The 57671-nt window shown below is 56.5% G+C and carries 56 protein-coding genes and 1 tRNA gene (2 of these 57 only partly in view); 30 read left to right on the top strand and 27 right to left on the bottom strand.

Annotated features, from left to right (window positions below; all coding sequences use genetic code 11):
• The 4 genes in view from V6942_RS02640 to V6942_RS02655 are tightly spaced (at most 2 nt apart) and all read left to right on the top strand, a layout consistent with a single transcriptional unit that may run on beyond the window.
• Positions 1–11: the final stretch of a PTS transporter subunit EIIC gene (locus tag V6942_RS02640; RefSeq protein ID WP_333500787.1), read on the top strand. Its footprint begins 1627 nt before the window's first position; only the last 11 of its 1638 coding nucleotides appear in the window; the start codon falls outside the window, past its left edge; the stop codon is at positions 9–11.
• A complete protein-coding gene (locus V6942_RS02645; protein ID WP_333500788.1) occupies positions 11–1225 on the top strand; it encodes a CehA/McbA family metallohydrolase in 1215 nt (404 codons plus the stop codon). Before V6942_RS02640 ends, V6942_RS02645 begins: the two co-directional genes overlap by 1 nt.
• 2 nt (positions 1226–1227) lie before the next feature.
• Positions 1228–3219 carry a DUF5054 domain-containing protein gene (locus tag V6942_RS02650; RefSeq protein ID WP_333500789.1) on the top strand — a complete coding sequence of 664 codons (1992 nt, stop codon included), beginning with the start codon at positions 1228–1230 and terminating at the stop codon, positions 3217–3219.
• Positions 3216–5813, top strand: a complete 2598-nt coding sequence (locus V6942_RS02655) for a hypothetical protein (RefSeq protein WP_333500790.1) — start codon at positions 3216–3218, stop codon at positions 5811–5813. Before V6942_RS02650 ends, V6942_RS02655 begins: the two co-directional genes overlap by 4 nt.
• Positions 5814–5871: 58 nt before the next feature.
• On the opposite strand, the gene tkt is transcribed toward V6942_RS02655, so the two are convergent.
• Complete coding sequence (tkt, locus tag V6942_RS02660) at positions 5872–7863, bottom strand: transketolase (protein ID WP_106925725.1); 1992 nt, start codon at positions 7861–7863, stop codon at positions 5872–5874.
• Positions 7864–8131: 268 nt separating this feature from the next.
• Here tkt and V6942_RS02665 point away from each other — a divergent pair, with 268 nt between their 5' ends.
• Together V6942_RS02665 and V6942_RS02670 are read left to right on the top strand one after the other, a co-directional pair.
• Positions 8132–8890: a M48 family metallopeptidase gene (locus tag V6942_RS02665; protein ID WP_182967051.1), complete on the top strand. Its 759-nt coding sequence runs from the start codon at positions 8132–8134 to the stop codon at positions 8888–8890.
• Positions 8891–9277: 387 nt separating this feature from the next.
• Positions 9278–10546 (top strand): OprD family porin, encoded by a 1269-nt coding sequence (locus V6942_RS02670; RefSeq protein ID WP_106925721.1) that lies wholly within the window; start codon positions 9278–9280, stop codon positions 10544–10546.
• A gap of 104 nt (positions 10547–10650) precedes the next feature.
• Here V6942_RS02670 and speB read toward each other — a convergent pair whose 3' ends face one another.
• From speB to V6942_RS23395, 4 genes are all read right to left on the bottom strand, one after another.
• Positions 10651–11571, bottom strand: coding sequence for an agmatinase (speB, locus tag V6942_RS02675; RefSeq protein ID WP_062772945.1), 921 nt, complete (start codon positions 11569–11571; stop codon positions 10651–10653).
• A 215-nt stretch (positions 11572–11786) separates the two neighbouring features.
• The gene (gene speA / locus V6942_RS02680) at positions 11787–13763 is read right to left on the bottom strand and encodes a biosynthetic arginine decarboxylase (protein ID WP_106925719.1); all 1977 of its coding nucleotides are present in this window, start codon (positions 13761–13763) and stop codon (positions 11787–11789) included.
• Between the two features lie 8 nt (positions 13764–13771).
• Entirely contained in the window at positions 13772–13903 is a 132-nt protein-coding gene (gene yqgB, locus V6942_RS02685) for an acid stress response protein YqgB (protein WP_146145709.1), read from the bottom strand.
• Between the two features lie 96 nt (positions 13904–13999).
• A complete protein-coding gene (locus V6942_RS23395) occupies positions 14000–14137 on the bottom strand; it encodes a hypothetical protein (RefSeq protein ID WP_420107829.1) in 138 nt (45 codons plus the stop codon).
• A gap of 416 nt (positions 14138–14553) precedes the next feature.
• Here V6942_RS23395 and metK point away from each other — a divergent pair, with 416 nt between their 5' ends.
• The 8 genes from metK (at position 14554) to ruvX (ending at position 21761) form a co-directional block, all read left to right on the top strand.
• On the top strand, positions 14554–15708 hold the full coding sequence (gene metK, locus V6942_RS02695) for a methionine adenosyltransferase (protein WP_106925716.1): 1155 nt from the start codon (positions 14554–14556) through the stop codon (positions 15706–15708).
• 379 nt (positions 15709–16087) lie between these two features.
• Positions 16088–17482 carry a sugar porter family MFS transporter gene (locus V6942_RS02700; protein WP_106925714.1) on the top strand — a complete coding sequence of 465 codons (1395 nt, stop codon included), beginning with the start codon at positions 16088–16090 and terminating at the stop codon, positions 17480–17482.
• 77 nt (positions 17483–17559) lie between these two features.
• Positions 17560–18060: a SprT family zinc-dependent metalloprotease gene (locus V6942_RS02705; protein ID WP_333500791.1), complete on the top strand. Its 501-nt coding sequence runs from the start codon at positions 17560–17562 to the stop codon at positions 18058–18060.
• Positions 18061–18154: 94 nt separating this feature from the next.
• Complete coding sequence (endA, locus tag V6942_RS02710) at positions 18155–18862, top strand: deoxyribonuclease I (RefSeq protein ID WP_182930044.1); 708 nt, start codon at positions 18155–18157, stop codon at positions 18860–18862.
• Between the two features lie 81 nt (positions 18863–18943).
• Positions 18944–19675, top strand: a complete 732-nt coding sequence (rsmE, locus tag V6942_RS02715; protein ID WP_106925708.1) for a 16S rRNA (uracil(1498)-N(3))-methyltransferase — start codon at positions 18944–18946, stop codon at positions 19673–19675.
• 12 nt (positions 19676–19687) lie between these two features.
• The gene (gene gshB, locus V6942_RS02720) at positions 19688–20635 is read left to right on the top strand and encodes a glutathione synthase (protein WP_106925706.1); all 948 of its coding nucleotides are present in this window, start codon (positions 19688–19690) and stop codon (positions 20633–20635) included.
• Between the two features lie 146 nt (positions 20636–20781).
• Entirely contained in the window at positions 20782–21345 is a 564-nt protein-coding gene (locus V6942_RS02725; protein WP_106925704.1) for a YqgE/AlgH family protein, read from the top strand.
• Positions 21345–21761 (top strand): Holliday junction resolvase RuvX, encoded by a 417-nt coding sequence (ruvX, locus tag V6942_RS02730; protein ID WP_064542651.1) that lies wholly within the window; start codon positions 21345–21347, stop codon positions 21759–21761. Before V6942_RS02725 ends, ruvX begins: the two co-directional genes overlap by 1 nt.
• Before the next feature lie 58 nt (positions 21762–21819).
• Here ruvX and V6942_RS02735 read toward each other — a convergent pair whose 3' ends face one another.
• Positions 21820–22473, bottom strand: a complete 654-nt coding sequence (locus V6942_RS02735; RefSeq protein WP_106925702.1) for a LuxR C-terminal-related transcriptional regulator — start codon at positions 22471–22473, stop codon at positions 21820–21822.
• Between the two features lie 530 nt (positions 22474–23003).
• Complete coding sequence (locus V6942_RS02740) at positions 23004–23987, bottom strand: type IV pilus twitching motility protein PilT (RefSeq protein WP_106925700.1); 984 nt, start codon at positions 23985–23987, stop codon at positions 23004–23006.
• 16 nt (positions 23988–24003) lie between these two features.
• Here V6942_RS02740 and V6942_RS02745 point away from each other — a divergent pair, with 16 nt between their 5' ends.
• The 8 genes from V6942_RS02745 (at position 24004) to V6942_RS02780 (ending at position 30455) form a co-directional block, all read left to right on the top strand.
• On the top strand, positions 24004–24708 hold the full coding sequence (locus tag V6942_RS02745) for a YggS family pyridoxal phosphate-dependent enzyme (protein WP_106925698.1): 705 nt from the start codon (positions 24004–24006) through the stop codon (positions 24706–24708).
• Between the two features lie 18 nt (positions 24709–24726).
• A complete protein-coding gene (locus V6942_RS02750; protein WP_106925696.1) occupies positions 24727–25293 on the top strand; it encodes a YggT family protein in 567 nt (188 codons plus the stop codon).
• Entirely contained in the window at positions 25290–25580 is a 291-nt protein-coding gene (gene yggU, locus V6942_RS02755) for a DUF167 family protein YggU (protein ID WP_106925694.1), read from the top strand. Before V6942_RS02750 ends, yggU begins: the two co-directional genes overlap by 4 nt.
• An 8-nt stretch (positions 25581–25588) precedes the next feature.
• Positions 25589–26182: an XTP/dITP diphosphatase gene (locus V6942_RS02760; RefSeq protein WP_333500792.1), complete on the top strand. Its 594-nt coding sequence runs from the start codon at positions 25589–25591 to the stop codon at positions 26180–26182.
• Positions 26175–27311: a radical SAM family heme chaperone HemW gene (gene hemW / locus V6942_RS02765; protein WP_106925690.1), complete on the top strand. Its 1137-nt coding sequence runs from the start codon at positions 26175–26177 to the stop codon at positions 27309–27311. The genes V6942_RS02760 and hemW overlap by 8 nt, the downstream gene beginning before the upstream one ends.
• Positions 27312–27615: 304 nt before the next feature.
• Positions 27616–28602 (top strand): TRAP transporter substrate-binding protein, encoded by a 987-nt coding sequence (locus tag V6942_RS02770; RefSeq protein WP_106925688.1) that lies wholly within the window; start codon positions 27616–27618, stop codon positions 28600–28602.
• A 48-nt stretch (positions 28603–28650) separates the two neighbouring features.
• Positions 28651–29154 carry a TRAP transporter small permease gene (locus tag V6942_RS02775; RefSeq protein ID WP_106925686.1) on the top strand — a complete coding sequence of 168 codons (504 nt, stop codon included), beginning with the start codon at positions 28651–28653 and terminating at the stop codon, positions 29152–29154.
• The gene (locus V6942_RS02780; protein WP_106925684.1) at positions 29154–30455 is read left to right on the top strand and encodes a TRAP transporter large permease; all 1302 of its coding nucleotides are present in this window, start codon (positions 29154–29156) and stop codon (positions 30453–30455) included. Before V6942_RS02775 ends, V6942_RS02780 begins: the two co-directional genes overlap by 1 nt.
• Positions 30456–30517: 62 nt before the next feature.
• Here the strand turns inward: V6942_RS02780 and V6942_RS02785 are convergent, their stop codons facing one another.
• The 4 genes from V6942_RS02785 to trmB all read right to left on the bottom strand — a co-directional run bounded on the left by V6942_RS02785 (position 30518) and on the right by trmB (position 33511).
• The gene (locus V6942_RS02785; RefSeq protein ID WP_333500793.1) at positions 30518–31522 is read right to left on the bottom strand and encodes a DUF1202 family protein; all 1005 of its coding nucleotides are present in this window, start codon (positions 31520–31522) and stop codon (positions 30518–30520) included.
• A gap of 112 nt (positions 31523–31634) precedes the next feature.
• Complete coding sequence (locus V6942_RS02790) at positions 31635–32354, bottom strand: DUF2884 domain-containing protein (protein ID WP_106925680.1); 720 nt, start codon at positions 32352–32354, stop codon at positions 31635–31637.
• 110 nt (positions 32355–32464) lie between these two features.
• Positions 32465–32791, bottom strand: a complete 327-nt coding sequence (locus V6942_RS02795) for a YggL family protein (protein ID WP_065356020.1) — start codon at positions 32789–32791, stop codon at positions 32465–32467.
• Positions 32792–33511, bottom strand: coding sequence for a tRNA (guanosine(46)-N7)-methyltransferase TrmB (trmB, locus tag V6942_RS02800; RefSeq protein ID WP_106925678.1), 720 nt, complete (start codon positions 33509–33511; stop codon positions 32792–32794).
• A gap of 155 nt (positions 33512–33666) precedes the next feature.
• Between trmB and mutY the strand changes: the two genes are divergently transcribed.
• The 4 genes from mutY to V6942_RS02820 all read left to right on the top strand — a co-directional run bounded on the left by mutY (position 33667) and on the right by V6942_RS02820 (position 37650).
• Entirely contained in the window at positions 33667–34719 is a 1053-nt protein-coding gene (mutY, locus tag V6942_RS02805) for an A/G-specific adenine glycosylase (protein WP_182930039.1), read from the top strand.
• 26 nt (positions 34720–34745) lie between these two features.
• Positions 34746–35021, top strand: coding sequence for an oxidative damage protection protein (locus V6942_RS02810; protein WP_106925674.1), 276 nt, complete (start codon positions 34746–34748; stop codon positions 35019–35021).
• A gap of 47 nt (positions 35022–35068) precedes the next feature.
• Positions 35069–36151, top strand: coding sequence for a membrane-bound lytic murein transglycosylase MltC (gene mltC / locus V6942_RS02815; protein ID WP_106925672.1), 1083 nt, complete (start codon positions 35069–35071; stop codon positions 36149–36151).
• A 242-nt stretch (positions 36152–36393) separates the two neighbouring features.
• Positions 36394–37650, top strand: a complete 1257-nt coding sequence (locus V6942_RS02820) for a nucleoside permease (protein WP_333500794.1) — start codon at positions 36394–36396, stop codon at positions 37648–37650.
• Between the two features lie 118 nt (positions 37651–37768).
• Here V6942_RS02820 and citG read toward each other — a convergent pair whose 3' ends face one another.
• The 8 genes from citG to V6942_RS02860 are packed head-to-tail and all read right to left on the bottom strand — an operon-like array spanning position 37769 to position 45081.
• On the bottom strand, positions 37769–38575 hold the full coding sequence (gene citG / locus V6942_RS02825) for a triphosphoribosyl-dephospho-CoA synthase CitG (RefSeq protein ID WP_106925668.1): 807 nt from the start codon (positions 38573–38575) through the stop codon (positions 37769–37771).
• Positions 38553–39092, bottom strand: coding sequence for a citrate lyase holo-[acyl-carrier protein] synthase (gene citX, locus V6942_RS02830; protein ID WP_333500811.1), 540 nt, complete (start codon positions 39090–39092; stop codon positions 38553–38555). The genes citG and citX overlap by 23 nt, the downstream gene beginning before the upstream one ends.
• Before the next feature lie 4 nt (positions 39093–39096).
• A complete protein-coding gene (gene citF, locus V6942_RS02835; protein WP_182967037.1) occupies positions 39097–40614 on the bottom strand; it encodes a citrate lyase subunit alpha in 1518 nt (505 codons plus the stop codon).
• 10 nt (positions 40615–40624) lie between these two features.
• Positions 40625–41500 carry a citrate (pro-3S)-lyase subunit beta gene (gene citE / locus V6942_RS02840; protein ID WP_106925664.1) on the bottom strand — a complete coding sequence of 292 codons (876 nt, stop codon included), beginning with the start codon at positions 41498–41500 and terminating at the stop codon, positions 40625–40627.
• Complete coding sequence (citD, locus tag V6942_RS02845) at positions 41497–41790, bottom strand: citrate lyase acyl carrier protein (RefSeq protein ID WP_106925662.1); 294 nt, start codon at positions 41788–41790, stop codon at positions 41497–41499. The genes citE and citD overlap by 4 nt, the downstream gene beginning before the upstream one ends.
• A 16-nt stretch (positions 41791–41806) precedes the next feature.
• Complete coding sequence (citC, locus tag V6942_RS02850) at positions 41807–42826, bottom strand: [citrate (pro-3S)-lyase] ligase (RefSeq protein WP_106925660.1); 1020 nt, start codon at positions 42824–42826, stop codon at positions 41807–41809.
• A 17-nt stretch (positions 42827–42843) separates the two neighbouring features.
• Positions 42844–43707, bottom strand: a complete 864-nt coding sequence (locus V6942_RS02855; protein ID WP_106925658.1) for a fumarylacetoacetate hydrolase family protein — start codon at positions 43705–43707, stop codon at positions 42844–42846.
• A gap of 12 nt (positions 43708–43719) precedes the next feature.
• Positions 43720–45081, bottom strand: a complete 1362-nt coding sequence (locus V6942_RS02860) for a 2-hydroxycarboxylate transporter family protein (protein WP_106925656.1) — start codon at positions 45079–45081, stop codon at positions 43720–43722.
• 348 nt (positions 45082–45429) lie between these two features.
• Here V6942_RS02860 and V6942_RS02865 point away from each other — a divergent pair, with 348 nt between their 5' ends.
• On the top strand, positions 45430–47067 hold the full coding sequence (locus tag V6942_RS02865) for an ATP-binding protein (RefSeq protein ID WP_106925654.1): 1638 nt from the start codon (positions 45430–45432) through the stop codon (positions 47065–47067).
• On the top strand, positions 47057–47749 hold the full coding sequence (locus V6942_RS02870; protein WP_106925652.1) for a response regulator: 693 nt from the start codon (positions 47057–47059) through the stop codon (positions 47747–47749). The genes V6942_RS02865 and V6942_RS02870 overlap by 11 nt, the downstream gene beginning before the upstream one ends.
• A 32-nt stretch (positions 47750–47781) precedes the next feature.
• On the opposite strand, the gene V6942_RS02875 is transcribed toward V6942_RS02870, so the two are convergent.
• Positions 47782–49917: an ornithine decarboxylase gene (locus V6942_RS02875; RefSeq protein ID WP_106925650.1), complete on the bottom strand. Its 2136-nt coding sequence runs from the start codon at positions 49915–49917 to the stop codon at positions 47782–47784.
• 418 nt (positions 49918–50335) lie between these two features.
• Here V6942_RS02875 and V6942_RS02880 point away from each other — a divergent pair, with 418 nt between their 5' ends.
• Together V6942_RS02880 and V6942_RS02885 are read left to right on the top strand one after the other, a co-directional pair.
• Positions 50336–51043 carry a DUF554 domain-containing protein gene (locus tag V6942_RS02880; protein ID WP_106925648.1) on the top strand — a complete coding sequence of 236 codons (708 nt, stop codon included), beginning with the start codon at positions 50336–50338 and terminating at the stop codon, positions 51041–51043.
• Positions 51044–51148: 105 nt separating this feature from the next.
• Positions 51149–51224 (top strand) — tRNA-Phe (locus V6942_RS02885).
• Positions 51225–51500: 276 nt separating this feature from the next.
• Here the strand turns inward: V6942_RS02885 and V6942_RS02890 are convergent.
• The 7 genes from V6942_RS02890 to fimA all read right to left on the bottom strand — a co-directional run.
• Positions 51501–52406, bottom strand: a complete 906-nt coding sequence (locus V6942_RS02890) for a fimbrial protein (protein ID WP_106929751.1) — start codon at positions 52404–52406, stop codon at positions 51501–51503.
• A 16-nt stretch (positions 52407–52422) separates the two neighbouring features.
• On the bottom strand, positions 52423–52926 hold the full coding sequence (locus V6942_RS02895; protein WP_106929749.1) for a fimbrial protein: 504 nt from the start codon (positions 52924–52926) through the stop codon (positions 52423–52425).
• Positions 52927–52938: 12 nt separating this feature from the next.
• On the bottom strand, positions 52939–53466 hold the full coding sequence (locus tag V6942_RS02900) for a fimbrial protein (protein ID WP_106929747.1): 528 nt from the start codon (positions 53464–53466) through the stop codon (positions 52939–52941).
• A 10-nt stretch (positions 53467–53476) separates the two neighbouring features.
• On the bottom strand, positions 53477–56113 hold the full coding sequence (locus tag V6942_RS02905) for a fimbrial biogenesis usher protein (RefSeq protein ID WP_182930027.1): 2637 nt from the start codon (positions 56111–56113) through the stop codon (positions 53477–53479).
• Between the two features lie 73 nt (positions 56114–56186).
• Positions 56187–56873, bottom strand: coding sequence for a fimbria/pilus periplasmic chaperone (locus V6942_RS02910; protein ID WP_181358036.1), 687 nt, complete (start codon positions 56871–56873; stop codon positions 56187–56189).
• Positions 56874–56932: 59 nt separating this feature from the next.
• Positions 56933–57472 carry a fimbrial protein gene (locus tag V6942_RS02915; RefSeq protein WP_106929743.1) on the bottom strand — a complete coding sequence of 180 codons (540 nt, stop codon included), beginning with the start codon at positions 57470–57472 and terminating at the stop codon, positions 56933–56935.
• A 68-nt stretch (positions 57473–57540) separates the two neighbouring features.
• A protein-coding gene (gene fimA, locus V6942_RS02920; protein WP_106929741.1) for a type 1 fimbrial major subunit FimA crosses the window boundary here: on the bottom strand, positions 57541–57671 show its 3' portion. It continues 421 nt past the right edge of the window; only the last 131 of its 552 coding nucleotides appear in the window; its start codon lies off the right edge, out of view; its stop codon occupies positions 57541–57543.

Here is a 57671-nt window from a genome sequence, read left to right on the forward strand (position 1 = left end):
AGGAGGACTAATGGATAACCTCTCAACGGAGCATATTGAGTACGTCGCACATCCCTACGAACAAAAACGGCTTATCGCGCTGCCGTTCGATCCCGGGCCCGACGTTGAACGGCTGGAAATCAGCTACCGCGTCAACGACGGTAACGTGGTCGATTTAGGACTAAAAATCGGTGAAGAAACCCTCGGCTGGAGTGGCGGAGCGCGGCAACACATTGCGGTCAGCGAAAACTTCGCCACGCCCGGCTACCGGCGAGGCGCGTTGCCCCGAGGTAAAGGATACGTGCTGCTGGGGCTGCATAAAATCACGACCGTGTGCCGCATTCAGGTCGAGATCGTGCGCTACCACAAGGCGCTACGCTGGCTGCGCGGGGATACACATATGCACTCCGAGCACAGCGACGGCAAGCTAAGCATAGCAGCGCTGATCGCCAGAGCTCGCTCACTTAATCACGATTTTCTCTGCTTTACCGACCATAACACCATGACGCAAAACCGGGAGATCGACGGCATCAACGTACCACAATGCCTGATTCCCGGTATGGAGCTCACCACCCCGCTCGGGCACGTCAACTTTCTCGGCGTTGCTCAGCCTGTGCACAGTTTTCTGCCCAGCTTCAGCGCAGCGGAGATCGCACAGAAGATGGCCGAAGCTCGCAGCAACGGCGCCTGGATTGGCATTAATCATCCGTTCTGCCAGCACTGCCCATGGCTGCTGCCCTTTATCAATTTCGACTGGCTTGAATTGTGGAACGGCCCCTGGGAGGCAACGACCCATAACGAAGCCACGTTTCAGTACTGGCTACAGCAGCTGCGCCTGGGGCAGAACATTGCCGTTACCGCCGGCAGCGATTTCCACAAAGAAAAATCGCTGACGCTGCCTACTCTTGCCGTGCACAGCCGCAGCGCTGAACGCCGCGACATTCTGCATGCCATCGCCAGCGGTCGCAGCTATATGCAGAGCCACGATGATATTCGGCTGCGGCGTTTTGCCGCCGGAGACGCCGGGGCCGGGGACACGACCGTAAGCCCGGCACTGCATGTCGATCTCAACGTGCCAGCCCACCACCAGGTGCTGCTCTATACCGAGAAGCAGGTGATTGAATTGCCGCACCGCAGCGGCGTAGTACAACGGGACATTCACTGGGCCAACAGCCGCTTTGCCTTTTTACGGGTGAACGATGGCTCCCGCGCCCAACTGATTAGCAACCCCATTTTCAGGGAGTGAACATGCAGCGCGTGCATATTATTTATAAAACGCATCTCGATATCGGCTTCACCGATTATGCCCAGACAATTGAAGATAAATACCTGACGGAGTTTATTCCGGCAGTGATAGCGCTTGCCCGCGAGGTGAACGCCGGAGCAGAGAAAAATTTTATCTGGACCTGCGGTTCCTGGCTTATCCACCGCTACCTGCAGCGCGCGGCTCCCGAGGATCAGGCCAGGCTTTGCGAGGCCATAGCGGCTGGCAACATCGTCTGGCACGGTCTGCCGTTTACCACCCACAGCGAGCTGTTTACGCCCACGCTGATGCGCCACGCGCTCTCCTATAGCCAGGCGCTGGACGCGCGTTTCCAGCGCCGGACGATTGCCGCGAAAATGACCGACGTCCCGGGTCACCCGCAGGCTATCGTGCCATGGCTAGCCGACGCCGGGCTGCGCTACCTGCATATTGGCGTGAATGCGGCCTCCTGCCCACCGGATGTCCCGTCGCTGTTTATCTGGAAATACGGCCAGCGCGACATCGTCGTCAACTACTCTTTCGGCGGCTACGGCAACGAAACCTGGTGTGAAGCGCTGGACGAGCTGCTGGTCTTTTGTCACGCCGAAGATAACTGTTCACCGCCGACGGCAGCCGACGTCATGCAGCTCATTGAACGCTACCGCCAGCGTTATCCCGAAACACAGGTCAGTGCTTCAACGCTGGACGCGTTCGCCGCCCGCGTGGAAACCCTCCGCCCGACTCTGTCGATCATCGATGCTGAAATCGGCGATACCTGGAACCACGGGCTGGCCAGCGACCCGGGGAAAGTCAGCCGCTATCGCCGTTTAAGCCGCCGTCTGCAGCAGGAAATTGTCTGCCCGCCTGAGGCCCTTGATGCCCTTCTGATGGTGCCGGAGCATACCTGGGGAATGGATCTCAAACTGCATCTTCCCGATTACTGTCATTACCTGCCAGAAGCGTTCAGCGCCGCGCGCGCCGCGGACAGCATTCACGCCCCGGTGCCGGAAAAATATGCATCGCTGAGTCAGTTTATTGCGCAGTCTCCCCACCAGGCCACCCGCAGCTATGGTCACTTTGCACGGTCGTGGGAAGAACAGCGACGCTATCTCGATAGCGCCTGCGCACATCTCCCCGCGCCGCTGTGTGACATCGCCGGAGCAGGCCCTATCGTCGCCAAAGGGATGGCAACCGAACTGCGTCAGTTCACCTTCGGTGACTACGACTTTGCCCTGGCGAATGACGGCAGCCTGTCGTCGCTCAACGTTGACGGCAAGCCGGTGCTCGACGCCCCGTTTGCCCGCCTGATCTATCGGCAGGTCGGGCCGCAGGAGTATGACCATTTTCGCGACCGCTACCTGCAAAATCTCGATGCCACCGCCCCATGGGCGCTCTCTGACTTCACCCGACCCGGTCTGGAGCTCACCCCACGTCCGGTCACCACTCAACAGGTCAACTTTGCACTTAAGCAGGTGCGCTTTCGCGGCGAGCTGAATGCCTGGTACGTGCAGGCCACCGTCCGGCCCGACGCCGCGCCCGGCATTGAATTACGGCTGCCTGAAGGGATCGTTCTGGAATACGGCTTTAGCAAGGTCCGCCGCGCACTGTCGCTGCGGGTCAGCATCCGCGGGAAACAGGCCAACCGCCTGGCGGAGGAAATCTGGCTACAGCTGGGGCTGGCCAACGTGGGCCAGAGCATGTGCCAGAAACTGGGCTACCCCACCGACTGGTTTAACGTGGTCAGAAACGGCAACGCCAACCTGCACGCGGTGGAGTTTGCGCGCACCGAACAGTGGACGCTGGAGCCTCTCGACGCGCCGCTGCTGGCGCTATACCAGCCGAAGATCCTTTGCTTTGGCGAGCCGACCGCTTCACGCGTCAGCCTCTACGGGCAGCTCTATAACAACATCTGGGGCACCAACTTCCCGATGTGGTACGACGACGATATTCACGCGGAGTACCGCGTCTATTTTAAAGACAAAGGGGAGGCGCAATGAACGACGTCCGCACCATCCACGCCGTCTCGCATACCCATTGGGATCGCGAATGGTATTTCTCCACGCTCGACACCCAGCTTTTCGCGCTCAAAGCCTTCAGCGAGCTCATTGAAGCGCTGGAAAACAACCCCCGCTTCGTTTTCCATCTTGATGGCCAGAGCTCAATCTTTGATGATTTTATTCGCCTTAAACCCAAAATGGCCGAGCGGGCGCGCAGGCTCGTTCAGCAAAAACGGCTGCTGATCGGCCCGTGGTACACCCAGCCGGATCTGTTTAACATCGCCACGGAATCGATGTTTCGTAACCTGCGCATCGGCATCCACCACGCGCGTGAAGCAGGCTACTGCATGTCGGTGCTGTACCTGCCGGACACCTTTGGCAGCCACGCCCAGTTGCCGCAGATTGCCCGCGCGTTCGGGCTGCGGCATATCCTGCTGCGCCGCGGTTACGATCCGCAACTGATGGGGCCAACGGAGCTGTGCTGGGAGGCGCTGAACGGCGATTGCGCCACCACCGTGATAACGCCCTTTGGCTACTCGCTTGCCCACCCCGAACGCGGTGGCCGCTGGCGCAACTTCCGCCCCGCGCATTTCGACGAAGAAACGTTCCCACTCATTACCCGCATGAAGGCGCTGTCGGCGTCGCCGGATCTCCTCTGCCCGATCGGCGGCGATCAGGTCAGCTGCGATGCTGACTTCGACCGGCTTATCGCCGCCGTTAACGCGCTTAGCGAAGACCGCTGGGAGGTCAGCAGCTATGAACGTTACTTCGCCACGCTGGCCAGTCAGACGCTGCCACGCTGGCGCGGTGAGTTTCGTACGCCGCGCCTTTCCCGGGTACACAAAAGCATTGGTTCTTCGCGCTACGACATTAAAAAAGCCAATGCTGATGCGGAAAGGTGCCTCACCCGGCTGGCAGAGCCCATGCTGGCGCTGGCACGGCGTAACGGCTTTAGCGAAGGTGAAGAGATGCTGGAGCAGGCGTGGCGCTGGCTACTCGAGTCGCACGCCCACGACAGCATGGGCGGCTGCAACAGCGATGAAACCAACCGCGACGTGCTGCACCGTTGCCGTCAGGCGCAGCAAATCGGCGAGGCAATATTCAGCCTCCACGCTCGTCAGCTTCTGGCGAATCTTGAGATCCAAACGCCCTATCGCTTTCTGGTACTCAACGGGACCAGCAGCCCCGCCATCGACGTCCGCCAACAGACGCTTATTACCCCCACGGCCCAATTTGCGCTCATCGGTGAGAATGGCGAACCGATACGCGTCGTGGTTCATCGACAGCGCCAGGTTCAACTACCGCGCCATGTTCTGCTGACGCCGGATGGCGAGGTCGAGACAGAACAACAGTGCTGGTACTACGAAAACATCGTCGACCTGCTCAACGTACCGGTGCCACCGCTGGGCTTCGCGCTCTTTTACGTCGCCCCCAGCCAGCGGCCGATGCTCTTTCCCCTCTCCTGCCCTGAAGCGCTGGCGATCGAAAATGCGCACTATCACCTGAGCCTGCGGGACAACCAGCTACAGCTGTTGGAGAAAAACACCGGCCGCAGGCTAACGCCGCTGCTGCAACTGCGCGATATCAGCGACGATGGCGATCTCTACGACTTTTCGCCCCTGCCCGGCGATAGCGGGCTGCTCTTCTCGCACTTCACCCTCAGCGAGGTTCAGCAGCATCCGTGGCAACAGTCTCTGCGCCTGCACGCCGCGCTGCGGCTGCCGGAAGGGATTAATGACGACCGACGGGCGCGTAGCGATCGCCTGCGCGTCGTTAACGTCACACTGACGCTGACCCTTGAAGACGATATGCTGCACGGCGAGCTGACTATCGAAAATACGGTACGCGAGCACCGTATGCAGCTGCTGTTCAATACCGGGCAAACCATCGCCGCGGTGTGCGCCGACGTGCCGTTTGGCACGCTCATGCGCACCAATCAGCAGATTGCCGATAGCACAGGCTATGCGGAGCGCCCGGTTGATAGCGAACCCTTTATGCACCGGCTGAGCCCACACGCCGATTTTCACGTTTTCGCCCGCGGCCTGAAAGAGTACGCCTATCAGGGGCAACAGCTTCGCCTGACGCTGTTTCGCGGCGTCGGCCAGCTTGGTAAAGACGATCTGCTGTATCGCCCTGGGCGCGCCTCCGGGCAGCGCCAGGCCACGCCGGAAGGTCATCTCCCCGGCGAGCTGAGCTTTCACTTTGCGCTGTGTCTCGGCACGCATTCCCCGGCGCAGCTGGCGGTACGCGAACAGCGCTTCAGCGCGCCGGGGCGACTGTGGCAATGGCAGCACGATCGAACGGGTCTTCAGCGCTTAGATAATTTTGATGTATTTATTCCCGAACGGGACATTGCCCACCGCCAGCTGCTGAGCCATTTGCCCCAGGGCTGGGTAATCAGCGGCGTTGACGTGCTGTACGGCAAAACGTTGGTGCGGCTGTATAACCCATCGTCAGAAGCCCTGACCATACCGGAAGACTGGCGCGGTTATGTCTGTAACGCGCTGGGAGAAAAAATAGAGAAAGCGGTTTTACGGGGCAACGATCATCTGACGCTTGACCTCAGCCAGCTGGCTCACGATAGGCCGGTCTGATATCCCCACGCCATAAAAAAAGGCCGCTTTCGCGGCCTTTTTACTCAGGAGCAACGGATTACAGCAGGCCTTTCGCCTTCGCAACCACGTTATCCACGGTGAAGCCAAACTCTTCGAACAGCTGCTCTGCTGGCGCAGACTCACCGAAGGTGGTCATGCCCACGATAGCGCCGTTCAGGCCCACGTATTTAAACCAGTAGTCGGCGATGCCCGCTTCGATAGCGACGCGTGCACTCACGGCTTTCGGCAGCACGGATTCACGGTAAGCCGCATCCTGCTTGTCGAACGCGTCGGTAGACGGCATGGAAACCACGCGCGCCTTCACGCCTTCAGCGGTCAGTTTTTCATACGCCGCAACCGCCAGCTCAACTTCAGAACCGGTCGCGATGAAGATCAGTTCAGGCTGACCGTCACAATCTTTCAGCACGTAGCCGCCGCGCGCCACGTTAGCCAGCTGCGCTTCAGTACGTTCCTGCTGCGCCAGGTTCTGACGGGAGAGGATCAGCGCGGTCGGGCCGTCATGACGCTCAACGCCGTATTTCCACGCAATCGCGGACTCAACCTGGTCACACGGACGCCATGTGCTCATGTTCGGCGTCACGCGCAGGGAAGCAATCTGCTCTACCGGCTGGTGCGTCGGGCCGTCTTCGCCCAGACCGATAGAGTCGTGGGTGTAGACCATAACCTGACGCTGTTTCATCAGCGCTGCCATACGCACGGCGTTACGCGCGTACTCAACGAACATCAGGAAGGTAGAGGTGTACGGCAGGAAACCACCGTGCAGCGCGATACCGTTCGCGATTGCGGTCATACCAAACTCACGCACGCCGTAGTGAATGTAGTTGCCTGCGGTATCTTCGTTGATCGCTTTTGAACCAGACCAGATGGTCAGGTTAGACGGTGCCAGGTCAGCAGAGCCGCCGAGGAATTCAGGCAGCAGATGGCCAAAGGCTTCGATTGCGTTCTGAGAAGCTTTACGGCTGGCGATTTTCGCCGGGTTAGCCTGCAGCTTAGCGATGAACTCATTCGCTTTCGCATCGAAATCAGACGGCATATCGCCTTTCATACGACGGGTGAACTCAGCCGCTTCCTGAGGGAATGCTTTCGCATAGGCAGCAAACTTGTCGTTCCAGGCGGCTTCTTTCGCTTTGCCTGCTTCTTTGGCATCCCACTGCGCGTAGATGTCAGCCGGGATTTCAAACGGCGCGTATTTCCAACCCAGCGCTTCACGGGTCAGCGCCACTTCGGCTTCGCCCAGCGGGGCACCGTGAGAGTCGTGCGTACCTGCTTTGTTCGGTGAACCGAAGCCGATAACGGTTTTGCACATCAGCAGCGACGGTTTGTCGGTGACTTTACGCGCTTCTTCTACCGCACGTTTAATCGCTTCAGCATCGTGACCGTCGATATCGCGGATCACGTGCCAGTGGTAGGCTTCGAAACGCTTCGCGGTGTCATCGGTGAACCAGCCTTCAACGTGGCCGTCGATGGAGATACCGTTGTCATCATAGAAGGCAATCAGTTTACCCAGCTTCAGGGTACCGGCCAGGGAGCACACTTCGTGAGAAATGCCTTCCATCATGCAGCCATCGCCCATGAATGCATAGGTGAAGTGGTCAACGATGTCGTGACCCGGGCGGTTGAACTGCGCCGCCAGCGTTTTTTCTGCAATAGCCATACCTACGGCGTTTGCAATACCCTGCCCCAGCGGACCGGTGGTGGTCTCAACGCCAGCGGTGTAGCCAACTTCCGGGTGACCCGGCGTTTTGGAGTGCAGCTGACGGAAGTTTTTCAGCTCTTCCATCGGCAGATCGTAACCGGTGAGGTGCAGCAGGCTGTAGATCAGCATGGAGCCGTGGCCGTTAGACAGCACAAAGCGGTCACGGTCAGCCCAGGACGGATTTTGTGGGTTATGGTTCATAAAATCACGCCACAGGACTTCGGCAATGTCAGCCATACCCATCGGGGCACCCGGGTGACCGGATTTGGCTTTCTGTACTGCGTCCATGCTCAGCGCACGAATAGCATTAGCAAGCTCTTTACGTGAGGACATTTTGACTCCAGTTCGGACTGTTGAAGGCCAACCCTAACGCCACGAGGCGCGCACGTTACGGGCTATGCCAGAAAAAAGTGCCAACAATGTAACCTATGCGACAAAGCATGTACATGGAGCATCCTTTTGCGTATTCAGAAATCTCTGGAAGCGGGGTTAAGAAGATGTAATCTCCTCGCCCACAACTCGCGATATTCTTTATACTTAGCCTCACTCTGGCGTCGCAATTCCAGGGCATTTTCCGATAAACGACTTTGGAAGCAATCTTATGAAAAAACGGGCGATGGTTCTGGCTTTTGGCGCAACCTTACTGCTTAGCGGCTGCCAGAATATGGATTCTAATGGCTTATTAAACTCCGGCTCCGGCGCACTGCAGGCGTTCACCCTGAGCGATCAACAGGTACAAGCCTTGAGTGACCAGGCCTGTAAAGATATGGACAGTAAAGCGACCATTGCCCCGGCCGATAGCGCTTATACCCAACGGTTGAATAAAATCGCCGCGGCGCTGGGCGATAACATTAACGGCCAGCCGGTGAACTACAAAGTCTACGTCGCGAAAGACGTCAACGCCTTTGCCATGGCTAACGGCTGTATTCGCGTCTATAGCGGCCTGATGGACTTAATGAACGACAACGAAGTCGAAGCGGTGATCGGCCATGAAATGGGCCACGTTGCGCTCGGCCACGTTAAGAAAGGCATGCAGGTTGCCATTGGCACCAACGCGCTACGCGCGGCGGCGGCCTCAGCGGGCGGTATCGTCGGCAGCCTGTCGCAATCGCAGCTGGGCGATCTCGGCGAGAAGCTGGTGAACTCGCAGTTCTCACAGCGTCAGGAGTCAGAGGCAGACGACTACTCCTATGATTTGCTGCGCAAACGCGGCATTAACCCCACCGGGCTAGCGACCAGCTTCGACAAGCTGTCTAAGCTGGAAGACGGCCGCCAAAGCTCGATGTTCGATGATCACCCGGCAACCCAGGAACGCGCGCAGCACATCCGCGACCGTCTCCAGGCTGACGGCATTAAATAATCATTTTTCCGGGGGGTAATTTTGCCTCCCGGAATAAATAAGATAAAAATAGAATAACTGACTTAACGGCACCAATTGATAACTTAAGCGCACAAACTGTTAAATATGTTCAGATGTCAACCAGGATGAATATATAACGCATCGCGCAACAGACCAAACATTTATACTAGAAACAAACACGGCGATATATTATTTATCTTTCACAAAGGTCATTTGCCGTATTTTTAATTAGTCTATACCTTGCCCACCAGCCCAGCCGCGACGGCTGCCGCTCAACAAAAAAGGCCCAAAACCTATTAATACAATGATTGCTTTTGCGGCTTATTCAGGCGACTATAAAATTGTAACAATACAATTTGACAGTTTATAAACAGAGAAGTTCCCTCCGTGAAAAAGAAATTAACATTAGTTGCCTTAAGTATTATTGCCTCTGCGCCGGCTTTCGCTAGCCAGCAATCTGACAGCCAGGGTTTTATTGACGACAGTCATCTGGATATCTTTTTACGTAACGCCTATATCAAACGCGATTACCGCGATGGCCTGCACGATAAAAGCGAATGGGGTCAGGGCGTTATTGCGACCTTCCAGTCCGGCTTTACCCAGGGCCCAATCGGCTTTGGCGTAGACGGCATCGCCCAGTACGGCGTGCGTCTTGACGGCGGGCGTGGCAACAGCGGCGCGGGTGGTATTGACTTCTTTGCGCAGGATAACGACGGTCGCGCGAAATCCGATCTGGCCAAATTTGGCGCAACCGCCAAAATGCGTTTTTCTAACACCGTGCTGAGCTACGGTAACCAGCGCCCGACGCTGCCCATTCTCTACGCCGACGACTCGCGCCTGCTGTATGAAACCTACACCGGGACGATGCTGACCTCAAAAGAGATCGCCGGTCTGGAAGTTAACGCCGGTTACTTTACCGACGAACAGCGTAAAAGCGACGACAGCCACAACAGCGGTCTGAAAAGCATCACCTTCGGCGGTGCCAGCTATCAGTTCAACGACCAACTGAGCGGCGCGCTGTACGCGTCTCACGTGGAAGATGTCCTGAACAAGCAGTATCTCGGCCTGAACTACGCGCAGCCGTTGAGCGAAAAACAAAAACTGGTCTTCGACTTTAACGGCTATAACTCACGCCTGGAGCAGGAATACGCCGACTCGCTGAACACCGGACGCAGCAACAGCATCTGGAGCCTGGCGACCAGCTACATCTGGGATATTCATACCTTCAAGATCGCCTACCAGCAGAGCAGCGGCAGCACCGGCTATAACTACGGCGGCTATCAGAACCGTGGCGGCGTCGGCGATGGCGGCAACACCATCTGGCTGGCGAACTCCTACTGGTCTGATTTTAACGGCGAAGATGAGCGCTCATGGCAGGCATCCTACGGCCTGGACTTCGGCGGCCTCGGCCTGCCGGGTCTGAGCTGGACCACCGCTTACGTTCGCGGCGATAACATCAAGACGGCTGAGACCAATAACGGTAAAGAGCACGAGTGGTTTAACCAGGTGCAGTACCAGGTTCAGGACGGCCCGGCAAAAGATCTGAAGTTTAAAGTGCGCTACTCGGTGCTGCGTGTGTCCAGCAACGCCAGCGACTATAACGTCAGCGGGAATGAAGTGCGCGTGTACGTCGAGTATCCGTTTAACGCATTCTAACTATTGTAAGACCGCCGGATGGCGGCTAACGCCTTATCCGGCCTACCGTGAAGGGTTCCGTAGGCCGGATAAGGCGTTAGCCGCCATCCGGCACAAACACCGCCTTACTCGCCTTTTTTCGCCGCCTGGATATAGAGCATTTCCAGCGCCAGCGTCGCCGCGGCCAGCGCGGTAATCTCGGACTGGTCATAGGCCGGAGCCACTTCCACCACGTCCATGCCAACGATGTTCAGATCTTTCAGTCCGCGTACCAGTTTAATCGCACGATCGGAGGTCAGACCGCCGATAACCGGCGTGCCGGTACCCGGTGCAAACGCCGGATCCAGGCAGTCGATATCGAAGGTCAGGTAGACCGGCATATCGCCAACAATCTGCTTCACCTGCGCGATGATATCGTCCACGCTGCGATCGTTCACCTGGCCCGCATCCAGCACGGTGAAGCCGTTGTCTTTGTCGAACTCGGTACGAATACCAATCTGTACAGAGTGGTTCGGGTCGATCAGACCTTCGTTCGGCGCGGTGAAGAACATGGTGCCGTGGTCAAACTCGCAGCCGTTAGCGTAGGTGTCGGTGTGGGCATCAAAGTGCACCAACGCCATTTTGCCAAAGTGCTTCGCATGTGCGCGCAGCAGCGGCAACGTCACGAAGTGATCGCCGCCGAAGGAGAGCATACGCTTACCGGCCGCCAGCAGTTTTTCCGCGTGCGCCTGCAGCTTCTCACTCATTTCACGAGCGTCACCGAAGGCATAAACCAGGTCGCCGCAGTCCACCACGTTCAGGCGCTCGCGCATGTCGAAGTTCCACGGGAAGCGGTTATGCTCCCAAGCCAGGTTAGTCGAAACCTGACGAATCGCCGCCGGGCCGTGACGGCCGCCGGCACGACCCGACGTGGCCATATCAAACGGCACGCCGGTGATGACCCAATCCGCATCGCTGTCGTACGGCATGAAGTTCATCGGCAGGCGAAGAAAACCGAACGCGTTGGAAACCAGGGAGTTATCGTACTGATGCCCTAAGGTGCTCATGTGCTGACCTCTTTTAAAATCACTGTAAAAAAAATCCCCTCCGCGTCGTTAGGCCCGACGAGGAAGGGATTGATTTGGTATCTGCATATTTGCGGCAAATTATCGCCGTTATTTTGTACGGATTCAAGCTAGCATCGTCAATGCCGGATGGCGGCTTCGCCTTATCCGGCCTACATCGTAGGCCCGGTAAGCGCAGCGCCACCGGGCCATTACCGTTACTCGTCTTCCAGATAAGTATAGCCGTACAGCCCCGCTTCAAACTCTTCGAGGAACTGCTGTTGCAGCTCAGCGTCGAGATCGGTGTTTTTCACCTGATCGCGGAACTGGGTCAGCAGCGTGTTCGGATCCAGCTGCACGTACTGCAGCATATCCGCCACGGTATCGCCCTCATCGGACAGCTCAACTTCGACGCTGCCGTCAGGGAAGACGAACACGTCCACCGCTTCGGTATCGCCGAACAGGTTGTGCATGTTGCCGAGGATCTCCTGATACGCGCCAACCATGAAGAAGCCCAGCATCGGCGGGTTCTCCGGGTCGTATTCCGGCATCGGCATAGTAGTGGCAATCCCGTCGCCGTCGACGTAGTGGTCGATGGCACCGTCGGAGTCACAGGTAATATCCAGCAGCACCGCGCGGCGCTCCGGCGCCTGGTTCAGCCCTTCCAGCGGCAGCACCGGGAACAGCTGATCGATACCCCACGCATCCGGCATTGACTGGAACAGGGAGAAGTTGACGTAGATCTTATCCGCCATACGTTCCTGCAGCTCGTCGATAATCGGACGGTGCGCACGGTTGCTCGGGTCGAGCTGCTTCTGCACTTCATGACACATGTTCAGGTAAAGCTGTTCGGCCCAGGCACGTTCGTGCAGGCTGAAGGTGCCAGAAGAGTAACCGACGTGCACATCATGCAGATCCATCTGGCTGTCGTGCAGCCATTCACGCAGCGAGCGGCGGTTATCCGGCTCGTGCATCTCTTGCCAGGTTTCCCACATGCTTTGCAGCGCGCGCGGCGCATCGTCAGCCGGCGGCGTGGCTTCGGTGTGTTCGCTACGCTCAACGCCGATAATGTTCGACACCAGCACCGTGTGGTGCGCGGTCACCGCGCGGCCCGACTCGGTGATCACCGTCGGGTGCGGCAGCCCGTGCTCTTCACAGGCATCGCCAATCGCCCAGATGATATTGTTGGCGTATTCGTTCAGGCCGTAGTTCACGGAGCAATCTGACTGTGAGCGGGTCCCTTCGTAGTCCACGCCCAGGCCGCCGCCCACGTCGAAGCACTGAATGTTCACGCCCAACTTGTGCAGCTCAACGTAGAAACGGGCGGATTCACGCACGCCGGTGGCGATATCACGGATGTTCGCCATCTGCGAGCCCAGGTGGAAGTGTAACAGCTGGATGCTGTCCAGACGGCCACGCTCGCGCAGAATTTCCACCAGCTGTAGTACCTGGTTTGCCGCCAGGCCAAATTTAGATTTTTCGCCGCCGGAGGACTGCCATTTACCAGAGCCCTGAGAGGCCAGACGCGCACGCACGCCAAGGCGCGGCACCACGTTCAGACGCTCAGCTTCTTCCAGCACGATGGCAATTTCAGACATCTTCTCGATGACCAGATAGACTTTGTGGCCCATCTTCTCGCCCACCAGCGCCAGACGAATGTATTCACGGTCTTTATAGCCGTTACAGACGATCACGCTGCGGGTCATGCCAGCATGCGCCAGTACCGCCATCAGCTCGGCTTTTGAACCCGCTTCCAGACCCAGCGGCTCACCGGAGTGGATCAGCGACTCAATCACGCGGCGGTGCTGGTTCACCTTAATCGGGTAGACCAGGAAGTAGTCGCCGTTATAGCCGTAAGATTCGCGCGCGCGTTTGAACGCGGCGTTAATCGAACGCAGACGATGCTGCAGGATCTGCGGGAAGCAGAACAGTGCAGGCAGACGCTGCCCCTGCGCTTCACGGGCTTTTACCAACTCGGCGAGGTCAACGCGCGCTTCTGGTACATCCGGGTCCGGGCAGACGCTGATGTGCCCCAGTTCGTTGACGTCGTAGTAGTTATTGCCCCACCAGGCAATGTTGTATGTGCGTAGCATTTTGCTGGCTTCCTGGGAGCTCATCGCAACCTCCTGCATGGAACGTAGTACACCGCGTTCGCCTGCTGACGAAGGCGAATCCAATGAAATGTCGTCAGACATAGCGAACCTCAATTATTTATACCAAGTGTAAAACAGTTAACTACTATCGCAGCGTAACGTTGCGATAACAACCCATAAACAGCCCGCCGAGACAGCAGAACATGCTGACGCGCCGACTGTGCGACCGGTTTCTTATTCATATCATTGTAAAACACGCACCTGAACCCGGTATGACGGTTCAGCGAAACCACGAGAAAACCCTTGCCGTAACAAGAGCGCCCTTGTTCAGTCTTCCGTTACCTACCGGCTCTGGAGTCCTGAGAAGCGCCGAAATGGGTATAACATCGGCTGGTATGCAAAGTAGAAATGGGGGTTGCGGGGAACATGCTCGCGCCAGGACGGCACGATAGAATCAGCAGAATACAACGGTTCATTATCTCGTATCACCTCCACGGCCGCCTCGTAAGACGAACCTTTAAGCCAAAGCAGTGTTTTAGCCCGGCTGGAAGTGGCGACACGAGGAAAACGTCGTGTGCTTTTTGGTATGAGCCGCGCGCGGCGTTTTATACCGAGAACCCACCCAAAAAGCAAAATATAAATGTGGGCATTGCCAACACTGTCAGGAAAAATTTCCATCTCATTGAGCAGCAGAATGGGAGCCCAATCAAAAAAAACTGGCAAAGAGGTGAAGAAGTAACCTAGAATAGCCATCCAGATGTTAATCCATCTATACCGATTAACACTCAGACTGCCAGTGACAGTCATCTATTCGTCTGTGGTATAATCCGCCACCGTGACTATGCAGCACAACAGTTTGAGCTAACCAAATTCCTATTGGGTGAAATTTAATATGGCAAAACACCTTTTTACGTCCGAGTCTGTATCTGAAGGGCATCCTGACAAAATCGCAGACCAAATTTCCGACGCCGTGCTGGACGCCATCCTCGAGCAGGATCCGAAAGCCCGCGTAGCGTGTGAAACCTACGTCAAAACCGGTATGGTGCTGGTCGGCGGTGAAATCACCACCAGCGCATGGGTTGATATCGAAGAGATCACCCGTAACACCGTTCGCGAAATTGGCTATGTGCATTCTGATATGGGCTTTGATGCCAACTCTTGTGCCGTACTGAGCGCGATTGGCAAGCAGTCTCCAGACATCAACCAGGGCGTTGACCGTGCCGATCCGCTGGAACAGGGCGCGGGCGACCAGGGCCTGATGTTTGGCTATGCCACCAACGAAACCGACGTGCTGATGCCAGCGCCAATCACCTACGCCCACCGTCTGGTGCAGCGTCAGGCAGAAGTGCGTAAAAACGGCACCCTGCCGTGGCTGCGCCCGGACGCGAAAAGCCAGGTTACCTTCCAGTACGACGACGGTAAAGTGGTCGGTATTGATGCGGTAGTCCTGTCAACCCAGCACGCTGAAAGCATTGATCAAAAATCACTGCAGGAAGCGGTGATGGAAGAGATCATCAAGCCGGTTCTGCCGACCGAATGGCTGAATGCGTCAACCAAATTCTTTATCAACCCGACCGGCCGTTTTGTTATCGGTGGCCCAATGGGCGACTGCGGCCTGACCGGTCGTAAAATCATCGTTGATACCTACGGCGGCATGGCTCGCCACGGCGGCGGCGCGTTCTCCGGTAAAGATCCATCAAAAGTGGACCGTTCCGCAGCCTATGCCGCACGCTATGTGGCAAAAAACATCGTTGCGGCTGGCCTGGCTGATCGCTGTGAGATTCAGGTTTCTTACGCTATCGGCGTAGCAGAACCGACCTCCATTATGGTGGAAACCTTCGGTACCGAGAAAGTGCCTGCAGAACAGCTGATTGGGCTGGTACGCGAGTTCTTCGACCTGCGTCCATACGGCCTGATTCAGATGCTGGACCTGCTGCACCCGATCTACAAAGAGACGGCTGCGTACGGTCACTTCGGTCGCGAAACCTTCCCGTGGGAAAAAACCGACAAAGCCGCGCAGCTGCGCGAAGCAGCCGGTCTGAAATAATCCCAGCCCCCCTTTTCCAGAAGCCAGCCTCGCGCTGGCTTTTTTTATGTCTGTAACCTGCATACCGTACGCTCGGTTACATTCTCAGACAATTTAATGAAAGCGATTACACACACATACCCATGGCTGGTAAAGCCCTCAATACCCTCAATGAAACGACCTTTCATTTTATTGCGCTGTGTTTCAGTAAAATCTTATTATCGTGATTTCCCTCTCAGCCAAATCAAATCTATCGTTATGATTTTATTTAAATTTAACCATTAAATAACATAAACACCAGTGTAACCGATTACACAGTCGTGATTGTTATCACATTTTTTTACCTCACAGTCTCCTACCCTAAGCATCGATAGAATCAATGACTCATTTGGAGAGCATCATGCCTAACAATAAAAAACAGGGTCGCTCGAACAAGACAATGACCTTCTTTGTCTGCTTCCTGGCGGCGCTGGCCGGACTGCTGTTCGGCCTTGATATCGGCGTTATTGCCGGTGCCCTACCGTTTATTACGACCGATTTTCAGCTGAGCTCGCATACGCAGGAATGGGTTGTCAGCTCCATGATGTTCGGTGCCGCCGTCGGCGCCGTCGGCAGCGGCTGGCTCTCCTTCAAGCTGGGCCGTAAAAAAAGCCTGATGATCGGGGCGATCCTGTTCGTTGCCGGTTCGCTATTCTCCGCCGCCGCGCCAAACGTTGAAGTACTGCTGATTTCCCGCGTTCTGCTGGGGCTGGCGGTGGGCGTGGCCTCTTACACCGCGCCGCTGTACCTGTCTGAAATTGCACCGGAAAAAATCCGCGGCAGCATGATTTCCATGTACCAACTGATGATCACCATCGGGATTCTCGGCGCGTACCTGTCGGATACCGCATTCAGCTACAGCGGCGCATGGCGCTGGATGCTAGGCGTTATCATCATTCCGGCGATTCTGCTGCTGATCGGCGTGATCTTCCTGCCGGACAGCCCGCGTTGGTTCGCCGCGAAACGACGCTTTAACGACGCTGAACGTGTGCTGATGCGTCTGCGTGATACCAGCGCCGAGGCCAAACGTGAGCTTGATGAAATTCGTGAAAGCCTGAAGGTAAAACAGAGCGGTTGGGCGTTATTCAAAGAAAACAGCAACTTCCGTCGCGCGGTGTTCCTCGGCGTACTGCTGCAGGTGATGCAGCAGTTCACCGGCATGAACGTCATCATGTACTACGCGCCGAAAATCTTTGAACTGGCGGGCTACACCAACACCACCGAACAGATGTGGGGGACGGTCATCGTCGGCCTGACCAACGTGCTGGCCACCTTTATCGCCATCGGTCTGGTTGATCGCTGGGGTCGTAAGCCAACCCTTATTCTTGGCTTTATCGTTATGGCCGTCGGTATGGGCGTACTGGGCTCAATGATGCACGTCGGCATCCACTCAGCAGTGGCGCAGTACGTCGCCGTCCTGATGCTGTTGATGTTCATCGTCGGCTTTGCGATGAGCGCCGGTCCGCTGATTTGGGTACTGTGTTCTGAAATCCAGCCGCTGAAAGGCCGTGATTTCGGTATCACCTGCTCTACCGCCACCAACTGGATTGCGAACATGATCGTCGGGGCCACCTTCCTGACCATGCTGAACTCACTCGGCAGCGCCAACACCTTCTGGGTTTACGGCGGTCTGAACGTGCTGTTCATCTTCCTGACCCTGTGGCTGATTCCGGAAACCAAAAACGTCTCTCTGGAACACATTGAACGTAACCTGATGCAGGGCCGTCCGCTGCGCGAAATTGGCGCTCGCGACTAACCTGAACAACGCTTCCTCCCGCCAGGGAGGAAGCTTCTTCTTGCGCCCCCCCGCTTCTCGCTCTATTCTCAGCCGTTATGAAAACCCCTCGAATTCCTATCGCAATCCAGCAAAACATCATGCGCAGCCTGCGAGAAAAACTCGCTCAGGCCAACCAGGCGCTGGGCCGCAATTACCCGGAGCCAAAGCTGGTTTACCAACAGCGCGGTACGTCGGCGGGCACCGCCTGGCTTCAGCAGTATGAAATTCGCCTCAATCCGGTGTTGTTACAGGAAAACCAGCAGGCGTTTATTGATGAAGTGGTGCCGCACGAGCTGGCGCACCTGCTGGTCTGGAAACACTTTGGCCGCGTCGCGCCGCACGGCAAAGAGTGGAAGTGGATGATGGAAAGCGTGCTCGGCGTACCGGCGCGTCGTACCCATCAGTTCGAGCTGGAGTCCGTGCGCAAAAATACCTTCCCCTACCGCTGCCGCTGCCAGCGGCACCAGCTCACCGTGCGTCGGCATAACCGCGTGCTGCGTGGTGAAGCCACCTACCGCTGTGTACACTGCGGCGAGCCATTAGTTGCAGAAATGTAACCACCGGAAATAACAGGAAGTTTTCCGTTCTAACTGATTGCATCTGACAACCACATTCGTTACGTTGCGGGCTCGTTTTGAGATGGAGTTCGTGATGTACCGTAATGTGTCTTTAGCCGCCGCGTTTCTGGCAGCGGCACTCTCCGGCCAGGCTATGGCCGAAGGGATCAACAGTTTCTCCCAGGCGAAAAGCGCCGGCGTTAAGATCAATAACGATGTCCCCGGCGACTTCTACTGCGGCTGCAAAATTAACTGGCAGGGGAAAAAAGGCGTTATCGATCTGGAATCGTGTGGCTACAAAGTGCGTAAAAATGAGAACCGCGCCAGCCGCGTCGAATGGGAGCACGTCGTTCCTGCATGGCAGTTTGGCCATCAGCGCCAGTGCTGGCAGGACGGCGGCAGAAAAAACTGCGCCAAAGATCCGGAATATCGCAAGATGGAAAGCGATATGCATAACCTGCAGCCCGCCGTGGGCGAGGTGAACGGCGACCGCGGTAACTTTATGTACGGACAGTGGAACGGCGGCGAGGGCCAGTACGGTCAGTGCGCGATGAAAGTCGATTTCAAAGAAAAAGTGGCCGAGCCGCCGGAGCGCTCACGCGGTGCGATTGCGCGTATCTACTTCTATATGCGCGATCAATATCATCTGACGCTTTCCCGTCAACAGACCCAGTTGTTCAACGCGTGGGATAAAATGTATCCGGTCAGCGCCTGGGAGTGCGAACGCGACCAGCGCATCGCCAAAGTACAGGGCAATCATAATCCTTATGTGCTGCAGGCTTGCCAGGCGCAAAAGAGCTAACCTACACTAGCGACAATCGTTAATTTGCTCCAGCCCTCTCCCGGCGGAGGGGGCATACAGCCACAGATGGAAGTCAGACTTATGCGTATCCCTCGCATCTACCACCCGGAACCTCTTACCGTCGGCGCGCAGATTGCGCTTTGCGAAGATGCCGCCAACCACGTTGGCCGCGTCCTGCGGATGGGTAAAGGCCAGGCCGTACAGCTGTTTGACGGCAGTAACCAGCTGTTTGAGGCCGTCATTACCGACGCCAGCAAGAAAAATGTGATGGTGGATGTCCAGAGCGCGACGATGGACAATCGTGAATCGCCTATCCATATTCACCTGGGCCAGGTGATGTCGCGAGGCGATAAAATGGAATTCACCATCCAGAAATCGATTGAACTGGGTGTAAGCCTCATTACGCCACTTTTTTCCGAGCGCTGCGGCGTTAAACTGGACGCCGAACGCCTGAATAAAAAAATTCAGCAGTGGCAGAAGATCGCCATCGCCGCCTGCGAGCAGTGCGGCCGTAACGTCGTGCCGGAAATTCGCCCGGCAATGGACGTTGAAGACTGGTGCGCCGAGCAGGATGATGCGCTGAAGCTCAACCTGCACCCGCGCGCGAGCGCCAGCATCAATACGCTGCCGCTGCCGGTGGAGCGCGTACGCCTGTTGATTGGCCCGGAAGGCGGCCTGTCCGCCGATGAAATTGCCATGACCGCTCGCTACCAGTTTACTGATATTCTGTTAGGGCCTCGCGTTCTGCGCACAGAGACTACCGCACTCACCGCCATTACCGCACTGCAGGTGCGCTTTGGCGACCTGGGTTAAAGGAGAACAATAATGATCAAGCTCGGCATCGTGATGGATCCCATCGCAAGCATTAACATCAAGAAAGACACCAGCTTCGCTATGCTGCTGGAGGCACAACGTCGCGGCTACGAACTCCACTATATGGAGATGAACGATCTGTATCTGATCAACGGCGAGTCGCACGCCCGTACGCGTCTGCTGAGCGTCGAGCAGAACTACGACAAATGGTACGAATTCGGTCATGAGCAGGAAATTAAGCTCGCCGATCTCGACGTGATTCTGATGCGTAAGGATCCGCCATTCGACACCGAATTCATCTATGCCACCTATATTCTTGAGCGCGCTGAAGAGAAAGGTACGCTGATCGTCAACAAGCCGCAGAGCCTGCGCGACTGTAACGAGAAGCTGTTCACCGCGTGGTTCGCCGACCTGACGCCGGAAACGCTGGTCACCCGTAATAAAGCCCAGCTGAAAGCGTTCTGGGAAAAACACGGTGACATCATCATGAAGCCGCTGGACGGCATGGGCGGCGCCTCAATCTTCCGCGTGAAGGAAGGCGATCCGAACATTGGCGTCATTGCCGAAACCCTGACCGAGCTTGGCAGCCGCTACTGCATGGCGCAGAACTACCTGCCGGCAATTAAAGACGGCGACAAACGCGTGCTGGTGATCGACGGTGAGCCGGTACCGTACTGCCTCGCGCGTATTCCGCAGGGTGGCGAAACCCGCGGTAACCTGGCCGCCGGCGGCCGCGGCGAGCCACGCCCGTTAAGCGAGAGCGACTGGGCTATCGCCCGTAAAGTCGGCCCGACGCTGAAGGAGAAAGGGCTTATCTTCGTCGGTCTGGATATTATCGGCGATCGTCTGACGGAAATTAACGTCACCAGCCCAACCTGCGTGCGGGAAATTGAAGCGGAATATCCGATTTCTATCACCGGTATGCTGATGGACGCCATCGAAAAACGTCTGCAAAAATAAGACGTTGTTTGAAGACGGCGGGAGGGATCCCGCCGCCAGCCGGGCGTTGTGCCCTGCGTATACGCAGGCTAGCCTGGTGACAGCGGTCCGCTTTCCCCTCATACTGGGCGCTGCTGCTTTTTGAAACAGGACAAGAACCTCTGATAATGAATTTACAGCATCATTTTCTTATTGCTATGCCATCCCTTCAGGATCCTATCTTCCGCCGTTCCGTAGTCTACATCTGCGAATACAACGACGACGGTGCGATGGGCATCATCATTAACAAGCCGCTGGAAAATTTACAGGTCGAAGGCATCCTCGAAAAGCTGAAGATCGCTCCGGAGCCCCGCGATCCGTCCATTCGTCTGGATAAGCCCGTTATGCTCGGAGGCCCGCTGGCGGAAGATCGTGGTTTTATCCTGCATACGCCGCCGGACTCGTTCTCATCCAGTATCCGTATTTCCGACAATACAATTGTCACCACCTCACGTGACGTACTGGAAACCCTTGGCACTGAACGCCAGCCGTCTGAAGTGCTGGTTGCCTTAGGCTACGCCTCGTGGGAAAAAGGCCAGCTGGAGCAGGAGATCCTCGATAACGCTTGGCTAACCGCTCCGGCCGATTTCAATATCCTGTTTAAAACTCCGATTAGCGAGCGCTGGAAAGAAGCAGCGAAGCTGATTGGCATTAATATCCTGACCATGTCAGGCGCTGCGGGGCACGCGTAATGAGTGGCACACTGCTGGCTTTTGATTTTGGTACGCGCAGCATCGGCGTGGCGATTGGCCAACGTATTACCGGCACGGCCCGTCCGCTCGCCGCCATTAAGGCGCAGGACGGTACGCCCGACTGGAATATCATTGCTCGCCTGCTTAAGGAATGGCAGCCTGAAACGGTTATCGTCGGACTGCCGCTGAATATGGACGGCACCGAACAGCCGCTGACCGCTCGCGCACGTAATTTTGCCAATAAAATTCACGGCCGCTTTGGCGTGCCAATTACGCTGCACGATGAACGTCTGAGCACCGTCGAGGCGCGTGCCGGGCTGTTTGAACACGGGGGATTTAGGGCGTTGAATAAAGGCAGCGTAGATTCCGCCTCCGCCGTGGTGATTCTGGAAAGTTATTTCGAGCAGGGTTACTAACAAACAGGCAGCCCCGGGAATGATTCCCGGGAGCACACCAGAATAGCTATCTCGCCAATCAGTGACGCAGATTTTCGTTCGCCCAGCTCACTGCCTGGGTTCTGTTCTTCACGCTTAATTTGCGGAAAACATTATACAGATGCGTACGTACTGTATTTTCACTAATAAACAATGCACGCGCGATATCCATATTGGTCGCACCGTGACGTAATTCATTAAGAATTTCACATTCACGCTCGGTCAGCGGTACGCTATCGTGATTTTCCGGAGTATGTTCAACGGCATACATTGCCGGATGCATCACGCTCAATTCAGCCGTCTGCTCGCCATTCAGCACCGCTTTGACGCCCTCAATTAAGCGCGATTCTTCGTCGTCATGACGGAATACGCCATACAGCGCTGGCCATTGTGCCATTTCGTACAATTCATACTTCTGCGCGCTATTAATAATCAACAGACGCGGGGCATCAAACTGGGTGCGGATAATATCGCGCCAGATGCCATTCAGCTTTTTGTTGGAAACAGCAATATCAAACAATACCACGGCACCTTTACTCAGGCGCTGAACCAGCGGCTTGTTGATATTATGAACATCAACAGAAACTGACAGTAATTCAGTAAGATAGTTTGCAAACGCGTTTGCTTGTACTGACGGGTGGGTGATTAAGATAATCTTGCGGGAATTAGATACACTCTCAGTTACTTCAAACATTTCGAAACTCTCCATAGTCTATATCCACCATCATGGTGATTTAATAAGTCAAAGCAAAGGCAAACCTAATACCATTAGCAATTAAAACCAACCAGTCCAGGAAAACCTATTTCATAAGATTAGTCCTAATTACATAAACAGGATAGAACGAAGACCTTAGAAGTGTCAAAAGAATATCAACCTTTTTTTGTAAGCCTACGCAACATAATGTAATCGACAAATTACAAACAAAACATACCGATGGCTTACGCGCAAAAATCGTATTAGAATAAATGTCGTAGGAAGTTTTTCTTCCGCCTTATAAAACATCACCCGATAATCACAAAAAAATACATTCCGGCAACAACGAAAAAAGTAATATTTACAAATTTAAAAAACTGACGGTTGAATAATTAATCAGTTAGCCAGAAATAAAACAGCCATCACATTATTTAATATTCCAATGTGATAGCTGAAAATAAATATTTCCGAATTCATCTGTACAAAAATAACCAGAAGATCGTGCTACGCAGGACTATACGCGCTTTCTCTCACGATAACATCCCCGCCTTAACTCGCTGTTGATAGCTTTGGCTGAAGGTCTGCATGCCGCTTTGCAACCCGGTCTGCATCACACCTGCTATCTGGTGCGTTTTCCCTTCGCGAATGAGATTACCCACCGCCGGCGTGTTAATCAGCATTTCAAACAGCGCGACGCGCCCGCCGCGATTGTCCGGCTGCAGCTTTTGCGCCAGCACCGCGCAGAGGCTGCTGGCCAGCTGATTGCGCACGGGCTCTTTTTCCTGTGCAGGGAACACGTCCACCAGCCGCTCTATGGCCTGTGCCGCGCCGCGCGTATGCAGCGTTGCCAGCACCAGGTGCCCGGTTTCCGCCGCCGTCAGCGCCAGACGAATGGTTTCGCTATCGCGCAGCTCACCCAGCAGAATCACATCCGGATCCTGACGTAGTGCGACTCGCAGCGCATCGGCAAAAGACGCGGCGTGCTCACCGACCTCGCGCTGGTGAATCAGACACCCCTCGCTGGTATGCAGAAACTCAACCGGGTCTTCCAGCGTCAAAATATGCCCGGCCTGATGATGATTAAGGTAATCCACCATCGCCGCCAGCGTGGTGGATTTTCCGCTGCCCGTCGCCCCGGTCACCAGAATCAGCCCGCTCTCCTCCTGTAGCATCTCCGCTAACGCCACCGGCGGATGCAGTTCGTCAAGCGTAGGGCAGCGCGTCGGCAGTATGCGCAGCACCAGCGAGACACCGCCGCTGTGGGCAAACGCACTGGCACGCAGGCGCGGGCAGCCGGTCAGCGACAGTGAAAAATCAAGCTGTCGCTGCCGCAGCCACGTCTGTTGCTGGCTTTCACTTAGCCAGCCGTCCATTAGCACGCCGAGATGCGGGGCGCTAAACGGCGCTATTTCCAGCTTACCCGCCCTACGCCAGCGCGCGTTTCCACTGCTACATAGGTGTAGATCGGACACGTTATGCTTTACACTAAGCGTCACGATTTCTTGTATATCCATAGACCCACCAGCCCATATGAACGATATTGCGCATAACCTGGCACAGGTCAGGGAGAAAATCTCAGCGGCAGCAGCGCGCTGCGGCCGGGATTCAGAAGAAGTAACGCTGCTTGCAGTCAGTAAAACGAAACCTGCGAGCGCCGTCGAAGAAGCCGTTGCCGCGGGCCAGACCGCGTTCGGCGAAAACTATGTTCAGGAAGGGGTAGAAAAAATCCTCCACTTCCGCGAGCAGGGAATCACCTCGCTGCAATGGCACTTTATCGGCCCGCTGCAGTCCAACAAAAGTCGCCTGGTTGCCGAGCACTTCGACTGGTGCCATACCGTGGACCGGCTGAAGATTGCCGTGCGTTTAAGCGAGCAGCGCCCGGCCGACCTACCGCCGCTCAACGTGCTGATTCAAATCAACATCAGCGATGAGCAAAGTAAATCCGGTATTGCGCTGGAATCGCTGGACGCGCTGGCAGCCGACATCGCCGCGCTGCCGAATGTTCGTCTGCGCGGCCTGATGGCCATTCCCGCGCCGGAAAAAGAGTACGACCGGCAGTTTGCCGTCGCTCGCCAAATGGCGGTAGCATTTGCGCGACTGAAAGCAGACTACCCGACCGTAGACACCCTCTCTCTGGGCATGTCTGACGACATGGAAGCCGCTGTTGCGGCAGGTAGTACAATGGTACGCATTGGCACCGCGATTTTTGGTGCGCGTGATTACACAAAAAAATAAGGAACCCCAAGGAACGCCATGAAGACGTTGACCTTCCTGCTCTCTACAGTGATTGAACTGTACACAATGGTGCTGCTGCTCCGCGTCTGGATGCAGTGGGCGCGCTGTGACTTTTACAACCCGTTCTCGCAGTTCGTGGTGAAGATCACGCAGCCCATTGTTGGTCCGCTGCGCCGTATCATTCCGCCGATGGGGCCGCTGGACAGCGCCTCTGTGCTGCTGGCATTTATCCTGTGCGTAATAAAAGCTATCGTGCTGTTTATGGTCATCACCTTCCAGCCGATCATCTGGATCTCTGCGGTGCTCATTCTGCTCAAGACCATCGGTCTGCTGATCTTCTGGGTTCTGCTGCTGATGGCCATCATGAGCTGGGTCAGCCAGGGACGTAGCCCGGTTGAGTTCGTGCTGATGCAGCTTGCTGAACCGCTGCTGCGCCCGATTCGCCGTCTGCTGCCGTCGATGGGGGGCATTGATTTCTCGCCGATGGTGCTGGTGCTGCTGCTGTACGTTATCAATATGGGCATTGCTGAAGTCCTGCAAGCCACCGGCAACATGCTGCTGCCAGGACTGTGGATGGCGTTATGAGTGCCGTGACACTCTGCGATGACGGGCTGGTGCTGCGGCTGTACATTCAGCCAAAGGCCAGCCGGGACGCAATTGTTGGGGTTCATGGCGACGAATTAAAAGTCGCCATTACCGCCCCGCCCGTGGATGGGCAGGCCAATGCCCATCTGGTGAAGTACCTCGCCAAACAGTTTAAGGTCGCCAAAAGCCAGGTCATCATTGAGAAAGGTGAACTGGGGCGGCATAAACAGGTTAAAATTATTCATCCGCAACAAATCCCATCGGGCGTCGACGCCCTGACACATTAGGATATCCCATGCAAAAAGTTGTCCTCGCGACCGGTAACGCCGGTAAAGTGCGCGAGCTTGCCGCGCTGCTCGGCGATTTTGGTCTTGATATCGTCGCTCAGACCGAGCTTGGCGTGGAGTCCGCCGAGGAAACCGGGCTGACCTTTATTGAAAACGCCATTCTCAAGGCGCGTCACGCTGCGCAGGTGACCGGCTTACCGGCCATTGCCGATGATTCCGGGCTGGCGGTCGATGCGCTCGGCGGCGCACCGGGCATTTACTCCGCACGCTATTCCGGCATCGACGCCAGCGACCAGCAGAACCTGGAAAAGCTGCTGGAAACGCTCAAAGACGTGCCGGACGACCAGCGTCAGGCGCAGTTCCACTGCGTGCTGGTGTATCTGCGCCACGCGGAAGATCCCACGCCGCTGGTGTGCCACGGCCGCTGGCCGGGCGTCATTACCCGTTCGCCGGCGGGTCAGGGTGGCTTCGGCTACGATCCGATTTTCTTCGTCCCGTCGGAAGGTAAAACCGCCGCCGAGCTCACCCGTGAAGAGAAAATCGCCATCTCCCACCGCGGTCAGGCGCTGAAACAGTTACTGGAAGCGATGCGCAATGGTTAATCTGCCGCCGCTGAGTCTTTACATTCATATCCCGTGGTGCGTGCAGAAATGCCCGTACTGCGACTTCAATTCGCACGCGCTCAAGGGCGAAGTGCCGCACGATGACTATGTGCAGCATCTGCTCAACGATTTAGACGCTGACGTCGCCTATGCGCAGGGACGTGAAGTGAAGACCATTTTCATCGGCGGCGGGACGCCGAGCCTGCTCTCCGGCCCGGCGATGCAGGCCCTGCTGGACGGCGTTCGCGCACGTCTGCCGCTGGCCGCTGACGTGGAGATTACCATGGAAGCCAACCCGGGCACCGTCGAAGCCGACCGCTTTGTCGAATACCAACGGGCGGGCGTGAACCGTATCTCCATCGGCGTTCAAAGCTTTAGCGAAACCAAGCTCCAGCGTCTGGGCCGAATTCATGGGCCGGAAGAAGCCAAACGCGCCGCGCATCTGGCGAGCGGGCTTGGGCTACGCAGCTTTAACCTCGACCTGATGCACGGCTTGCCGGATCAGTCGCTGGAAGAAGCGCTCAGCGACCTGCGCCAGGCCATCGAGCTGTCGCCACCGCACCTTTCCTGGTATCAGTTGACCATCGAGCCGAACACTCTGTTCGGTTCACGCCCGCCGGTGCTGCCGGACGATGACGACCTGTGGGATATCTTCGAGCAGGGGCATCGCCTGCTGACCGCCGCAGGTTATCAGCAGTATGAAACCTCGGCCTACGCGAAGCCGGGCTATCAGTGCCAGCACAATCTCAACTACTGGCGTTTTGGCGACTATCTGGGCATTGGCTGCGGCGCGCACGGCAAAGTGACGTTCCCGGACGGCCGTATTCTGCGCACGGCGAAAACCCGCCATCCGCGCGGCTATATGGAAGGGCGCTACCTTGAACGCCAGCACGATGTTGAAAATGCCGATAAACCGTTCGAGTTCTTTATGAACCGCTTCCGTCTGCTGGAGCCGGCTCCGCGTGCAGAGTTCAAGGCCTACACGGGCCTTAACGAGCAGGTGATTCGCCCGCAGCTTGATGAGGCGCTCGCGCAAGGCTATCTGACCGAGTGCAACCAGTACTGGCAGATTACTGAACACGGCAAGCTCTTCCTCAACTCGCTGCTGGAACTGTTCCTCAACGAATAAGTTCAAATATATTTCGCCATTAATTCATAATGGCGAAATATATAACATCGTCTTTTCCGAGCAATAACCAAAATACTTCCCGAACAATTCTAACGCTAATATTTAATAGAAATATTAATAGCTAATTACACATACCCCATAAATATAATACAGCGCACAAAAACCGCATTTAATGCGTAGATAATTTAAAAGTGTGAGAGGGATAGCGTAAAGATGTCTGACAACCAGGATAATATGTCATACAGAAAATACAGCTATACCCATAGATATAAACCACCATAATAAATGTGCATGGAGCCTATTAATGAAATCTCTCACTTTTCGCAAAACGCTGATCTGTGCCTCACTTTTTGCCTTACTCTCTGCCGGAGTCAGCGCCGCTGAAAAAGTCACGCTGAAGCTGGCGCATAACCTCGAGCGCAGCCACGTCGTTCACCAGGCATTTGAGGAAATGGCCAAAGAGGTCAAGCAGTTATCAGACGGCAAAATGACCATTCGTATTTATCCCAGCAGCCAGATGGGCAGCGCTCGTGAAACCATGGAACTGCTACAAAACGGCGCACTCGATTTAACCAAGGGGTCAGCCAGCGATCTTGAATCCTTCGATAACGTCTATGCCATTTATAACCTGCCTTTCTTATTTAAAGACCAGGCGCATTTTAATAAAGTGGTATTTGGCGACGTTGGCAAAGAAATAATGGAGTCGACAAAAGATAAAGGATTCTTTGCGCTTTCCGCCTATGTTGCCGGCACCCGCAGCTTTTATGCGAAAAAACCGATTACCAAACCAGAAGATTTAAAAGGCTTAAAAATTCGCGTCCAGGCCAGCCCAACGACGCTGAAAATGATTGAATTAATGGGCGGCTCGCCGACGCCAATTTCTTTCGGTGAAGTCTATACCGCAATGCAGCAGGGGGTGGTTGACGGCGCGGAAAATAACGTCCCGTCCTGGGTGCAAACGCGTCATATTGAAATAGCCAAGGTCTTCTCTGAAGACGAGCACGCCTCTATTCCCGATTTCCTGGTCATCTCGACCAAAACGTGGGACAAGCTGACCCCGGAGCAACAGCAGATTCTGATGAAGGCCGCCAAAGCCTCAGAAACCTACCAGCAGAAGCTGTGGGACAAAATTGACGCCGATACCCGTGCACAGGCGAAAGCCATGGGCGGTGAAATCGTGAAGGTCGACAAAGCGCCGTTCCGCGCCGCCGTTCAGCCGCTGTTCGACGATTTCAAGAAAGATCCAAAACAGGCCGCGCTGCTGGCCAAATTTGAAGCCGCCGCAGAATAACCGCCCTGCGGGCCAGCCTCTGGCCCGCGTTCACCAGGATACTAAACGATGATTTTTACCCGCACTAAACAGGCGGTGGACCGCGCGATCGCCGCGTTTTCCATCGCGGTCATGGTGGCGCTGGTCGTCTGCGTCGTCTGGCAGGTGTTCAGCCGCTACGTGTTAAACCAGCCCAGTACCCTCACCGACGAGCTGGCGCGTTTTCTGATGATTTGGGTCGGCCTGCTCGGCGCAGCCTATACCGTTGGCGCCCAGCGCCATCTGGCCATCGACCTGCTGGCCATGACGCTCAAGCCGCGTAAGCAAACGCTGTTGGGCGTGGTGATTAACCTGCTGATTTTTATCTTCTCTGGCTCGGTGATCGTCACCGGCGGCCTGAAGCTAATCGCGAAAACGCTGGCCACCGCGCAGGTCTCTGCGGCGATGCAAATTCCGATGGGCTACGTCTATCTGATCCTGCCGCTGTCCGGCCTCATTATGATGTTCTACGCCCTTTGGTTTATCGCCAATGGCCTGCTTAGCCTGAAACAAACCGCGGAAGGAGCGTGTTAATGGACGGGTATATCGCACTCACGCTGTTCGGCGCCTTCTTCGTACTGGTGTTTATTGGCGTGCCTATTTCATTTTCTATCGGGATCGCGACCGTCGCCTCGATGCTGCTGATGTTCCCCTGGGATATCGCCGTCATCACCGTTTCTCAGCGCCTGGCCAACGGCCTGGACAACTTTGCCCTGCTGGCGATTCCATTCTTCATTTTTGCCGGTACACTGATGAACAGCGGGGGGATCGCCATACGCTTGATTAACCTCGCGCAGGTGATGGTCGGCCGCGTGCCCGGTTCGCTGGGCCACGTTAACGTGCTGGCCAATATGATGTTCGGCTCGATTTCAGGGTCTGCGGTTGCGGCGGCGGCGGCCGTCGGTGGCACCCTGCATCCTATCCAGACCAAGAAGGGCTATGACCCGGCGTTTTCCACTGCGGTGAACGTTTCATCGTGCATTACCGGGCTGCTTATCCCGCCCTCCAACGTGCTGATCGTCTTCTCCCTTACCGCAGGCGGCGTTTCGGTCGCATCGCTGTTTATGGCGGGCTACCTGCCGGGCATTCTGATGGGCCTGTCGATCATGGTGGTTTGCGCCATCATCGCCAAACGTCGCGGCTATCCCGTGTCGGAACGCCCGACCTGCGCCCAGGCGGCAAAAGCATTCCTTGATGCGCTGCCGAGCCTGCTGCTGGTGCTTATCGTAATGGGTGGCATTCTGGGGGGGATCTTCACCGCCACGGAAGCCTCGGCTATTGCCGTGGTCTACACCTTTATCCTGTCGGTCATCATCTACCGTGAGGTGAAATGGCGCGATCTGCCGAAGCTGATTTTAGAGTCGGTGGTCACAACCTCCATCGTGCTGCTGCTGATTGGTTTCTCCGTCGGCATGTCGTGGGCGATGACCAACGCGGATATTCCCTACATGATCAGCGACACGCTGATGGGGATCTCCGAGAATCCGCTGGTGATCCTTCTGCTTATTAATATCGTGCTGTTGATCGTCGGTATTTTTATGGACATGACGCCGGCGGTGCTGATCTTTACGCCGATCTTCCTGCCGATTGCCCAGGACCTGGGGATGGACCCGGTACATTTCGGCATCATGATGGTGGCTAACCTGTGTATCGGCCTGCTCACGCCGCCGGTCGGCAGCGCGCTGTTTGTCGGCTGCTCGATCTCCGGTGTGAAAATTCAGCAGCTGATTAAACCGCTGCTGCCGTTCTACGCCGCCCTGCTGGTTGCGCTGATGATGATTGCCTACATCCCGCAGATTTCGCTGTTCATTCCGCAACTGCTGGGGCTGATGTAATTCCAGGAAATAACCCGGCCGAGCGCAGCGAAGCCGGGGTATTTCCGCTCGCGCAGGGCGCCTTATGGAATCACCCCCTTCTCACGCATTCTCTCGACCCCTTCCTGCCAGCGCGTTGCCTCATATTGCAATTCGTCATTACTCGACTCCAGCACCACCATTTGCCCGCGCAGCGCTTCACGTTTCTTACGCAGCGGCTCAACCTTTTCCTCCATCGCCGCCATGCGCGCATTGACCTTGTCGCCGATCGCCTTATGCTGGCGATAATATTCCTGCTTCTGTTCTTCCAGCGCCTTATCGCGGGCGGCACGAATGGGCTCTGCATCACACACCGCTTTCTTCTGGCAGGCCACCAGCGCGGGCTCATACACGTTGATATAGTATTGATTACCAAACTTCGCCATATCGTTTCGGCGGTCAACGGCGTAGATTTCGGCGTTCATCGCCTGCTGTACCGCGCTGCGGTCCAGCGGCTTGCCGTTGGCGTCCGTTCCCCACGAGCGCGCCATCTGTTCATCTAACTCGACCACCTGTGTTTTCAATACATCATACTGTTTTTTCTGCTTTTCTATCGTTGTGCGGCTGTCGGCAAACTGGGCGTCAAGCCTGGCGAACTGCGCCATAAAGCCGCTATCGTTCACCACCAGCAATTTGCTTAAATCCTCTCTTTCACTGAACGGTCTTCCCGCATTTTTGGCGGCCATCTGCATCGAAAAGAAGGTCGTCGTCCAGCCGGAAGCCGGGGTTCCCACGGCGGTCATCATCGCCGAAAATTTGACCGGACGCCCTTTAGTCCAGGTTTTTTCATAGAAAAGATAATCCCCGGCCATGCCAACCGGCGTGTAGAGATTATCGTCAGAAGCCATATCACCTTCGAGGGTGTACGTCGCCTGGTTGCCTGTCGCATCCAGCTGGCGCAGGCTGATGCGCTCAAGATGCATCATGCCGCCAGACTGTTTCGCGAACTGCTGTTTGATAACGTCGTCGGTGGGGGTATTGCTGTCGGCGATAACCGACAGGGAAAAACTACACAGCAGGAGCGTCCCGCATTTCCAGGCGAGCTTCATCGGCAAATTCCTTTTAGGTATGAAAAGCGCATCATACGGAATTTGCGGCGGAGGGAAGGATAAACGAAATCTGATTCTGGCTACCCGTAGAACACAGGTAGCCGATAACCACTTACTTGAGGGTGCCCACCAGCGCCTTGCGGCTGTCTTCCAGCGACACCACGCGGCTGCACACGTCTTTACCGAACGCCTGGAAATCCGCTTCCTGGTTTTTCCACTCGTTCTGAATCGCAGTTTGCAGGCCGCCCAGGCTGCCCAGCACGCCCTGCAGCGGGTTACCGCCGCCTTTCAGTACGGCTTTGGCGCCCATCTCGTTGATGCTGTCCTGCAGGATGCCGCCCATCGCCTGATTCACCAACTGCTGGCCGTCGGCACGCACCTGGTCAATCGCTTTATAGTGGAAGGTCAGGCCGTCACTGCGGCGCTCAATAATGCGGTTCATCTGCGTTTTCAGCTGCGCGTCGAGTTTGGTCAGACGACCGCGCATATTGCTGTCCTCGCCGACTTCTTTGGCGATAATTTTGTCCAGCGCCACGCGGCCTTTTTCAACCCGGTTACGCGCGCCTTCGTCAATCCACGGCAGCGCGCTACGCAGTTCCGTTTGATAATCTTTGGCCTGCTCGCGCTGGGCCGCGGTGAGCGTGTACGCCTTGCCGTTGTAGGTGACGTCGCCGTTGGGGGTAATAATAAGATTGCCGTTTTCCCCTTTCACCTGCACGGTTTGCGGGTTGAGCACCACGTCATCACGCGGGGTGACGCTGCACTGGTAGTCAGCGTGGGCGGCGGTCGCCGTGAACGTAAGAACTGCCGTCAGCAGCGTTTTGCGCATCATAACTTTCCCTCAAGATAAATCGGGCCAGCAAATGCTGGCCCCGTACACGCGTCATCGTTCAAGCGGCCTCTGCGTTGGCTGCGTCTGAACGATATTGTGCATATAAGATCTTAGTCCCACCAAACGTCAAAAAGTTCGCTGGTGCGCACCTCTTCAAACTTACGGTCTTCCAGCCACTTACGAACCAGCGCCTGATGTTCTTCAGTACACTTGCCCACTTCCTGGGTGCAAATCAGACCTTCCCAGGCCAGATAGCCGCTGCCGTCAAACGCCAGCTTGTTCGGCTCGATCACTTCATCGATAAACTGGTCGACGGTTTGATCGATCTGTTCTTCGCTGGTGCCTTCCGGGAAACGCCACGCGACGGAGAAGCCGATTTCCTGAAATTCATCGATATGCATTTTTTTACGCAAACGACGGCTACGATTCTTTGCCATTTATTTCACCCTCTCGAACATTAAGTCCCATACGCCGTGGCCAAGACGATGGCCACGCTGTTCAAATTTGGTTACCGGGCGCGATTCCGGGCGCGGTACGTAATCTTTTGTTTCGGACAGGTTCTGGTATCCACCAATGGAGGACATCACTTCCAGCATATGCTCAGCATAGGCTTCCCAGTCGGTCGCCATGTGGAAAACGCCGCCCAGCTTTAATTTCGTCTTCACCAGCTCAGCGAACGGTACCTGCACGATACGGCGTTTATTATGACGCGCTTTGTGCCACGGGTCAGGGAAAAAGAGCTGAACCATGTTCAGAGAGTTGTCCGGGATCATCTTGTGCAGCACTTCGACCGCGTCATGGCACATGACGCGCAGGTTATCAACGCCCTCTTCGTGCGCCGAAGCCAGACAGGCGCCAACGCCAGGTGAGTGTACCTCAATACCGAGGAAATTCTGGTGCGGACGTGCTTTCGCCATCGTCACCAGCGAGGCCCCCATGCCAAAACCAATTTCCAGCGTCACCGGCGCTTCGCGACCGAACAGCGCGGCGAAATCGACAGGCTCTTCGCTGAACTCAACGCCCATCACCGGCCAGTAGTTTTCCAGCGCGTGTTCCTGCCCTTTGGTCAGTCGCCCCTGGCGACGCACAAAACTACGAATGCGGCGCAGCGGGCGGCCGTTTTCATCAAAATCCGGTGAAATGACGTCGTTCTTCATAAAAATATGTCTGCTTGTGAGAGTGTTCGGGAAACGGGCATTATCCAAAGTTAGTTGCCGGATGCAAGCACCGGAAAGTTCCTGTTTACAGCATAGTACCGCTGTGCTGCAATCTGGCCCCCTAATCGCACGATAACGGAAGCACTGCTTTGACCATGCAAGCGTCTCAATTTTCAGCCCAGGTGCTGGACTGGTACGACAAATACGGGCGTAAAACCCTGCCCTGGCAAATCGAAAAAACGCCTTACAAAGTATGGCTGTCAGAGGTGATGTTGCAACAGACGCAGGTTGCCACCGTTATCCCCTATTTCGAACGCTTTATGTCGCGCTTCCCGACGGTCACCGATCTCGCGAATGCCCCCCTCGACGACGTGCTGCACCTGTGGACGGGGCTCGGTTACTATGCGCGCGCGCGCAATCTACACAAAGCGGCCCAGCAGGTGGCGACGCTGCACCACGGCCGTTTTCCGGAAACCTTCGATGAAGTCGCGGCGCTGCCCGGCGTAGGACGCTCAACCGCAGGCGCGATACTGTCGCTGTCGCTGGGCAAACATTTCGCGATTCTCGATGGCAACGTTAAGCGCGTGCTGGCCCGTTGCTATGCCGTCGGCGGCTGGCCGGGTAAAAAAGACGTTGAGAAGCGGCTGTGGGACATCAGCGAGCAGGTTACGCCCGCCGAAGGCGTTTCGCGCTTTAACCAGGCCATGATGGATCTTGGTGCGATGGTCTGCACCCGCTCGAAGCCCAAATGTTCGCTTTGTCCGTTGGAAAAGGGCTGTATCGCCACCGCCAACGGCAGTTGGGCACAGTATCCCGGTAAAAAACCGAAGCAGACGATCCCCGAACGTACCGGCTATTTCCTGATGATGCAGCACGAGCGCGACGTGTTTCTTCAGCAGCGCCCGCCCAGCGGTCTGTGGGGCGGTCTATACTGTTTCCCGCAGTTTGCAGATGAAACGGCGCTGCGCGAGTGGCTGGCCGAGCGGCATATTCCGGCCGAAAACCTGACCCAGCTTACCGCCTTCCGCCATACTTTCAGCCATTTCCATCTGGACATTGTGCCTATGTGGCTTAGTGTGTCCTCATTCGCCTCATGCATGGATGAAGGCAGCGCTCTCTGGTATAACTTAGCCCAGCCGCCCGTCGTCGGGTTGGCCGCACCGGTTGAGCGCCTGTTGCAGCAGTTACGCGCCGATTCACTCGTCTAGCGAGCGGCGAACTAAGAGGATTTATTATGAGCAGAACCATTTTTTGTACTTTCCTGCAGCGCGACGCCGAAGGACAGGATTTCCAGCTCTACCCTGGCGAGCTGGGAAAGCGCATCTATAACGAGATTTCGAAAGAGGCCTGGAAGCAGTGGCAGCAAAAGCAGACCATGCTCATCAATGAAAAGAAACTCAATATGATGAACGTGGAGCACCGTAAGCTTCTGGAAGAAGAAATGGTTAATTTCCTGTTTGAAGGCAAAGATGTGCACATTGAAGGCTACACGCCGCCAGAAAAACAGTAAGGGCCCTGCGGGCCTTTAAGACAACAACAACACGCGCTCCCGGAATGATGAAAAAAAGAATTTATGCACTGGCGTTGATAGCACCGCTGCTGGTTTCCTGTTCCTCAAATAAAAAGGGCGATGCCTACAATGAGGCGTGGGTCAAAGACACCAACGGCTTTGATATCCTGATGGGGCAATTCGCCCATAACATTGAAAACATCTGGGGTTTTAACGAAGTCCTGATCGCCGGACCGAAAGACTACGTAAAATACACCGACGGCTACCAGACCCGTAGCCATATCAACTTCGATGAAGGCACCATCACCGTCGAGACCATTGCCGGTACAGATCCCGCCGCCCGCCTGCGTCAGGCGATTATCACCACGCTGCTGATGGGCGACGATCCCGGTTCGGTCGATCTCTACTCCGACGCCGACGATATTCAAATTTCTAAAGAGCCGTTCCTGTACGGCCAGGTGGTGGACAACACCGGCGAGGCCATTCGCTGGGAATGGCGCGCGGCGCGCTTTGCCGACTATCTGCTGCAAACGCGGATGAAAAAACGCAGTAACGGCCTGCATATCATCTACAGCATCACCATTAACCTTGTTCCAAACCACCTCGACAAACGTGCGCATAAATACCTCGGCATGGTACGCCAGGCTTCGCGTAAATACGGCGTCGACGAATCGCTTATTCTGGCGATTATGCAGACCGAATCATCCTTTAACCCCTACGCCGTCAGCCGCTCCGATGCGCTGGGGCTGATGCAGGTGGTGCAGCATACCGCCGGTAAAGACGTGTTCCGTTCACAGGGTAAATCCGGTACGCCAAGCCGCAGCTTCCTGTTCGACCCGGCCAGCAACATTGATACCGGGACCGCCTATCTGGCAATTCTCAGCAATATTTATCTCGGCGGCATCGACAACCCAACCTCGCGCCGTTATGCGGTCATCACCGCCTATAACGGCGGTGCGGGCAGCGTGCTGCGCGTGTTCTCCAACGATAAAGTGCAGGCGGCGAATATTATCAACAGCATGACGCCGGGCGACGTCTACCAGACGCTGACCAGCCGCCATCCGTCCGCCGAGTCGCGGCGCTATCTCTACAAAGTGAATACCGCGCAGAAAGGCTATCGTCGTAAGTAACAATTCTCACAAATATGGCCGTCACAAGCGCTGATGTTCACCGCGCGTGGCGGCCTCTCCGCCTGAACCTCATACAAAAATGTTAGTTTTGTCACTATTTCGTTATGCAAAGTAAAAATAATTGCAATTTTTTGCGGCGCTTAACAATGTCACATCTATGCCGTTGATAGAATCAGCACAAATAATGCTTTCGGATGTTATTAAACGAACGCGTATCCGGCCATTTTTGTGAGGAAAATAACATGAATTTAAAGCTGCAGCTTAAGATACTGTCCTTCCTGCAGTTCTGCCTGTGGGGGAGTTGGCTGACCACACTCGGTTCCTACATGTTTGTGACGCTGAAATTTGACGGCGCGTCTATTGGCGCGGTGTACAGCTCGCTGGGTATTGCCGCCGTCTTTATGCCGACGCTGCTGGGCATCGTGGCAGATAAGTGGATTAGCGCCAAATGGGTCTACGCCTTCTGCCATCTGGTGGGCGCAGGCACGCTGTTTATGGCCGCCCAGGTCACCACGCCGGGAGAAATGTTCTTCGTTATCTTGCTCAACTCGCTGGCCTATATGCCAACGCTGGGTCTGATCAACACCATCTCCTACTATCGTCTCAAAACGGCAGGCATGGATATCGTGACCGACTTCCCGCCAATCCGTATCTGGGGCACCATCGGCTTTATTCTGGCGATGTGGGCGGTGAGCTTCTCCGGGTTCGAGCTGAGCCATATGCAGCTCTACATCGGCGCCGCGCTGTCAGTCGTCCTGGTGCTGTTTACCCTGACCCTGCCGCATATTCCGGTCTCTAACCAGCAGCAAAAGCAGAGCTGGAGCAGCATGCTGGGGCTGGACGCGTTTGCGCTGTTTAAAAACAAACGCATGGCGATCTTCTTTATTTTCTCCATGATGCTGGGCGCCGAGCTGCAGATCACCAACATGTTTGGCAACACCTTCCTGCACAGTTTCGATAAAGATCCGCTGTTTGCCAGCAGCTTTATCGTGCAGCACGCCTCGGTAATGATGTCGATTTCACAAATCTCCGAAACGCTGTTCATCCTCACCATTCCGTTCTTCTTAAGCCGCTACGGCATCAAGAACGTGATGCTGATTAGTATCTTCGCATGGATGCTGCGCTTTGGCCTGTTCGCCTACGGCGACCCAACGCCGTTCGGCACCGTGCTGCTGGTTCTGTCGATGATTGTTTACGGCTGCGCCTTCGACTTCTTTAACATCTCCGGCTCGGTATTTGTGGAAAAAGAAGTGAAGCCGGAAATCCGCGCCAGCGCGCAGGGGATGTTCCTGATGATGACCAACGGCTTTGGCTGCATTCTCGGCGGTATGGCCAGCGGCAAGGTTGTTGAGATGTACACCGTGGACGGCATTACCGACTGGCAGAGCGTGTGGCTGATTTTCGCCGCGTACTCTCTGGTTCTGGCGGTGGCATTTGTGGGGCTGTTTAAATACAAACATGAACGTACGCCAGCTGGCATACAGACGGTTGCCCACTAAGTTTCCTACCCACGTAACCCGGCCGAGCAAAGCGACGCCGGGTTCAAAATAGTAGGCCGGATAAGGCTACGCCGCCATCCGGCAATCTGTTCCATTCTGCCTGATGGCGCTGCGCTTATCAGGCCGACACCTTCGATAGCACCCATCCTACTGACAGCAAATCTGCGCTGCCGCCGGGGCTTAAATTCCGCGTAATCAGCGCGTTATCCATTGCTATCAGCGCGCCTTCATCCCAACCGTTTTCCAGTAAATCGTGGGCGTAATCCTGTACGTAGCGCAGACCGTTCATTCCGCCGCGCGAGACCAGATTACTGTCCGGGTTCACCGCCATTAAACGCAGCAGCAGCGCGTGCAGATGGCGACGATTCCAGCCTGAAAGCGCCTTGCGAACCGTGGCGAATCCGCTCTCTGCTTCCCCCCGCGCCCCGGTCAGGCCAAACTGATGAAACTGGCGCTCGCCCGCGGTCGCCAGCGATGAGCGGGAAGCCAGCTCCCGTTCAACCAGACCGCGGCAGATATCGCTCACTTCACGGCACAGCCGCTGCGGGTTTACCTCACCCAACCGGCCCGCGGCAAAGCAAAGCAGCCCCAGCGCGAAAATACCGCCTTTATGCGTATTCACGCCACCGGTTGCTGCATACATCGCCTGTTCGCAAGCGATACCCATCGGGCGAATCATTCGCAGCTGTTCGCCAGCAGGGCGATGCGCATGTTTATCGCCCAGTTCGGCAAACCGGGTGAACCACGGCGTAATGGCCGCAATGCTGCGAACAAACAGCGCATGGTCCATGTCCCGGTGCGCGCCGTTGTTGTATTTATCCACCAGCCCTGGCTTCGGCGTCAGATCCAGTTCCTGCCACAGCGCCTCTTCGGCCAGCGCCGGCACATCGACGTTGCGGGTATTAATCGCGAATAAACCAGCCATCGATCAGCGCCTCCACGCGGCCAATAACCTGCTCAAGCGGATGCTGGCGCGAACGAGAGCAGACGTGCGCTGGCTCATCGCAGATCAGACAGCGGCGCATATGGCGGCCTAATGCCAGCCGGCCAATATGCCCGGCGTGCGGACAGATGACGTCCAGATCCCAGAGCCTTCCCAGCGGATGGGACTGTTCCAGCGCCGCGCAGTGGGCTTTGATCTCCGGCGCCTGATGCCCCATGCACCAGAGGGCTTCCGGGCCGGTAGGCAGCCACAGCACCTGCCTGTCCAGAACCTGCCAGTCGTTTTGCCACAGCATCTGATCGCACATCTGTAGCGCTACACCCATGGTATTGCGATAGCGCAGATTATTTTTTACCGCGCCCGGCGTCACCAGCGTGAGCGAGATAACCGGTTGTCCATAATGGGTTAACCAGTCAGCCTGACGCGCCGCGCGGCTCTCTTTTGCCGCCAACAGCGCTTCGAGGCTGACACCCGGGCTAACGGGTGTCACCGTCGTCATCATGCTACTCCTTAACCTGACGCACGGTATCAATCACGCTACCGTCGCGATAGCGAATCACACCGACAATTTTATCTGTGAACTCAATCGGTTTCGGCTGGCCGGTCAGCGAGATAGCCCGCGCATATAGCGCCTCAATCTCAACCACTTTCAGCCCTGCGGCGATAAGCCGTTCGCGAATTTCCGGACGCGCCGGGTTTACCGCAATACCGTGGTCGGTCACCAGCACATCGATGCTTTCCCCCGGGGTCAATCGGGTTGTCACCCGCTTGACGACCGTCGGAATACGGCTGCGCAGAAGCGGTGCCACGACGATAGTCAGGTTAGCCGCTGCCGCCACGTCGCAGTGGCCGCCCGATGCGCCGCGCATCACGCCGTCGGAACCGGTAATCACGTTGACGTTAAAATCAACGTCAATCTCCAGCGCGCTGAGGATGACCACATCAAGCCGATCGCAGCAGGCAGCCTTACTGCCCGGATTGGCGTAGACGTTGGTGGAAATCTCTACGTGATTGGGGTTACGCGCCAGCGACGTCGCCGCCTGCCCGTCAAAACACTGGGTATCGAGCAGCTTTTCAATCAGCCCTTTTTCATGCAGGTCGACCAGGCTGCCGGTAATGCCGCCCAGCGCAAAGCGCGCCTTCACGCCGCTGCGCTCCATCTTCTCTTCCATAAAGCGCGTGCAGGCGGTGGCGGCCGCGCCGGAACCGGTCTGCATCGAGAAGCCCGGCGTAAAGTAGCCCGAGTGTTCAATCACATCCGCCGCATAGCGGGCAATCATCAGTTCACGCGGGTTGCTGGTCACGCGCGCCGCACCGACGCTGATTTTCGCCGGGTCACCCACACTGTCCACCGGCACAATGAAGTCAACCTGGTCCTGCACAATGCTGGCGGGCATATTCGGGAACGGCACCAGCGCTTCGGTCAGCAGCACCACGTGGCGAGCAAATTGCGCATCAACCATGGCGTACCCCAGCGAACCGCAGCATGACTTACCGTGGGTGCCGTTAGCATTACCAAACTCATCGCTGCACGGCACGCCGAGAAACGCCACGTCGATTTTCAGCTCGCCGTCCTGCAGCAGCTTCACGCGCCCGCCGTGGGAGTGGATTTGTACCGGTTCATCCATCAAACCGTGAGAGATAGCGTCCGCCAGCTTACCTCGCATACCGGAGGTATAAATACGCGTAATCACGCCGCTTTCAATATGCTCGATCAGCGCATCGTTGCAGGTCATCAGCGAGCTTGAAGCCAGCGTCAGGTTCTTGAAGCCCATCTTCGCCAGCAGCGCGACGACGTGATTAATGACCCGATCGCCTTCGCGGAATGCGTGGTGGAACGAAATGGTCATGCCATCTTTTAAGCCGCTGCGCGCCACCGCGTCTTCAATCGAGGCGCACAGTTTTCGGGTGCGTTTCTCCTGCGGAGAGTTCAGCCACGGCGTTGTGCTGTGGGCCGAATCAAAGGGTTTTAGCGCCCGCAGGTGGGGGAAATGAAGGTGGAGAAGTTCTGTCTGATTCATTATCAAGTCCTTAACGACGCACGCCGGAGGCGGCTGCACGTTCCAGTACCATTTGCGCGTGGTTAATAATCGGGGCATCGACCATTTTGCCGTTGAGTGATACCACGCCCAGGCCGTTGCGTTCACCCTCTTCTGCCGCTTCAATCACCCGTCTGGCGTGATCCACTTCCTGCTGCGTTGGCGCATAGGCATTGTGGAGCAGGTCAATCTGACGCGGGTTAATCAGCGATTTACCGTTAAAGCCCATCTTGCGAATCAGTTCCACCTCACGCAGGAAGCCGGCTTCATCGTTGACGTCAGACCACACGACGTCAAAGGCATCAATACCGGCGGCACGCGCCGCGTGCAGTACCGCACAGCGGGCATAAAACAGCTCGGTGCCATCGCCGCGTTCGGTCTGCATATCCATGACATAGTCGAATGCCGCCAGCGCGATGCCGATCAGGCGCGGCGAGCTGCGCGCAATCGCCACGGCGTTAATCACGCCAACCGCCGATTCAATTGCCGCCATCACGCGGGTCGAGCCCACCTCACGCCCACAGGCGCGCTCAATACGTTCAAGATGGCCTTCCAGCTCAAAGATATCTTCAGGCGTGTCGGTTTTCGGCAGGCGAATCACGTCCACACCGGCATACACGGCGGCTTCCAGGTCAAGCAAGCCGAACGGCGTGCTAAGCGGGTTAATGCGTACGACGGTCTCAATATCCTGATACATCGGATGCTGAAGCGCGTGGAAGACCAGCAGGCGGGCGGTATCTTTCTCACGCAGCGCGACCGCGTCCTCCAGATCGAACATGATCGAGTCCGGGCGGTAAATAAAGGCGGTGGAGAGCATGGCGGCGTTGGCCCCGGGCAGGAACAGCATACTGCGACGAAGTTGACTCATTGCAGCGCCCCCCAGACGATCGTCTGCTCTTCTGCGGCACGCAGAATCGCGCTTTGCAAACGGGCGCGAATCACACAGTCCAGCGCCCCTTTATCTTCCACGATAATCAGCCCCTGCTGCACGTCCAGCGCGCGCAGTGTCTGCTCAACAACCTGGCGAATCTGTTCGCCAAACTGCTTCATCACCTCACTGTGGATGACAATCTCCAGCTCGCCGTCGGCGGGGGCGATTTTCACCATCAGGTCGCTGGACTCCTGCGTTCCGGCCAGCGCCTCCCTTATGATTTTCATGATAATGTCCTGATAGTTATGCAACTTCCGCGCTGTAATGCGCTTCGAGATGCGCGAAAGTGGATGCCGGAACAATGTCCCGGATACGAGAAAACTGCTGCAATGTTAATAAACGGCGGACTTCCGAAGCCGAAATCGCGCTCCCGGTGGCTTTCATGCGCGGCATCTCTACCACGGTCATGTTGTCGCCAAGCAGCATATGCAGCGTCTGGTTGTACTGGCGGGTCACGTCGCAGAACGGCTCCGAACCGATAAAGCGATGCGTGATCCCCAGCGCGGGCGCAATGTAGTTGCGGAACAACAGCACGTCGATTTCACTCCACGCCTGCTGCACCTTGCCGGTTTCCTTTAAGAAATAGGCCGGGAAGGTGGCGCGCGAGATGATGTACTGCGATCCCTCGTGCACCGTGACGTTCGCCAGATGCGCGACGCCGGCACGCACCATCTCCAGACGAGCGCGAAACGGAAAGAACGACGCATCTTCACGCACCACGAAAAGATGCAGCCAGCCGCACTGTGCCGCCGCCTGTTCCACCAGATAACGGTGTCCCAGGGTGAAGGGATTTGCATTCATCACAATGGCCCCAACCTGGGTAGCCGGTTGGCGCTGGAGGCTCAGCGTACGGCAGTAGCGTTCAATCCCCTGCGGCGTATTTTCCATCAGCACCGCATTGTTGCCGCTCTGGGCAATCGGCCAGAAGCCGCTGCGGGCGAAGCGCGCAATGTTGCAGGGGCGAGTACAAAGAAAAAGATGGAAATAACCCTGCGCTAACGCTACGTTCTCCACCTCGGCCAGCAGCCGAGCGCTCAGATTCGCGCCGCGCTGTTGTTCATCGACCGCCACGCACTTAATCACGTTTGCCGCCAGACCTGCGCAGCCCACCAGCTTTGTGCCGTCCCAGGCTTCAACGAACAGCGTAATATCGCTATCCAGCCCGAGGCCGCTGTCCACCAGCAGCGCACGGATAGGGCTTAAACGTTCCGGGTGTTTTGCCACCATGCTGACCCGAAAATCGAGAGTGGGTTGCGTGTACATCGTGCCGCCTGCCTTACTTAGTGCGCCGCCGTCAGCGTATTCGCTGGCGCTTCCATGATGATGTTGCTGAGATGGCCAATATGTTCAATCTCCACCTCGATACGGTCCCCCTCCTTCATAAACAGCGGCGGGTTACGTTTCTTGCCGACGCCGCCCGGCGAGCCGGTGATGATGACGTCGCCAGGGCTTAAGCGGGTGAAGGTACTGATGTACTCAATCAGCTCGGCCACTTTATGAATCATGCTGCTGGTGTTGTCCTCCTGCACCATCCGCCCGTTCAACCAGGTACGGATAGCCAGGCTATGCGGGTCGGGGATCTCATCGGCGGTCGCCATCCACGGCCCAAAAGCGCCGGTCTGTCGCCAGTTTTTCCCGGCGGTAAACCAGGTGTGCTGCCAATCGCGAGCGGAGCCGTCCATATAGCAGCTGTAGCCGGCCACGTGGCGCAGCGCATCCTCACGCGAAATGTTCTCGCCGCCCTTGCCAATGATCACCGCCAGCTCGCCCTCATAGTCAAATTCGCGAGAGTGGCGCGGCTTCAGCACCGGTGCGTTGTGCGCGGTCTGCGAGTCGGGGAAGCGGACAAACAGCGTCGGTGCCGGGTTATGCTGGTCAAATTCTTTGCGTTTCTCGGCATAGTTCATGCCCACGCAGAGAATCTTTTCCGGATGCTCAATCACCGGTAAGAAGGTCACGGCCTCCATGGGCACATCGACGGCATCGTGAAGATAGCGGGTCGCATCGGCCAACCCGTTGCCATCAAGCAGCGCCTTGAGGTCGCCGTAGCGGTCGCCAAGACGGCGTCCCAGATCAATCATTCCTTCTGCATTCACGATGCCGTAGCTGCGAACGCCCTGATAGATAAAGCTTGCGAGTTTCATTGTTCTATTCCATTAAACGAGGAAGTTGCCCAGCACCAGCAGCGACACGGAGACGTTAATTGCACCGCCGATACGGGTCGCAATCTGCGCGAACGGCATCAGGCTCATGCGGTTACCGGCGGTCAGAATCGCGACGTCGCCGGTGCCGCCCTGGCCGCTCTGGCAGCAAGAGACGATGGCGACATCAATCGGGTGCATGCCGATTTTTTTGCCGACGAAGAAACCGGTCGCAACCAGCGCAGACACGGTGCTGACGATCACCAGCAGATTGCTGAGGGTGAAAGCGTTAACCAGCTCCTGCCACGGGGTGATAGCCACGCCGACGGCAAACAGCACCGGATAAGTCACTGAGGTCTGGAAGAATTTATAAACCACCTGCGAACCTTCGAGCAGGCGTGGAGAGGCGCCGTGGCACAGCTTGACCAGCACCGCCATAAACAGCATGCCAACCGGTGCCGGCAAGCCAATCAGCTTGTGACCTAACATACCGAGCATGTACAGCAGCACCGCCAGCAGCGCGCCTGAAGCAATGGTGGTCACGTCAGTTTTGCCCGACAGCGCCGGCTGTGCGGATGCGGTATCGGCGTTGGCGCGGTTAGGCATCAACTGGCCCTCACCGGTCAGGTGCGGGTAGCGTTTGCCCAGTTGGTTCAGGCAACCGGAGATAATGATGGCCGTCAGCCCGCCCAGCATCACCATCGGCAGCACGCGGCCCAGCGCTACGCCCTGATCCATATGCAGTAGCGTGGCATAGCCGATGGATAACGGGATCGCCCCCTCGCCGACGCCGCCCGCCATGATCGGCAGAATGATAAAGAAGAAGATCTGGAACGGCTCAAGGCCCAGTGCCATGCCGACGCCCATCCCAACGATCATGCCGACGATTTCGCCACACAGCATGGGGAAGAAGATCCGCAGGAAGCCCTGAATCAGCACCGTACGGTTCATGCTCATGATGCTGCCGACGATGATGCAGCAGATATAGAGGTACAGAATATTGGTCGATTTGTAGAATTTCGTCGTCGACTCCACCACCACGTCCGGCAGCAGCCCGTAGTAGACCAGCGCGGAAGGGATAAAGGTGGCACAAATTGCCGCCGCCCCTAGCTTGCCGACGATCGGCAGACGCTTACCGAACTCACCGCAGGCAAAACCAAAAAATGCCAGCGTCGCAACCATCACCACGATATCGCTTGGTAGCTTACCGCCCAGGCAATCAATGGCGATAAGCGCCCCGGCCAACAGGAACAGGGGCAGCGGAATAATGCCAACTTTCCAGGTGTCCATAATATGCCACCAGCGCTCCTTGAGGGCCGGTCGCTGAATTTCTATCGGGTCGTGGGTAACAGAGAATGAATCATCAGTAGTGCTCATAATGAAGCCCTTTGGTTATTTTGTGAGGCTAGCTTAAGGGCCAAAAGGCTTACTTTATGTGAGTGATAGCATATTAAAACCGAAGTTTTAATGGCGCCTATGGTTTTAATGGTTTCTTTTATTTAATGTGATTAGCGCCTTATTTAAAGGCGTGGTTTTTATGGTTTCTATTCTGCGCTGAATGCCACAGGCGGATTTATTAATTTAGCCTTAATAAAGAGTACTTTTCAGATAACTCTCGTTCTGCGCCAGGCTGTGCAAGGGATCACAAGTTTCTGGCAAAGCCCGGCAGCGGCGATAAAAAAGATGATATATTGTCGGCTTCCGTCGCTGCCGTGCGTGAGTCTGATGAAAGTATCGTTCCAGATAAAACTGTTTATTTCCCTGGTTGCCTTTTTCTCGGTGCTGTTTGCGCTACTGGGTAGCTATTATTATATTGACGTCGGCCAGCAGCTATATCAGGAAATGAGCGGGCGGGCAAAAATACAGGCAGAAGAAATAGCTGTGATTCCCAGTTTGCGTAAACAGGTTGCCGAGAAAAACGTTCCAGCCATCCGTGACTTTATGCAAAAAATAGCCGCCCGTAGTGACGCTAGTTTTATTGTCATTGGTGATAATAAAGGCCTGCATCTGTTCCACTCGGTATTTGCCGACAGGATAGGTAAAACTCTGGTCGGCGGCGATAATGAAGAAGTGCTCCAGGGCAAAAGCACCACCACCATTCGGCAGGGCGGTTTAGGCATTTCCCTGCGCAGCAAGGCGCCTATTTTCGACGACCACGGCAAGGTTATCGGTATTGTTTCCGTGGGCTACCTTACCAGCTACCTCGACAGCATTACCGTCAACAAAGTGGTCAATATCCTGATCGCCGCAGTGCTTCTGCTGATGGCGCTGTTTGTTTTCTCCTGGTTCTTTACCCGCAGCATCAAGAAACAAATCTTCTCTCTTGAACCGCGCGAGATTGGCCTGCTGGTTCGCCAGCAGAAAGCGATGATGGAGTCTATCTATGAAGGCGTTATCGCTATCGACGACAACCTGCGCATTGAGGTCATTAACCAAGCGGCGCGTAAGCTGCTTGGCCTGAGCCTGCCGGCGCGCCAGCTGCGCGGAAAGCCTATCGGCGACGTCATCGCCCTCGTGCCCTTTTTCGAGCGCAGCGCCATGCTCAGGCAGGATACGCACGACGAAATCTGTCACTTTAACGACCTGACGGTCATCGCCAGCCGCGTGCGAATCATGCTGGAAAATGCGCTTCAGGGCTGGGTGATTACCTTTCGCGATCGTAACGAGATCGATTCGCTTAGCGCTCAGCTAAGCCAGGTAAAACGCTACGCCGATAACCTGCGCATTATGCGCCATGAGCAGCTTAACCGTATGACCACCCTCTCCGGTCTGCTGCATATGGGGCGCTACGACGAAGCAATTGGCTATATTCAGGCCCAGTCGGAACACGCGCAGGAGCTACTGGATTTCATCTCCTCACGCTTCAGTTCCCCCACGTTATGCGGGCTGCTGCTGGGGAAAGCCGCGCGCGCCCGTGAAAAAGGCGTGGTGCTGGAGTTCGACCCGGCCTGCGAGATGCGACGTCCCTTCCCGCCGCTGAGCGAGTCGGAGACGATCTCGATTATTGGTAATCTGATTGATAACGCCATCGAAGCGACCCAGCGATCGCCGCTGCCGCACGCGCCGGTCGAGATCTTGATTAAGCTCAGCGAACAGGAGCTGATTATCGAAGTCGCAGATCGGGGAATTGGCATTACGCCGGCGATCCGCGAACATATTTTTGAGCGCGGCATTACCACCAAAACCCGAGGCGACCACGGTATCGGACTCTACCTTATCGACAGCTATGTCACCCAGGCGGGCGGCCTGATCGAAGTGTCTGATAACGCGCCCAGCGGCACGATTTTCTCTTTATTCATTCCCGCCGCAGGGCCTGCCCGGCGTACCGCACAGCAACTGGAAGATACCGACTATGCAACATGAACTTATCGATGTACTGATTGTGGAAGATGAGAATGAGCTGGCGCAGCTGCACGCGGAGCTCATCGACAAGCACCCGCGTCTGCGGCTGGTCGGTATTGCCTCTTCGCTGGCCGACGCGCAACAACAGCTACAGAGCAAGCAGCCGCAGCTACTGCTGCTGGATAACTACCTGCCGGACGGTAAGGGCATTACGCTTATCAGCGACCCGATGCTGGCCCGCGCCAACTGCTCGGTTATCTTCATCACCGCCGCCAGCGATATGGACACCTGTAGTCAGGCCATTCGTAACGGCGCCTTTGACTACATCCTTAAGCCGGTATCGTGGAAACGTCTGAGCCAGTCGCTTGAACGCTTCGTGCAGTTTGCCGAACAGCAGCGGGTGTGGAAAATCGTCGACCAGCAAAACGTGGACTCACTCTATTTACTGCAGGCGAAAAACTACCGTCAGGACAACGGCAGCAAGGGCATTGAGGAAAATACGCTGGCCAGGGTACAAACGCTGTTTAACGCCCGGGAAAACCACTGTTTCTCGGTTGACGAAGTGGTCAGCGAAACCGGGCTCAGTAAAACCACCGCCCGTCGCTATCTTGAGCACTGCGTGGAATCCGGGTATTTAAGCGTTGAAATGCTGTATGGCAAGATTGGCCACCCGCGCCGCATGTACCGCCGCAGTGCGGCCTAGCCCCTCACCACGCGATGAGGGGCTAGCGCCCATTATTTCAACACGTAGCCGTACAGTCGGCTAATGCCGTCGGCGTCTTTCTCGCTGTACACCCCCTGAAGCTCCGGCGAGAAACCGGGCAGCAGGTTAACGCCCTCTTCCAGCGCCAGGAAATAGCGCTGCACCGCCCCGCCCCACACTTCTCCCGGCACCACGCACAGCACGCCCGGTGGGTATGGCAGCGCCCCTTCGGCGGCAATTCGCCCTTCCGCGTCACGAATGCGCACCAGCTCGACGTTGCCGCGAATAAACTCACCGTTAGCGTCCTGCGGGTTCATCACCACTTTCGGCAGGCTCTCCTTACGGAACATCGCTTTTTGCAGATCTTTCACCTCAAAGCTGACGTACAGATCGTGCATCTCCTGGCACAGTTCGCGCAGCGTATAGTCGCGGTAGCGCAGCGGATGCTTGCTGTAAACGCTCGGCAGTACCTCCGCCAGCGGCGTGTCATCTTCGATATGCTGCTCAAAGCGGGCCAGCATCGCCACCAGTTGGGCCATTTTCTCCGGCGTTTCCGCCGGGGTCAGCAAGAAGAGGATCGAGTTCAGATCGCACTTCTCCGGGACGATCCCGTTCTCGCGCAGGTAGTGGGCCAGAATGGTCGCCGGAATACCAAACTCGGTGTATTTTCCGGTTTCGGCATCGATCCCAGGCGTCGTCAGCAGCAGCTTGCACGGATCGACAAAGTACTGATCCTGGGCGTAGCCCTCAAAACCATGCCAGCGCGCGCCCGGCGCGAAGCTGAAGAAACGTCTATCGCTGGCGAGGGTTTGGGTGGAATGCTCTTGCCACGGGCGTCCGTCAACCATCGGCGGGATAAACGGCTGGATCAGCTTACAGCTGGCAATAATTGCTTTGCGCGCTTCAATACCCAGCTCGACGCACTCGGCCCACAGGCGGCGACCGCTCTCCCCTTCGTGAATTTTGGCATTAATGTCCAGCGCCGCGAACAGCGGATAAAACGGGCTGGTTGAGGCGTGCAGCATAAAGGCGTTGTTCAACCGCTTGTGCGGGCAAAAGCGCGCCTGACCACGAATATGGTTGTCTTTTTTGTGGATCTGCGAGGTTTGCGAGAAGCCCGCCTGCTGTTTATGCACCGACTGCGTCACAAAAATGCCCGGATCGTTTTCGTTTAACGCCAGCAGCAGCGGCGAGGTATCCGCCATCATATCGATAAACTGCTCATAGCCTACCCATGCGGAGTCAAACAGGATGTAGTCGCACAGATGGCCAATTTTATCCACTACCTGACGGGCGTTATAGATGGTGCCGTCGTAAGTGCCCAGTTGGATCACCGCCAGACGGAACGGACGCGGCGCGTCGGCCTTCTCCGGCGCCGCTTCACGAATCAGCTCGCGCAGGTAGCGTTCGTCAAAACAGTGCTCGTCAATACCGCCAATGAAACCAAACGGGTTACGCGCCGCTTCCAGGTAAACCGGCGTCGCCCCGGCCTGGATCAGCGCACCGTGGTGGTTTGATTTGTGGTTGTTACGGTCAAACAGCACCAGATCGCCACGCGTCAGCAGCGCATTAGTCACCACTTTGTTGGCCGCCGAAGTGCCGTTCAGCACGAAATAGGTTTTATCCGCGTGGAATACTTTAGCGGCAAATTTCTGCGCGTGCTTGGCGGATCCCTCATGGATTAAGAGATCGCCAAGCTTCACGTCAGCGTTGCACATGTCGGCGCGGAAAACATTTTCGCCGAAGAAGTCGTAGAACTGACGCCCCGCCGGATGCTTTTTAAAGAATGCGCCGTGCTGGTGCCCAGGACAGGCGAAGGTACTATTGCCCATCTCAACGTACTGGGTCAGGGTGTTGAAGAACGGCGGCAGCAAATTCTCTTCATAGCGACAGGCGGCCGCTTCCAGCGCCAGCCACTCCTGCTCTTTGCCGCTGATGACCGCTTCCACGCCGTCCGGCGCGCGAAGGTCGTCCGTCGAGAACACAAACACCGGCAGATGAAAACCGGTGCGCTTGAGCAACGCAAGAATACCGCTATGGCTGTCGGCCACGGTAATGACGACTGCTGCCACATCGGTAAAGTCGGTACTATCCAGCGCCACCACGCCACGGGGGCTGGACAGGCGAGAGACCAGTTCACGACTGGCAGCAATGTTCATTGATTTCATTAGCGCAACGACCCACTCAGGGAGAGTAAAAGCCCCGGACAAAGCTACTGGCCTTGCCCCACAAAGCGTCTGGGTGCAACTGGGTTACAGCTCCGACCGCCAGACATCAGTAAAAGCAGACGGCGTCTAATCTTACTGTTGTCCTGCAGTGAGCATGCGTTGACCTCACCGCATGGTGAGCAAAACGGAACGGGCAGGCTTTCGCAAGCAAGCGAAGCGGCATTGGCGATGTAATGGCAATAATGTCATTGCAGGCTGCCCCCGTGGAGGAAAGGAGAAATTTCGCGCAATCATGGCACCATTGACCAGAGGGCGCAAGACGAAATTTTTATGCACTAACCCTACGAAGAAACAAATACTGAACCGATTAATCGGTCCATAATAATGCAGGAGTTAGCGATAATTAACAGGAGTTAACGTGGTAATAGGTCCCTTTATTAATGCCAGCGCGGTGCTCGTCGGCGGGCTGATCGGCGCATTGCTCAGCCAGCGTCTGCCGGAACGCATTCGCGTTTCGATGACCTCTATTTTCGGCCTTGCTTCGCTGGGCATTGGGCTGCTGCTGGTCATCAAGTGCGTCAATATGCCGGTAATGGTGCTGGCGACGCTGATTGGCGCGCTGATCGGCGAGTTTTGTCATCTGGAAAAAGGCATTAACAACGCGGTGGCGCGGGCGCAAAAGCGGCTGATCAAACCGGGGAAAAACCCCGAACACGAGACGTTTATTCAGAGCTTCGTGGCGATCATCGTACTGTTTTGCGCCAGCGGTACCGGGATTTTTGGTTCGATGCACGAAGGGATGACCGGCGATCCCACCATTCTTATCGCCAAGTCGTTTCTCGACTTCTTCACCGCCATGATTTTCGCCTGCTCGCTGGGTTTTGCGGTCTGCATCATCAGCGTGCCGATGCTGGTCATTCAGCTGTCGCTGGCGTTTTGCGCGTTTATGATCCTGCCACTGACCACTCCGGCGATGATGGCCGACTTTACCGCCGTCGGTGGCCTGCTGCTGCTGGCAACCGGCCTGCGCATCTGCGGCATTAAGATGTTTGCGGTGGTGAATATGCTGCCAGCACTGCTGCTGGCAATGCCGATTTCCGCCGCCTGGACGGCATTTTTTGCCTGATGCAGCGTGCAAAACCGGAAAAGCGGTGATATGTTGTGCAACTCGCCGCAAATTTTATAAATTTCATTGACGAGGCGCGGCGATTACGGTTTAATGCGCCCCGTTGCCCGGATAGCTCAGTCGGTAGAGCAGGGGATTGAAAATCCCCGTGTCCTTGGTTCGATTCCGAGTCCGGGCACCACTATTTAAAGAACCCAGCCTATGGCTGGGTTTTTGCTTTTCAGAGTTTAATCCCCCAAAAGACCTGCACAATAACGGCACTATTTGAGGTCGTCTGAACGCTGGCTTTCGCCCAGCAACCGCGCATGGGCATACTCACCGCTCGCAAACGCACGGTATTCATCTTTCTTTACAGGCACAAACAGCGCGTATATCAAAAAGGGAACACGATCCCATCACGATCGTGTTCCCTCGCCGCCCAAACCTCCCCGCCCCTTGCCAGGGAAGTTACCCTAAGCTACTGATAAACAAACGTCACCCCAATAATTGACTGCACGTTGCCCGCCGTCACCTGGCCGCTGGTTCGCGCGTAGTTAGCCGTCAGGCCCAGGCTGACCGCCGACGTGCTGACCGTACCAAGCGACACCGTGCTATTGGTTGGAACAATGTTACCGTTGCGGGTGAGCTGCACGCCAATGCCCTGCGCCGGAGAGGCGGTCGCGGTATTGGTAAAAATCGAGTTGGCGGAGTCCGCCGTTGTCCCCGTGAGGTAATAGGCCAGCTTCTGGCTCTGCGCACAGTACACCGTCAGCGGAATCGCCGTTGAGCCCGGGTAGTCGGGCAGCGTAACCGTCACGTTACGCGCAGAAACGTCGCAGCCGCCCGTGGGCACCACCACATTATTTTTGGCGTAAATGTTCCAGACGAACTGGAAGTCATCGCCGTTTTTGTTGTTGGTCTGACGCAGGATCAGAATCGCGATCAGCGTCCCGGAGGTGATCGCCACGCCGCCCGCAGAGCTAATCGGCGTCAGGTACAGAACGGTTGGCCACGGCTGATCGGTTCTCGAGTTGTAGATAATGCGCGAGGTTTCACTGGTGGTCGGAAACGGATAGTTGCTGCCGTTGTACTTCACGGTGCCAGAGAAGCTCGACAACACGCCGCCGTAGGCCGATCCGCGCTGGAGGGTGACGTAGTCAGTGATGGTCTCCGGGTAGTCGTTATGGCAAAAGATCTGCGTGGAGAGATCGACCACCAGGTTTTGCCCGACGTTCACCGCGGGCGCAAGGTCGACGTAAACGTCAGCGCTGCCGCCACCGATAGGGATCGTCGCCCCGCTGGCGGTCTTACAGGCAAACGACCAGGCATTCACAGACCAAACGGCCAGCAGCAGCGTCGTCAGCAGGGTTATCGCTTTTTTCATGACTCTCTTCTCCTGGTCAGGCGTAGGTATAGGTAACGTTAATCACCGCCTGGATAGTTCCCTGGGTGGCACCGCCGTTTACCGACAGCGCCCTCACCTGCAGCGGAAAACGCGCGGACTGTGATGACTCATCCACCTGCACTGCCGTACTGGTCCCGGTATTCAACGTATTGCCTCCGTTATCCTGTAGCTCAAGCTGGATGTTACGGGCGGTACCCTGATTCTGGTAATAGCCGGTGGCATCAGCGGTGCCGCTGAAACTGGCGGTTACCCGCGACGTTCCCACCGGACAGTTGCTCAGCTCCAGCGCGACGCTGTGCCAGGCGGAGGACGATCCCGCCGACATTAAACTGAAGGTATACAAATCGCCGAGCTCAACGGCCGCATTGCTGGTTGAAACCGTACACGGTTTCGCCACCACTTTACCGTTGACGGTAATGGTCACATCGGCGGCCAACAGCGTTGGAGAAGCAGTCACCAGCGATACCGCCAGCAGCCAGCTGTAACAGGTGCGTTTCATCAGCGCCTCCGCTTACTGAAATTCAAGAGTGAACGTCGCCGTGGCATTCACGTGGCCCGGCGTAATCGGGAGCTGCGTGGCCATCAGGCGGGCATAAAAGTTCAGCGTATTGGTCTGGCCGGGGGTCAGCGTGGTCCAGGCAATCGCAGAAGACGCCGCATTAAGCGGCAGCGTGGTCTGCTGCCCATCGAGGATTTCAATCCCCATCCCCGCCGCGGCTGATGTTCCACCATCCACCTTCAACAACCGGGTGTTTTCAGCGTCGGCTACCCCAACAAAACCCACCTTCACCGCGCTCACCGCGCCGCCGCAGGGGGAAAGCACAATGCGAAACGGAACGGCTGGCGTGGTCGCACCTACCGTGCTGAACTGCTTAGCCGCGTTGTTCATCAGGTCGACGGTAAAGTCTTTGGATTCACCGGCGACGGCGCAGCCGTTATCCCTGACGTTGCCGCTGATGGTGATCGTGCTATCGGCGGCATACGCGTTCGCAGCGGCCAGCGCGAAAATGGCGCTCAGCCAGTACTGGGGTTTCCTCATCTTCCTTTCCTTAGCGGCACACGGCCGATAGCTGAACTAACGGCTGCTGCTGACTATCGGCCGGCAGGCGGTAGTCCGCCGTGCAGCTGCCGTTCGCACCGTCACCCCATTTGACTCGTACCTTTCCGGCAAGCGGCATCCCGCTCAGGTACACAAGGCCGTTATCGGCGACGATGCTACCGTTCTGGTTGCTGTCTGAAGTCACCATCGCGCCAAACGGCACGGCTTTACCGTCGTAGGTGAGCGTCATCAGCAGCTTCATACCGACATGGGTTTTAAATTCCGCGCGGACAATCGCGCCATGAGTCGGCACAACGCTGACCACCGCATCGTCCAGATCGACGTTATCCGCCAGCGAGTTGGTATCCAGCGCCACGCGGTTTTCCCGGTATTCAGTGGCGTACGGCAGCACCGCATAGCCACGCCAGTCGGTACGTACCCCGGTCTGATTTTCCACTTTTGTGCCTTCCGCACCCGGGGCGCGAATCAGCACGACGGTGTCGTTCAGCGGCTGGCTCAGCGTAATCCCATTGGCGTGAGCCAGTACGCCGCCACTCATGCCGTAATAGAGCTGTTTGATGCCGTCGCTGCGGCTGTAGCCGACGTTGGCGTTGCCGTAGCCGCCGCGATAGTTCAACGAGGCGTAGCCGGTGCTGCCGCTGCTGCTATCCCCGCCGCCCGCATAGCCGGTCTGCACGCTGTAGCTCAGGTTATTCCCCTCCAGCATCGTGCCGTACAGCCCCGCGAGGTTGCTCATTCGCCCATTAAGATCGTCCGACATGCTGTAGCTAGCGCTGGCGTGCCGCCAGGCGGACTGGCTGTCTGAACGCAGCCAGTGGCTGAACGGAATATTGACGTTAATCGCCAGCATCTGATCCCGGCCTTCCTGCCAGGCGTTTTTAGTGAGGCTGTAGCTCAGCGTCCAGTTGATGTCGTTAACCGCCGTGTTCAGGCCAACCTGAAACTGTTCATCCGCATTGCCGGTTCCCCAGTAGGTCTGGTGGCTGCCGCTCACATAAAGCGTGGAGGTACGCCCCAACTGCTGGGTGATGCTCGCCTGTAACCTGCCGCGTTTGCTGTAGGCCAGGTTGTAATAGTCGGTGAATTTTGGCTTCACGTAGACCGGACCATCTTCGGTTTCAACGCTGTGGCCGCTCATCCGCTGATAGGTGGTATCCGCGAAGCTATAGTAGCCACGGGTGGAATAACGGTAGCCCACCAGCTGGATATTGGTGCCCAGATCGCTGAGCGATTTGTTGTACAGAAAACGAATCGATTGACCCTGCTGTCGGCTGTCGTCGGGCAGCGTGGCGTTCGCCTGGGTGATATCCACCGACAGCGCGCCCAGATCGCCCATGTTTTTACCGACCCCGACGTTAACGGCGCGATAGCGGTCCGCCAGCTGGGTGCCGCCATACAGCGTCCATCCTGCCGCCATCCCGTGCAGTATCGTGCTTTGAAAAAACGTCGGCTCTTCCTGCTGATCGTTGCCGCTGCGATATTCCCCGGCGGTCAGGGCATAGCGCGTGTGGCCTTCACGCTGTAGCACCGGCACCGAAGAGTACGGCACGCTGAAATTCTGGCTGCTGCCATCCGCTTCCTTAATGGTGACCTGCAGGTCACCGCCGTTGCCTGCGGCATAGAGATCGTTAATGGTGAAAGGGCCAGGCGGCACCGTGCTGTGGTAAATCTCATAGCCGTTTTGTTTGATAGACACCTGCGCCGTGCCGCGGGCAATACCGTGGATAACCGGCGCAAAGCCTTTCTGGCTATCCGGCAGCATATTGTCATCAGAAGCCAGCTGTGCACCGCGGAAGTTAATGCCGTCGAAAATGTCGCCGTTGGTATAGCTGTCGCCAAGCGTCAAACGCGAGCGCAGCGCTCGAATATCGCGCTCAACCCAGGTGTTAATGTGCTGCCATTTGTTCTGGTTGCTCGAACCGCTGCCGCCGCTGCTGTAGCTCCAGGTACTGTTGTCGCGCAGCCGCCACGCGCCCGCGTTAAGCCCGCTTTGCAGGTTTAAATAGGCGTACTGGCTGCTGCCACCGACCGTGTTATGCACGTTATTGCCGGTAAAGTTGTAGTTCAACAACCCGGCGGTAATCCCGTCATCCCACTGCTCCGGCGGAATATAGCCGCGCGCACGGTTGCCCATAAAGGCCTGCGGAATGGTCAGATACAGCCGCTGCTGGCCTACGTCCAGGCGCTGAGTCGCATCTTTAATCGTTTCGGCCAGCGGCACGCAGGCATCGGGCGCCAGCGCGCTCATGCCGCCGACCGCCGCGGTATTCAGCCCCATAGCGGCCAGTTGGCTGCGCGTCAGGCAGGCAAGCAGCCCCTGGCCGTGTTCGCCGGCGTTGAACGTCACATCACGGGTCGTAATGTAGCCATCGTTCAGGTAGATATCGACGCGGTAGGTCCCCGGCGGCAGTTCCTGCCCCTTCTCAAAACCGGAGAGATCCGCTACTGCGGCAGGATCGTCGGCCAGAAAACGGGGGTTAAAATACAGCTCCGCCTGGGCGAAAAAAGTCGGTGACGCCAGCATAATAGCCACCGGAAGCCGCGCAAGCGCGCTGACCGAGCGTGACGCCAGCTGTCGCAAGCGACGGGCCTCCAAATGGTCGAGGCCAAATTTCAGATATGGCATAGTCCCTCCGGTTCGACATCGCCCGGCCGTCAGTTATTATTCTGTTCTGGGAAAACGAAGACGCTCTCGCGGCTTATCGCATCGCGCCGATCATGCGCGGCGTCAGTGCGCCATAGTCATTAATAGTTCGGTAGGTAATCTCACCACCTGCATCTGCCGGTATTTTGACCCGTGTTTCCCCCATTGGCGGCACCAGCGCATTTTCCAGCACCCGCGTTCCGGCATTCAAATCGGTCACCGTCAGGTAGTAAGGCGTGGGGTTGATAAGCGTCAGCGTGCCGGCATCGCGGCGAAACGTCAGTTTTTCCGCAGCCTGCTCCGGCGGCATAGCCAGTTTGGCCGGTCGGTAATAGAGCTTTATACGGCTGATAATCGCCAGCTGCAGCGTGTTATCGCTGAGTTTTGATTTATCCATCGCCGGAATGGCCTTCACGTTCATCCAGAACAGGCTCTCACGGTCCTGCGGTAGCTGATTATTCGTGGCATCAAGAATGCGCAGGGTGTTCTCTTTTTTACCCTGCATGGCAAACAGCGGCGGCGTAACGACAAAGCGCCCGTCTTTCGCGCCAGCGGCGTTTTCCACCCATGACTGGATCAGATACGTGCTGCTATCGTCGGTGTTGGTTACCGCCAGCGGCACCTGCTTCTGCCCCGCCGGGTAGATGACCCGAGTGGCGCCCAGCGCAACGCCGGCCTGCGCACGGGAAACCAGCCCGCTTGCGGCCATCAGCAGCGCCGCCACCAGCAGGCCACGCATCATCAACGTTATTTTCATGTTTACCCTTGTTGTACTCACCGTCATATCCTGTATTCGGTTAATTACTCGTAGGTCAGAGCGAACCAGGCCTGTGCGTTGGCCGTGCCCCCCACAACCTGACGATCGGTCGAGCGATATTTCGCCACAAAATGCAGCGTCGTCGGTCCGTCGTTGAGTTTGGTCCAGCGAACCGGAGCCTGATTGAGCGGGATGGAGCCGCCCTGGTCATCAAACAGCGCAATGCCAATACCGGTGGCGATCCCCGCGCCCTCACCTACCGAGAGAATGTTGGGATCTTTACCGTCGGCGACGCCCTGAAACGACACGCCCACGCGCTGGCTGACTTCCGTACTGCAATCTTCCAGATGAATATCAAACGCAATCGGCCTGGATTCTTCACCTACGGCGTGAAAACGATGACTGCTGATTTGCCCCATGGTCACCGTCATCATGCGGTCACTTGCCGCGACGCTACAGGCTTCGGCGATAACAACGCCCTGAAACCGCATACTTCCGCCAGGCAGCGTGACGTTCCAGCGATTCCCGGCCAGGGTGACGGTAGGCAGCAGAAAAATCAGCAGTCCCCATTTCATCCATTGCATGGTTATCACCTCTGTTCCTTTACCAATAGCGAGCCATCCTGGCCCGGTCAGCATCCCTGCTTTAGGGATTACTCGTACTGCACTTTGAAGGTTGCGTCGGCGTTCGCGGTACCGGCCGTTGCCGCACCGGTCGCGTAGTAGCGCGCCTGGAACGGAATGACGTTGGTGCCGTCGTTCAGCGTGGTCGCGTTGCTGAAGG

It is taken from the genome of Kluyvera genomosp. 2, assembly GCF_036759865.1.
Classification (GTDB): domain Bacteria; phylum Pseudomonadota; class Gammaproteobacteria; order Enterobacterales; family Enterobacteriaceae; genus Kluyvera; species Kluyvera ascorbata_B.

Excerpts from the sequence above, each read along its gene's own strand:
- V6942_RS02735 (WP_106925702.1), bottom strand. The coding sequence starts at position 22,473 with ATGTTTGAAGTAACTGAGAGTGTATCTAATTCCCGCAAGATTATCTTA.
- endA (WP_182930044.1), top strand. The coding sequence starts at position 18,155 with ATGTACCGTAATGTGTCTTTAGCCGCCGCGTTTCTGGCAGCGGCACTC.
- V6942_RS23395 (WP_420107829.1), bottom strand. The coding sequence starts at position 14,137 with ATGAACCGTTGTATTCTGCTGATTCTATCGTGCCGTCCTGGCGCGAGC.
- V6942_RS02705 (WP_333500791.1), top strand. The coding sequence starts at position 17,560 with ATGAAAACCCCTCGAATTCCTATCGCAATCCAGCAAAACATCATGCGC.
- gshB (WP_106925706.1), top strand. The coding sequence starts at position 19,688 with ATGATCAAGCTCGGCATCGTGATGGATCCCATCGCAAGCATTAACATC.
- yqgB (WP_146145709.1), bottom strand. The coding sequence starts at position 13,903 with ATGAATAAGAAACCGGTCGCACAGTCGGCGCGTCAGCATGTTCTGCTG.
- V6942_RS02725 (WP_106925704.1), top strand. The coding sequence starts at position 20,782 with ATGAATTTACAGCATCATTTTCTTATTGCTATGCCATCCCTTCAGGAT.
- V6942_RS02750 (WP_106925696.1), top strand. The coding sequence starts at position 24,727 with ATGAAGACGTTGACCTTCCTGCTCTCTACAGTGATTGAACTGTACACA.
- tkt (WP_106925725.1), bottom strand. The coding sequence starts at position 7,863 with ATGTCCTCACGTAAAGAGCTTGCTAATGCTATTCGTGCGCTGAGCATG.
- V6942_RS02650 (WP_333500789.1), top strand. The coding sequence starts at position 1,228 with ATGCAGCGCGTGCATATTATTTATAAAACGCATCTCGATATCGGCTTC.
- V6942_RS02900 (WP_106929747.1), bottom strand. The coding sequence starts at position 53,466 with ATGAGGAAACCCCAGTACTGGCTGAGCGCCATTTTCGCGCTGGCCGCT.
- citD (WP_106925662.1), bottom strand. The coding sequence starts at position 41,790 with ATGAAAATCATAAGGGAGGCGCTGGCCGGAACGCAGGAGTCCAGCGAC.
- V6942_RS02665 (WP_182967051.1), top strand. The coding sequence starts at position 8,132 with ATGAAAAAACGGGCGATGGTTCTGGCTTTTGGCGCAACCTTACTGCTT.
- V6942_RS02780 (WP_106925684.1), top strand. The coding sequence starts at position 29,154 with ATGGACGGGTATATCGCACTCACGCTGTTCGGCGCCTTCTTCGTACTG.
- V6942_RS02795 (WP_065356020.1), bottom strand. The coding sequence starts at position 32,791 with ATGGCAAAGAATCGTAGCCGTCGTTTGCGTAAAAAAATGCATATCGAT.
- V6942_RS02875 (WP_106925650.1), bottom strand. The coding sequence starts at position 49,917 with ATGAAATCAATGAACATTGCTGCCAGTCGTGAACTGGTCTCTCGCCTG.
- ruvX (WP_064542651.1), top strand. The coding sequence starts at position 21,345 with ATGAGTGGCACACTGCTGGCTTTTGATTTTGGTACGCGCAGCATCGGC.
- V6942_RS02865 (WP_106925654.1), top strand. The coding sequence starts at position 45,430 with ATGAAAGTATCGTTCCAGATAAAACTGTTTATTTCCCTGGTTGCCTTT.
- trmB (WP_106925678.1), bottom strand. The coding sequence starts at position 33,511 with ATGAAGAACGACGTCATTTCACCGGATTTTGATGAAAACGGCCGCCCG.
- citC (WP_106925660.1), bottom strand. The coding sequence starts at position 42,826 with ATGTACACGCAACCCACTCTCGATTTTCGGGTCAGCATGGTGGCAAAA.
- V6942_RS02760 (WP_333500792.1), top strand. The coding sequence starts at position 25,589 with ATGCAAAAAGTTGTCCTCGCGACCGGTAACGCCGGTAAAGTGCGCGAG.
- V6942_RS02645 (WP_333500788.1), top strand. The coding sequence starts at position 11 with ATGGATAACCTCTCAACGGAGCATATTGAGTACGTCGCACATCCCTAC.
- V6942_RS02790 (WP_106925680.1), bottom strand. The coding sequence starts at position 32,354 with ATGATGCGCAAAACGCTGCTGACGGCAGTTCTTACGTTCACGGCGACC.
- V6942_RS02870 (WP_106925652.1), top strand. The coding sequence starts at position 47,057 with ATGCAACATGAACTTATCGATGTACTGATTGTGGAAGATGAGAATGAG.
- speA (WP_106925719.1), bottom strand. The coding sequence starts at position 13,763 with ATGTCTGACGACATTTCATTGGATTCGCCTTCGTCAGCAGGCGAACGC.
- rsmE (WP_106925708.1), top strand. The coding sequence starts at position 18,944 with ATGCGTATCCCTCGCATCTACCACCCGGAACCTCTTACCGTCGGCGCG.
- V6942_RS02700 (WP_106925714.1), top strand. The coding sequence starts at position 16,088 with ATGCCTAACAATAAAAAACAGGGTCGCTCGAACAAGACAATGACCTTC.
- yggU (WP_106925694.1), top strand. The coding sequence starts at position 25,290 with ATGAGTGCCGTGACACTCTGCGATGACGGGCTGGTGCTGCGGCTGTAC.
- V6942_RS02855 (WP_106925658.1), bottom strand. The coding sequence starts at position 43,707 with ATGAAACTCGCAAGCTTTATCTATCAGGGCGTTCGCAGCTACGGCATC.
- V6942_RS02655 (WP_333500790.1), top strand. The coding sequence starts at position 3,216 with ATGAACGACGTCCGCACCATCCACGCCGTCTCGCATACCCATTGGGAT.
- mltC (WP_106925672.1), top strand. The coding sequence starts at position 35,069 with ATGAAAAAAAGAATTTATGCACTGGCGTTGATAGCACCGCTGCTGGTT.
- V6942_RS02770 (WP_106925688.1), top strand. The coding sequence starts at position 27,616 with ATGAAATCTCTCACTTTTCGCAAAACGCTGATCTGTGCCTCACTTTTT.
- V6942_RS02820 (WP_333500794.1), top strand. The coding sequence starts at position 36,394 with ATGAATTTAAAGCTGCAGCTTAAGATACTGTCCTTCCTGCAGTTCTGC.
- mutY (WP_182930039.1), top strand. The coding sequence starts at position 33,667 with ATGCAAGCGTCTCAATTTTCAGCCCAGGTGCTGGACTGGTACGACAAA.
- V6942_RS02745 (WP_106925698.1), top strand. The coding sequence starts at position 24,004 with ATGAACGATATTGCGCATAACCTGGCACAGGTCAGGGAGAAAATCTCA.
- citE (WP_106925664.1), bottom strand. The coding sequence starts at position 41,500 with ATGAGTCAACTTCGTCGCAGTATGCTGTTCCTGCCCGGGGCCAACGCC.
- citF (WP_182967037.1), bottom strand. The coding sequence starts at position 40,614 with ATGAATCAGACAGAACTTCTCCACCTTCATTTCCCCCACCTGCGGGCG.
- V6942_RS02775 (WP_106925686.1), top strand. The coding sequence starts at position 28,651 with ATGATTTTTACCCGCACTAAACAGGCGGTGGACCGCGCGATCGCCGCG.
- V6942_RS02810 (WP_106925674.1), top strand. The coding sequence starts at position 34,746 with ATGAGCAGAACCATTTTTTGTACTTTCCTGCAGCGCGACGCCGAAGGA.
- V6942_RS02890 (WP_106929751.1), bottom strand. The coding sequence starts at position 52,406 with ATGAAAAAAGCGATAACCCTGCTGACGACGCTGCTGCTGGCCGTTTGG.
- citX (WP_333500811.1), bottom strand. The coding sequence starts at position 39,092 with ATGACGACGGTGACACCCGTTAGCCCGGGTGTCAGCCTCGAAGCGCTG.
- V6942_RS02910 (WP_181358036.1), bottom strand. The coding sequence starts at position 56,873 with ATGATGCGTGGCCTGCTGGTGGCGGCGCTGCTGATGGCCGCAAGCGGG.
- V6942_RS02915 (WP_106929743.1), bottom strand. The coding sequence starts at position 57,472 with ATGCAATGGATGAAATGGGGACTGCTGATTTTTCTGCTGCCTACCGTC.
- V6942_RS02860 (WP_106925656.1), bottom strand. The coding sequence starts at position 45,081 with ATGAGCACTACTGATGATTCATTCTCTGTTACCCACGACCCGATAGAA.
- citG (WP_106925668.1), bottom strand. The coding sequence starts at position 38,575 with ATGGCTGGTTTATTCGCGATTAATACCCGCAACGTCGATGTGCCGGCG.
- V6942_RS02785 (WP_333500793.1), bottom strand. The coding sequence starts at position 31,522 with ATGAAGCTCGCCTGGAAATGCGGGACGCTCCTGCTGTGTAGTTTTTCC.
- hemW (WP_106925690.1), top strand. The coding sequence starts at position 26,175 with ATGGTTAATCTGCCGCCGCTGAGTCTTTACATTCATATCCCGTGGTGC.
- V6942_RS02740 (WP_106925700.1), bottom strand. The coding sequence starts at position 23,987 with ATGGATATACAAGAAATCGTGACGCTTAGTGTAAAGCATAACGTGTCC.
- speB (WP_062772945.1), bottom strand. The coding sequence starts at position 11,571 with ATGAGCACCTTAGGGCATCAGTACGATAACTCCCTGGTTTCCAACGCG.
- V6942_RS02895 (WP_106929749.1), bottom strand. The coding sequence starts at position 52,926 with ATGAAACGCACCTGTTACAGCTGGCTGCTGGCGGTATCGCTGGTGACT.
- V6942_RS02905 (WP_182930027.1), bottom strand. The coding sequence starts at position 56,113 with ATGCCATATCTGAAATTTGGCCTCGACCATTTGGAGGCCCGTCGCTTG.
- metK (WP_106925716.1), top strand. The coding sequence starts at position 14,554 with ATGGCAAAACACCTTTTTACGTCCGAGTCTGTATCTGAAGGGCATCCT.